Raw genomic sequence first — 45,203 nt, 5'->3', positions numbered from 1 at the left:
TCTGGGCGAATTCGATCCGCGAATCGTGATCCAGCCCAGAGATCGTCTGGCCCCGACTCTCAAGCGCCTCAGAAAATCTGCGAAGACTACGAGCATAGACAACACGGCTGCTCGAGGCCAACCTGCTGTCACTGGTCACTTGTTCTAAGATATGCGCGTCCGGCCGCCGGCCAGTCGCTGAATAGCCCGGCTCATGAAACGCACGGAGGACGTTCAACGCCGTCTTTATATCATTATTTTTCGGAAGGAAAGCACCGACGTGATCGACCAAGGATTGGTGATTTTTTAGATCAGACGCTTGGCCACGAGCGCCGAGATCATTCGCCAACTGGCGAAGTGAATACGAGTATCTTCGGAGCGTGCTCTCGCTATATTTTTGCTGAGCCGCAGCGTGGGCGATCGCCTTATCAATAACGTCCCGGTGTTCGTCGGACAGATGGGGATAGGCGGTAGCACGGGCGCCAGGTGAGGCGGACTCCGCATCGCGAACCCGTTGCAACGCAAAGATGAGATTGCGGCTGTCTGGAAACAACCTCTTGGCGAAGTCGATCCGCGAATCATGATCCAGCCCAGAGATCGTCAGGCTCTGACTCTCAAGCGCCTCAGAAAATCTGCGAAGAGTACGAACATACTCGGCACGGCTGCTTGGGGCCAAGCTGCTGTCACTGGTCACTTGTTCTATGATATGCGCGTCTGCCTTTGAGGGCACCGGCGCTGGCGGCTCATGAAACGCACGAAGGACGTTCAACGCCGTCTTTATATCACCGTCTTTCGGCAAGAAAGCATCGACGTGATCGACCAGGGATTGGTGATTTTTTAGATCAGTCGCTTGGCCGCGAGCGCCGAGATCATTCGCTAATCGGCGAAGTGCAGACGTGTAATTTCGGACCGTGCTCTCGCTATATTTTTTCTGAACCGCAGCGTGGGCGATCGCCTTATCAATAACGTCCCGGTGTTCGTCGGACAGATGGGGATAGCGGGTAGCACGGGCGCCACTCGCGACAGGATCGGCTTGGCGCGGCTCGGCCACGTGCTGCTCAAAGCCCGCTTGCCGGGCCTGGCCCGCATCCGGCAAGAGGCCATGGTGGTCCAAGGAAGAGAGCATTGCGTCTGGGACGCGTTGAGTCCCATGGGAGAAGCCTTTGGGGACGGCGAATGAGACGTCTATGGAGTTCTCGATGGCAGCGAGGGGTGCCTCAGACCTTGCGGAGGGCGCGGCCTGCGCATGCAGCCTTCCGATGTGTTCGGACCCTGTGCCTTGAACCGGCACCCCTTCCAATGGCAATTCACCCAACTGCTGCATGGGGGGCTGCATCGGCACGCGGCCGCCTGAATTGCCGATTTCGCTCAGCGGCTGCTGAATGGCGGCGGCTTGCGGCGTATTCAGGGCCCTCTGCCTCTCCGCTGGCCGCAACGGCGCTGTGGACTGTTCATTGTTGATGATCAGCCGCTCGGGTGGCAGGTGGTTGCCCTGGTCAAGCGCATCCGGCGAGGGCCGGATCTGCTGTTGGCTGGCAGCTAACACTGGCGGGGCGGCGGCCTCAACTCCGGCGTGCCCAGAGCCGGTCGCTGCGAACGCGTCGGCCACGATGCTGTTGTGGTCACCCGGTCCAGCGGGCATCCCTGGGTCGCTGAAAAAAGACGAGGCGGCTTGATCATCCTGCCGTCGCTGAAGCACTTCGCTCAACCCCTGTTCCAGTCGCAGAACCTCCTCTGGATTAGTTGGCGACTCGTCAGCTTGATCGAACAGCCTCCGGGCCTCGGCAAGGTGCTGCTCATCGCCCACTTGCCGGGCCTGGCCCGCTTGCCCCTCTTCCAAGTCGGCGTCCTGCACCTGCGACGAAGCTGTTACTCGGGATGGATTACTATTTCGCGGGTCCACACTAGCCTCACATCAAACTGCATCGTCAAGTCCTGCGCTAATCCACGCAGCGGCTCATTGAGTTGAGGTTCTGCCGAAAGCCCCTCGTCTGCTTTCATCAAGGGCGCCGGCTCCGGGAGGGCGCCTGTCTGGTTTTCAAAGATGCGTTTCAGAATGCGATCCGAAAAATATCGCACCTTCCTCAATTGCAGTGGTGGCAGACCTTTGATGAGAACAATCTCGTACTCGTCATTGAGTAGCCGCACCTGTTCTGGACGCAACAGCGGTGCACCTTGATCGAATTCTGGATGTTCCAATCGAACGTTCGCGCCTGGCTGTAGAAATCGATTAGGCTTGACACGTTGTATTCACCGATAGCTTTGGAAATGTAGTTTGGAGTCTCGTCATCGGCAGTGGCCACGAACACTTGCAGGCCAGTATTGCTGAGAAAATTCTGCTTGCCAGCCTCGCCATGGCCCCCCCGTCAGAGCCGAAAGGCTTTGGATGATGGAGCATGAAGCGACCCTTGTAGTCCGCGACGGTCGTAATTGCGGTCTCGATCGCCTCCAGCTTACCCAAGTGCTTGAATTCATCGAGCACAAAGAAGTGCAACGTCCTGAACTGCACGTCGCGTTTGCCTTTCGGCGGATTTGAAGCTCCCAAGATCACGTGCTGTATCGCGCGGGTTAGCGATTACCAACCGTTCTGCAACATTGGTTCAGTGGCCCGTCTGGAAGGTCAAGGTGGTTACGGCGTTCGTCGGCCCTCCTCCCGTCGCGGCTGCACGTGTCAGTTTGCTATCGCGATCCATTGCTCGGCTTCCAGAGTCGTTTCTCTACCCCATGAGGTTACCACCGAAGCTTGATTTGCTACACCAATATGGTGTTACACTTGTAGTCTCGCAGAGGCTTCTCCCAGCTCTCTGGGTCACGTCGAGAGCCATAACCGGATCAGATTTTCCGGGCGGAGGGGGTTTGCGGCGAGCGCGTTCGTGATTCACTATTTGCGGACGCTACCACCGACTGATTCGCTTGAAGGCCTGTCGCTTGCTCAGCTCCGCGGGCCGTTTGCTGCGCTGATCGGCTTAGTGCGCGGTCTTCAAGGCCGGGTCGAGAGCCTTGAGATCGAGAACCAGGTGCTGCGCGCCGAGATCCAGACCCCAAGATCGCCCTCCGGACAAGCCGACCAAGCCGTCGGAATGGGCAACGCAGCCGGCATCTGGCAAGGGGAAGCGACGCCGTCGCGGCGCAAAGCGCGACGGCGGTCGCGTGAGCCACGAGGTGACGGTTGCGGAGAGCGCTCCTGCGGGCTCACGCTTCAAGGGATACAAGACGATCCTGGTGCGCGATCTGGTTCTGTCGGCCGGGGTGATGCGCTATCGCTGGGAGTGCTGGGTGACACCAAGCGGCGAGAGGCTCGTGGCGCCGCTGCAGGCGGGGGTTGTTGGCGGCCTGGGGCGCGAACCTGCGCCGCTTCATCCTGGCCTGTCACGTTCAGCGGCAGGTGACCCTCGACAACGGCCTCCTGTTCCCGCGACGACTGCGCAGGAACCGCAGCGAACGCATCTGGGCGCCGCCACAGCACGGCCGCATCCTCCAGGTCCTGCATAACCGAGATATGCCGGCGCCTTTTTCTACGGTCGAACGCTTGGTCGGCCCCGGCCGGGCGGCGGCGTCTCGCAGATCAAGGTGAATAATATGGCCGAGTGGCGGTTAGTCCTGCCGACCTGCATCCGGGTTATATCGACTGGGAGCACTTCAAGGCCAACCAGGAGCGTGTCGCCACCAACGAACAAGCTTATGGGATGCAGCGCCGCGCCGGGACAGTCCGCGAAGGATCCGCCTGCTCCAGGGCAGAGTTCTCTGCAGCCTTTGCAGCGGGCAAACATGGGCGTCCATTACAACGGCCCTCCGCCGAGGGCACGTCGGCGAGTCGGGAGCCGAAAGAGTCGCGGCTCCCCTCACCCGTTCGGCCGTTCCGTCGTACCAGGCGAGCGTCTCGCAGCGCGAAAGCTGCTCAGGCGACCCTTGGCGATTTTGGCCGGATCGACGTCGTCCTGGGGCAGGAAAGCAGGCAAATGACTGGCAAAAAGCGTCCGCCGCAGCCCGGCGTCGATCACTAGAACCTGGCGCGGGCGCGGCGGAACTGCAGGGCGGCGGCCATTCCGGAATAGCTGCCGCAGGTCTCCTGAATCGAAGCCTCTATCCGATCGACGAACGCCTCAAGTTTCGCGGGCAGCAAGAGCGGCCGGGACTAGGTGTATTCGGTATCCTAATCATCGCACAGCGTGTTTAGCTTGGGGTCGCGCAGAAGGTGAATGGCGTCAGCGCGGTGAGGTGGACCGCGACGCTAAGCTAAAAACGTGTTGGACTAAGCGACGGGACGGCTCACTGGTATGGGCGTTCAATTGATCTGGCGCCTTAATGGCAAGCAAGAGGTCGGAAACACTGGACCCCTTGGATCGACGATGCAATCGACTCCGACATCATTCCGATCATGCGATTCGCCCGTGTTTTGCGCAGAGACATCGATGCCGTCAACAACGCCATCGAGCTGTCCTGGAGCAACGGACAGGCCGAAGGTCAGATCAACCGCCTCAAGACCCTCAAGCGCGCAATGTACGGCAGGGCAGGCCCCGAACTGCTGAGAGCACGAATGCTGCCACCGCGCCACACAAATTGAGGAAGAACCCAGTTAACTGCCAAGCGACAGCCGCACACCGTCGATGATCGAGGCGTGGCTCAGCGCATCGGAAATGATCGCATCGTCCTCCCCCAGCAACGTCTCGAACAAGCCGCCATTGGCGTCAAAGCAGGAGCCATAGAGGATGGTGTCCTCCAGGCCGAGGAAGGATGAAATCGTCGCCTCGAGTTCCTTGTGCTCCTCCTGCGTGCCACAGATGAAGCGCACCGACGCCATCCCATAGCCATAGGGGTCGAGCGCCTGGCTGGCCGCCGCGCGCAGCTCGGCGCTGTCGGCGAGGCCGACATAGTTGGTTGGCGCAGAAATTAAGCACCTTCTGCCCGCCGACCTCGATTCGCGCCGACTGGGTCGACGTGATCACCCGCTCGGATGTGTAGAGGCCGGCCGATTTCAGGCCGGTGAGCTCATTCGAGAGATGAGAAATGAAAGCGTCGGTCATCGGCAAACTCACGGCGGCACAGCCCTCCCCGCGCTGGGGAGGAACGCTCGACAATATATCGCGGTACTAGGGGTAATTTACCGCGGTCGACCATGCCGGATCGGCATGCTTCTCCCAATACAGGACTTTCAGCTGGCGAGTCAGAGCGCCAACCTTGCCGTCGCCTACAACGGTTTCGTCAATCTTGGACACGGGCATGATCCCGCCCGCTGTAGACGTGATGAAAACCTCATCGGAGCCCTTCAGCTCGTCGCGATCAATGTCGCCGGCGCTGACGGATAGGCTCAGTTCGTCGCATAGATCAAATACGGTCTGGCGGGTAATGCCGGCAAGGACGCCATAAGCCGGTGTCTTCAAGCGGCCGTCCTTCACGGTGAAAACGTTGAAGCCTGGCCCCTCGGCAATGTTGTAGTTGATGTCGACGAGCAATGCGGTTTCGGCACCGAAGTCGTACGCATCGAACAGGCCGTTCACCAAATCGAGCCAGTGATAGTTCTTGATGGTCGGATCGATCGACTTGGGCGGGATCCGGACGGTGCTGCTGATGGCGACATGCAGGCCGCGCTGCAGCTGCTCCTCGTTGGCAACCGACCCGAAAGGCACCGCGAATGCGATGAACCTGTTCTCCGACTGGCGCGGGTCACGGCTAAAGGTGGGCGAGCCGCCTCGCGTGCAGATCATTTCCACATACGCCGACTTGTGCTCGGATAGCGCCACACAGGTCGACAGGATCTTTTCGATCTCACTGCGGTTGTAGGGAAGCTTCATACGGAGCTTTTCCATCCCGCGGAAGAACCGGTCCAGGTGCAGGTCCAGCCTGAAGAACCTCCCATCCCACACATGGACGGTATCGTAGGTGGCATCGGAATGCAGAAAGCCCCAGTCCAGAACGGAGACCTTGGCTTCGGACATCGGCAGGTACTGACCATCCATGAAGGCTACGCCATGGGGATACTGCCGTTGATCCCGGTGGCGTTGCTCTATGGCTGGGAGAGCTGTTGCAGGTTCGGCTGCAGCAAGTGTCATTCCTGAGTCCTCCAAATCTTGCAACCAGGCGCTCCGCACGCCCGGCTACGATTTGCCGCTGCGGAACCGCCCAGCGGCTCCACAGCTCAGCAATCCAAATGTTGGCGCACCTCGGATCGCCAGCACGCTGCGCGTGCCAGACGTCGTCAGCGCGATCGATTACCGCTTGAGCGGGGCCATAACCCCTTTTGTGGCCGGCCGCCGGTCGCCCGGTGTTCCAATTAAATCGCAGACTTCGATGCCATGATTGCGATCAAAGTGGCGCCCCGGCCGCAATGCACGCTTCAAAAACGGGATGGAAGTGGCGGAAACGTTCAGCCTTAAAACGGCCTACACTAGCGACCGGGGCTCAAACTTCACGCGGTCCAGCGCAATCATGCTCTTGAACTTGCGGACATTAGGATTTGTGTAGAGTTTGGTCTTTACAAAAACGTCAAAGGCCTCAACGTCCTCTACTGCTACAATAAGAACGAAGTCAGCATCACCTGTCACCATATAGCATTGAGTGACTTCTTTCGCCGCCCTCATTGCTCGCTTGAAGTCGTCGACAAGGTCTAAACGCTCGCGATCGAGCTCCACTGTGACGACCACGGTCAGCGACTTACCGACCGCCTTGGGGTCGACTAGGGAGATGTCTGCGGTGATAACCCCGTCGCCGCGTAACTTATTGACACGGCGCATGCATGAGGCAGCAGACGAACCCACGAGGTCCGCAAGCTCGGAGAACGATAGCCTGTTGTTCTTTTGAAGGGCGCCGAGTATCCGCCGGTCAAGATCATCCATCATACCTACACCCTAGATACGAAACCACAATGTGGCATTAGCGATCCGAAACGCTCGTTGCAAGATCGGACGCTGAATGAAACGCTAGCCCATATAAAAGGTGCCATTATTGCAATCGTCGCGGATTAGGCGACCGTTTCTTTTCACCTAAGCGCGAGTTTTCTCGATCCGGGGAAGACGAATGCTGCCGAAGCCGCTGGTGCCGGCAGCGCAATTCTGGAGGAGATGGCAAAGCGCGCGAAGGGAGGTGTTTTGCCCGTAGGTGGCGATTGCCTCGTAGGCGTCGACTCCCTCAACGTTGTGTTCGGCGCCAATCCTCACGTAGTCCTCCCGTGTCGGCTGCCCGATCTCGAACGCATGCCGATACGGCTTTCGATCTGATCCATAGCATGGGTATCACGCCTCGTGCCCGCTAACCGATGAGTGTTGCCGGCGAGCAGTAAAGCGAATCCGCAGCGCTCCTGAAGATGGAGCAGCTCCCGCAAAACAGTGGGTGTGAAGTTCTGATATTCGTCCACCGGCAACGGACGTGTCGGGCCGTATCGGGCGCCCAGAAAGTTCATGCAATCCTTCGCAAGATCGTATGTGTGCTTGCTGTCCTTTTGGACGCCGTAGGCGTCGTGCAGCATCAGGAACATCGGCCTGATAGCCTTGGTGTGCTGCGCAACTTCGCAATAGGCAGCCCCGCTTTGGAAGCCTATCCAGATGAGCGCTACAGTCTTTCCGAGTCCGGTTTTGCCGACCGCAAGCACCGGATATCGCATCTTGACCGCCATACCGAAGGCGGCGCGCACGGTGTGAGCGGCGCGAGTTTCGACAAACGTCATCGGACGACCCTCCTCGCCAAGTCCATCTGAGCGGCTATGCGCTCGTCCTGTTCGCGCCTGCGTTCTTCGGAGAACGAAGGCCTCTTCGGCATCACGATCCGCGCCGACCGCTTCGCCGGATCGTAAGAGACGATGCCGACGGGCTCGTTGGGGACCGTGTGAGGCTGGGCTTCGCCGCGTGCGATCAGGCGTGCAGCCACATCGATATCAGGCGCTGACCGATCGAGGCCACGCACCGCCTGCCGATGCACCTTCGCGCGTTCGGCTGATGTTTTTGCGCCGCGCTTGTCGAGCGGATGGAACTCGACGTCGGGAGAGGCTATGCCGACTTGTTCACCATGCCGGTCAAGCAATAGCAAATCGGCCGGTGTGTGATAGGCCGGCACACGGACCCAAATCTTCTCGTACTGGTAAGCCTGCAATTCCGGGCATGTCCAATGACGGCCACCGACCGATATCGCACCCTGAACAACCGAACGCTCTTCGGTTCGCGCACATGCCGCGCGCACTTCATCGCGGCTCATCGCAGTCGGCGCCCATCCCGCCTCGAGGTGTTTGCGGAACGTGGCTTCAGGGGAGAGCCCTTTGAACGCGCTCTTCTTGCCCTGCGCAGTATGATTATAGGTGCGCACGAAGCCTTCTATGGCTGGCACCACGTCTTCGAAAGCACCGAAAGGAGCGACCGTCCTGCCGATCGCCTCCTGCTTCTTGATCATTCGGTTGCCGCCGATGTGACCGCGCGCCATGCTGAAATAGCGCGTCTCCAGGTCGCCGAATAAACGCTCAGCGACTTTGCGGAGGCGTTGTAGGGCAAAGCATTGATGACGTGGGTTGATCGGGACGGGCCATGGAAGCCTGGCACGGTAAGCTGCATGGCATCGTCCAGAAAGGCGGTGAAGCCCAAATTCTTTGCCGTTGTCGACATAGAGCGACTGCGGCATGCCCCACGCCTCGATCATGGCCGCGAAGACTTCGATCACGTCGCGGTTTTGCACGCCGCCGCGCTTTTCGAAAAAGATCAGCCCTATCCAGAGGCGCTGCGTCGCCTAGTCTAAGAAGCCGATCAGCCTAGCAGTGGCGACAGTGCCGTCAGGACGAGTGAGGTGAATGTCGACACGGTGGACATCGCCGATCACCATCTCCATCGGCTGCATGTAGGCGACGGTGCGCCGGATGCGCGGCCGGCGATCATCATAAGCCTTATGGTCGCGCTTAAACCGGTGGACGTTTCGGAAGTGGAGTTCCGCTGAGACGAGGTCGGTTGGGATAGAACAAGCGCGCTCCAGCACGCTAGGATCGCCGGGACGAAAGCCCCGGCCCGAGTTGCGTCAATCAGGAACTTCTCGGCTTCTTGCAGGGTGTGGCCCCACGACATGCCGCCTTTGAGGAGGCCGCGGATTTCCTGCTTTAGGTCCTCCGCGATTTTTGCCTTGGTGGATGCGTCGAACGGGACCAGCTTGTCCCACCTCCGGCTTATGGCGACGCGCTTACCCCTGTCCGATCGACCATGCCGTCCGACCTTTATGCCTTCGTCAAAACGTGCGGCATGGCGCTGTAGCGTCCGCAGGGAATAGCTGACCGCCCTGCCCTCCCAGTTCCGCGTTGGGTTGCCTGCTAGCTCGGCCAGGGCGTCGGTGCGGGCAGTCGATTTGATTGGATGCTGAAGCGCTGGCCTCAGGTGATCGAGCCACCATGTGTGCTCTGACGTCCTGCCGGTGATTGATTTCGAGTGGTTCTCAACGAGAGTTTGAGAGACCTTTAAACGGTGCTGGTGTTCGAGCGGCAGGGACGTGGAATTCACCTGATATTGCTCCCCGGCGTTCCCGCCGCGCCGACCATTGACCTTCCGTACTTCGAGCGGATTCTTGCGCCAGTGACGCCGACGAAGAGCGCGATGAGCGACTTGTCGCCTAATGCCGACTAGCTCAGCAAACTCAACTGTAGACAGCCACTCACCCATAGCTAGCTACCTGGCGTCGACGCGGGGCAATTCCTGAGAATTTTGTGGGGATATGCTTACATCACGAACGTGTAGGCTATTTGAAGATCGTCCGAGTCCACCTCACGGAGGTAATATCAATGTCAGCCCCCGGCGAGAAGATCCTATTAAGCGCGGCAATAGCGCTGGGTCGTGAGCTCGATGACGCCTCCGCTAGGGAGTGGCCCATTGGATCGCTGATAACCGCCTCCGGATTCCAGGAGATCGTAAAGCTCGATGAGGCAGAGCGCATCGACTAAACGATCAACGACCAATATCTGGCGAGCCGTCTTGTGGGTTGGTCATGCGCAATGCGGACGGGAATCTGCTGACCGCAGCTGAACTGAAGCGAATTCGCCGAAAGGTGCGAGCGCCACTCGCTCGATGAGGGTTACCAACCTGTCGCTGGGGGTTACCAATGCGCGTGTCGGGTGGCCTTAGGTTCCCAATCTTGGCCGTAATAAGCTCATCAAACATCTCCTTAAGGCCAGTCGGGAATTGATTGTCGTTGGGGTACATTGGTAGCCTGTTGTCCGAAGGGCATTGGTAACCTCTTTGGCCGAAAGCGTACGGATATCATCCACTTAGAAGGCCGATGAACGACAGATAATTCTGGATTTTGGCCTCACCACGACAAATAATTCCGGTGCGGCGTCCAGAATTATCTGCCTCTTTCCGGAATTAAGCCGAGGTTAGAAGATCGTGTGCGGTATTGTGCGCGTCCGGTCAAACCGCGTCGATTTGCGGCTGGCCGAGGTGTCTCACGCTAGGCGGCGCCGCACGCTGGTCCCGATTGTCGCCCGAATATCTGCTGACTGACGACGTTGAATGCGCAGAGCTGGACCTTCGTGAATAGGGCGGCTCAGGTTTACCAATCCTGTCGTCCTGGGTTGACCAATCCATTGTCGACCGTGAGCGGGTTTACCAATAAGTGCGGCTATATTCTGCGCAAATCCAATCACTTAATGCGAATCCAGAATTAACTGTGATTGAGGCCATCGGTAAACTCGGTCTGAGGATCGGAAAACCCCTGCCCCTCAGGCAGAAAACTCTCTGTTTTCAATCGCATAGCCCGCCCGCCGGCAACCGATAATTCCGGACTGGTAAACCCTGTGAAATGCCCAATAATTCCGGACGTCACACCGGTCTTTGGATCGGGAGCCCCTCTCCTCGACCTGAAAATCCTCTTGTTTTCAATCGTATAGGCTGAACACCTGCGGCCCATAATTCCGGACAGGTAAACCCCATCAAATGCCAAATAATTCCGGACATCACACCGATCTGTTGACCGACGTTCCTCACTGCCATTTATGCGACTTTCGGAGCACAGACCAGGAACATTTGGCGTTTTCCATTCATCGCCTAAGCCAGTTTCGCGCTGGAAAAGCCAAAATGCGGGAGTTCAAAAGGTTCCGCAACGGGCCGTTTGCTGACGGACAGGTTTGCGCTCGAACGGCCGGGAAGCTGCCCTTCAGAAGCGACCCATACCAGCCGTTCCTGCGATACAAGCGCTGTTGCAAAGCTGGACAGCAATTGAGCCGTCGCTTGGTCGAGTAAGTCAAATGAACTGGCAGGATCGTTCAACCGACCAGTTACTTTGCTCTCGGGCGCCCCATTGGAAGAGATCGGGCGCCGTCTACAAGCCTATGGATTAGATGGCGGAAATCGCTCTGCGATGAACATCGGCGGCTCTGAGGGCGAAAGATCGAACCTGATGTTGTTGACACAGCCCGCGAATGCACCGGTCTATTGCCCATTTTTCAAGGGAGCAACTGGCCGCCATATCCGGCCGAAGGGTCGATTCGTTCGGGCGGCGGCCGCAACGTAGCGGCGGAATATTCTGCATAGTCTACCAAGAAGACGTTGTCCTCGATCGGTCCGGCATCTCGGGAAGCGACCCTCCGCGCCGCGAAGTAAATCGATTCCACCCCCAAGGCGCTGCCTGTAGCGACTCTTGACAACGCGCAATACGAGGTTCCAGCGGCCGACCAGCCAATGATCCGGGTGTCCGGGGGCACCGCCTGCGCTTCTTCACCAAGTTGCGTCCCCGTCCCGTCGTTGAGAAGCGCCCGCAATTGTACGAGATAGACTTCCTCCCGTGATGAAAGGCCAATCCAAAAGGCTTCCTTGTCATCAACGGGAAGAAGCAATCGTCCGTTGCGCGCTCTTGCGATAGGGAGCGCTCCCAAGCTTCGCGGGGCGACACGGACAACGCCAGTATTGGGCAGCTCGAATCGTTGAAAAGACACGGTCAGCGTTCCGAGTTGTAAGCCAAAACCCGCTTCACCCGGATGCCAACCGCGCTCCATCTAGGTTCCCCGTTTCTTCTGGAGGGCCTTCAGAGCCGAGGCGGGAAGTTGGTAGGTGAGGGCAAAGCGGCGCGCCTGCGCCTCTATTAAAGCAACGCCAGGGCGACCGTCGACGGCTTTGAACCCTTTAGGCCTCGGTTCTGGAGAAGCCAATGATGTCGCAGGCGGTTTAACGGAAGCCTGTCCGGGTGCGGCGCGCTTCGAACCACTCGGCGAGAATTTGGCAGCGCTCTTCCCGGTTTTCGGCTTGGCCGCATTCTCCTTCGAGAACATCGAACCCGGGGCTGCAAGCTCCTTGGGCGCGACAACGTCGAAACCCATCATCTCCTGCGGCAGCGGCGCCGCAAGAGGTGCTGCCGCAACGAGATTCTCCAGAAGTGTCGAACGATACGTTTCCCTCACTTGGCGGTTCGCCGACCATCCAAGATAGGGCGGAATTGTGGAAAGCGCGGCGACGCGATTCCATAGAGCAAGCGGAACGAGCGCCTGGTTTTGCTGGCTCGCTTCGACCATCAAGCGCCAGCTCCGTTCGAATAAGGGCGGCGCCGTGAAAGGTTTCCTCCGGCGCAAGGACACGTCAGGGCAGCGAAACGAAAGTGCCTCCACATCCGGGTGTTCGCTGCCGACGAGATCGCGTAGATTGGTGACCACGATGCTCAGATCGTTGAGGTTGACCGAGCGGTCCGCCTCCCACTGAATAAGCAAGAGATGTGCGCCAACGATACCTTCGAGCGGGTTCTTGAACTTTCGTAGGAGCAACTCCTCCAGTTCGGCGTCAAGAATGGGGCGCTCTTCGGCAAGCGCGATCGAAGCCTTCTCAAATCTGTCGTTTTCGGCGACAGACCAGTGCACCTTGCGGTCCGGCGGTTCATCCTTTCCATTCCGCATGATGAACGATATCCGCGGAGGCGCTTCCTGTTCGCCGGTTTGGAAGCGCAAGAGATAGGCTTCAAGACGCCAGTCCGCGACCGCCGGCAACGCCATCTCGGTTATCCCGGCAGAACCATTGCGGAATCTCAGGAAAGCGATTGTGGGTTCGATCTCGACCGTTACATGTGCGCTCCCGTCCTTCGCAGCCAGGTCTTTCGTGCTGCTCTTGGAAAGGTCGGCGAGCTCCCTGCCGCGTGAGTCGACGATCCTGACACCCTCCCAGGGATTAGCGATCGCGGCGGCCGTCTCGGCTGTCCAGCTTCTCGCAACGACCGCGATCTGCGCCTTGTCGGGCCGGGGGCCAAGTTGTTCAGCAATGTGATCGACTAAAGCCGACTGCGTCTCGTGAGAAAGCGGCGCGCCGCGGAATGGAACCGCAGACGCCATCAGAGGCAGAACGCCTGCAGCCAGAACCATATCCCGGTCGAGGAGGAAGACCTGATCGACAAGATTCGTACCTGCGCGGATTCGGGCGCGGTAGATGCCACATTTCAATTTTGTGTCGAGTTGCCGCTTGGCGTTGTCGACCGTCTCGAATTCCGCAGTTTCGATTGAGATCTGGTTCGCCGCGGCGCCTCCGTCGAGCGACAGGTTGAAAATGCCCGGGGTAAGCAATACCGCCTGTCCCTTCTCCGTCACCTTTACCGTGCCCGTGCGCGTGACCTCGAAACCCTGCCGATAGCCGCTATCCGGAACCTCAATGATATGGAGGCCAGCCGGCAGCTGGACGGTCGTTGCCGGTAGTGCCGCAATCGTCGAGGCCTGCGGCGGCGCCCCGGACCATAAACGGGCGGACTTTCCGACAGCATCAGGCTCGAACTGCATCTCGATGTCGAACAGCATCGGCGCGACCCCGCGCGCCAGGATGATCCCGGGGTGCTCAGCGACGATCTCGGGCTCTAGCGATATCTCGGGATTCTCCCTATCCGCCTTGCTAAGCCGCTGCGGCAGGGCGTTTCGCAGCCAATTGGCCATACTCTGGCCAGTTACGGTGCCCGCCGAGTTCACCGCTGCGCCCTTGATACCGTCGAGGAATGCCCAGGTGAAGACGCCGTGGAACCTCCCGCCGTCCTCCTTCACGGACGTCTCCACAGCCTTCAGCGGTCGCCTGGCGGCGAAGGCGGCAAATACCGGACCAGGCGGCTTCGGATCGTTGACCGGCGCCAGCGGCGGCGGACGGGGCACCGCGGTGGTCATGCGGTTCATGCAGGCGTCGAGTATCAGCACAAATTCCTGGAAATAGCCGGCATCCTGCCACCAGCTCATCCAGGCCGAAGCGGAGATGTTCGCATCGACTTTGTTAGGCAGTGCATCGGCGGTCAGCAGGCAGCCGCTGCGCTGGGCCGTCGAGAAGCCGTGACCGGACATGTAGATGTAGAGGCGCTGGCCGACGGTCCGGCCAATACCTGCTGCGACATTCTGCTTGGCGAAGTCTTCGATCCACATGAAGCCTCGTCGATTCAGATGATCGGCCCAAGGCTCATCGGACGGCGGCGCCGGGAAGTCGGAAGAGATGATCTTCTTGACGTTTTTCTCAGGCAAATCGCCGCCGTCCGACGCGAGCAGCCACTTGCAGATGCTCTCTACATCATGCTCCGGCCCCTGCAGATCAGCTGGGGGGTTCGTGAGCCCTGAATACGTCTTCAGGCCGATCGCAATTGCGTAGTGGTCGTGCTTCGGCATAGGTCACTTGGGATATGCTTGGCTGACAAGTTGCCTGTCCGTTTTCGAAAGCTCCGAATTCATACCCGCTGAAAACCCGTCCAGGGTCCACGCCTTCGGGATAGGGTACATCATGATCGATAGCGAATCGACCGGCGACGCAATCACCGTCTTGTCGGGATAATGCCGGAACATGTTGCTCTCGATGGTCGCAAGATCCCAATTGTTGGGAGGCCCGCTGAGATCGGCAATCACCGCGTCGCGGTTCCACTTTATGCCGCCGAGCGGATTCTGATGTTCATGGATCAGCCCCAGGGCATGGCCAAACTCGTGAAGCACCACGCGGCGCAACACGTCTTCACTGGAGCCGTCGTCCAGCCATCCGTAGTTCATCGTTTCTCGAGGCTCGGGGATTTGGCGGCACACTGTGCCGAGATAAGACCACGAACCATTGCCCTGAACGAACGCGATGCGAATGTCCGTTGGCCCCGCAGTCCGGAAATCCAGCGTCAGGTCCGCGACATTCTCCCATTCCTTGGCGACCTTGCGGACCCGGGCCTGAAGCGCGGCGGAACCGCCAAGAAACCGACAGGTGATCAGGGCGCCTTTGTCCCACATAGCCTCCTTGAGCACCGCAGCCTTGGTGAATGAAACGCCCGCTTTGTCTGCGCCCGTCTTCGGCGCTCCAGTAAGGCACATGCAAAAGTGTTTCGGATTCTCGGCCATCGCTTATCTCCTTATGCTTGGCTTGATTTTCTTCTGCTTGCGGTCTCGACAGCCACCTGTCGACTTTCGATCGCGGCAACGCGCTGGTGGAGATCGAAATTCACGTCCATCGGTCGATTGCCGGCCGGCACCTCGCCCTGCAGCTCCTCGTCGGCCAAGAGCTTCTTGCGGCGGCCGTCCAGAAACCACGCGACGCCGAATACCCCGCCTGAATTGCGCACCATGATGATGAGGGCCAGGAAATAGGCGAAGAACCCGCCGAACAGGCCGATGCCATAGGCGCCGAAAAGAGCCTTGTCGCCGTCGCCAAAAAGCGAGGTTACCCCAGCACCGCCAACGATACCTACGATCGTGGTCAGATCGCTGAACTGGACGTCGGCCTTGCGATAGCGGTTGATGTAGTAGACCAGCCAGCCGATGATCGCACCGAAGCTGGCTGCCCCGAGATGGGCGATGTCTAACATGCTAACTCGTCCTCCTGTTGTGGGCCAGGTGCCAGTCGTCGCGACATGCCGGCGCACCAAACATAAAACCCTCGGTGCAAAGTCAGACCCCATGATACTCCCAATATCGCCTCTATATAACCACTAGGTGTAAATAACGTTATGGAAACAACGGTCGCCGAGCACGATATAAGTGTGTTATAAATTCGCTTTTGGTCCCTGAACCGAAGACCAATAAGCCACCCGCATGGAATGCTTAAGAGAACTCCTCCCCAAATGAGCATACAGTCTTTCCTCACGAGCAGCAGCATTGATGAAGAACTAGACGATTCCGATCTCAATCAGATGCGCGCAGGCGTCGCCGTACCATTTTGCCGCCCGGTCGAGATGGTCGCCATAAGTACGCAGACCCCATGGGCTATGCGCACTGCTGTAGAGTCCGCCGGCGTTGAACGCGGCCGCGACGAAGATCGGATCGAAGCCGCTCTTGTTTTGCCGGATCCGGATTTCCGCGGCGCCAAGATCAAGATTGGTCGCAAAATCATACAACGGATGATTAGCCGGATTAGGGTCTGGTTTGGCCGAATACACTGGTGCGACCGCGAAGGGATCGTAGTCGAGGTCGAACACCGTGCCTTTCGAGCGGATGACCCAGCGCGCCGTCGTGCCGAGCGATTGCGCGGGGCCTGCCGAATAGTCCCCCAGCGTCGGCGGATTGACGTCGTCGTTCTCGACATGCGCCTCCCAGCGGAATGTTTTCGGGCCCGTGAACTTGTCGGCTTTGTAAATGTGCGTCTCTGTCGCTACCGTCATCAAGAGCAGCGCCGGCGGTATGCCGTGCTTGGTGCTCGCGGCAAGCAGCTCGGAGCCCATGTATTCCATGATCTTCCTTGTCGTATCGAGGCTTTGCTCCCAACGCTGCCGCTCGACGGTGCCGTTCTCGCGGGTGGCAAGGCCACGCTCGTCGTACCGCCATTCCCTTGTTCCATTGCCGAACGAATGCCAATCCTTCCCATCCATCGGCGGCAAGGCCGCGGGCGCGAAAGCAATCGAGGGCGCGCTGACAGTCCGCAGGCCGTCCGGTCTTGCAACACTGAGGGCAGTCACGGTCTGGTCGGCATCGAGCCGCACGGCGGATACCGTGAGGTCAAGAAGAAGCTGGCTTGGATTGCGCAGCCGGCTCGGGCGGGGGTTGGCCTTCGGCCAGGAATAGTTTTTGGTCGTGCCGCTCGAATAGGTTTCAAAATGCAGCATGTTCAATCGGCCGACAGTGCCGATCCGCTGCCCCGCCTTCACCCGGTCCCCGATGCTTAGGCCGAGCGATGAGAGCGAGTTGGGCGAGACTTCGCCGTAGTTGGCCACATATCCATCGTGCTGCACCAGGAGCGCGTTGGTGTTTTCATAGAAGTGGTAGAAATTGGCGATTCTGCCGTCTTCCACGGCCACGACCGCGTCCCCTTCGGAAGAATAAAGATCGATCGCGCAGTGATTGCGGGCGCCGCCGCTTCGGTCGGCTAGGAAGCGGCGGGAGGCATTGGCACCCGAAGCGCCGCCGCCGACCAGACGCGTGTTGACTTCCAAGGCGCGCGGATGGCGTGTCACAACAGGCCAATAGGATGTGCTTGCGGTGGACGTGGCGAACGCAATCGGGTCCCCGGTCGGGATCGGCAGGGCTTGCTCGGCGGCGGCTGTGCCGGCGTCGGCGTGCGCTGCAAAATGATAATCGATGGACGCGAGCGCGTCGTCTGTTGCCTCTGGAGCTTGCTTGCTCGCGACTCCCGCCTTTGCCGCCGCGATAAAGTTGACGTCGCTCGGCGCGCGTCCGTGCGATCCCCTGCGGTAGAAGGCGACGCGGTCGAGGAACGTCCGCCAGCCATTTGGCCGCCCCCGCAGCACGCTGGGACAGTTTTTGCCTGTCCAGTCATGATGCTGGCGCAGACCCTCGGGCACGGTGATGCCGAGCTGCATACCCAGAAACACACAAAGCCGCGCCGCCCGGTCATATGCGGCGGCTTCATTCATGTCGCGATGCATGCAGACCTCGACGCCAATGCTGGATGCATTGGCGGCAGCGTGGGCGTGCCATCCCATCTCGTTGACCGGGAGATGCTGGTAGATCTCGTTGTCGTCCACCGTGAAATGCCACGATACCCTCCGGGCGACTGCGTCGCTGCCGCGAATGTATCGATTGTGCGCTGCGGCATCGGCGCCCGGACCGGGGTTGTCGGTGTTGTGAATGGTAATAGTGGTCGGCCGTATCCGTGTTCCAGGCCGCGTCGGGAAACCCGGTGGCAAGAGGTCGACGATGATGCCCAGCGGATTGGCGGATGCCGCACCGGTTTTCCCGCGCGAGCCGGCATTCGATCTGACCTTTGTTTTCGGTACCAGATTATCCAAGGCATCCTCCTTCGACGGGCAACTCAATCGTTCGAACGACCTCACCAAACCGGTTTGCAAAATTGGTGCGGACAAGATGCTCGCAATCCTAGACCAGGAGAAAAATCGTGGGCGTGAAAACACCGTGAAATACTTCGATGTGAGTTTAAGGGGCGGGAATGTAGCCGCTATTGCGCGTCTGTCAGCGCCGGCTACGAAGCAACTCGTGCCGAAGGGACTTCGCTCTCTTCAGCCACATGATTTTGCTTTCCCCGCGAGGATCAGCAAGGGCGCGTGAACATTTGCGTCTTCTAATGGATAGCGGAACGCGGAAAATTGCAGTAAGTAAATATAGAGAACAGAATACTTCTGCGGGGCGGACATGCTAAAGCTAAATGCTCTCGGCAGGCTAACCCTCACCGATGAGGAGGGGCGTGATTTCGCGCCACAGGGCAGCAAGGCGCGCGGGGCGATTGCGCTTCTGGCCGTCGCGCCCGGCCACACGCGCACGCGGGCATGGCTGCAGCAGCGCTTGTGGAGCGACCGGGCAGCGGAACAGGCGTCAGGCAGTTTGCGAGCGGCCCTCAGTGAGATACGCCGCGCGTTGGGATCGCACGGTCAACTGCTGGTGGCCTCGCGGCATGCTGTGACTTTAGACCCCGCGAGCTTCAAGGTCGTGTACGAAGCGTCGGTCGACATGAGGCGGGGAGGCACGGTCGAGGCCTTTGAAGACGTTGACGTGCACGACCATGAATTCGAACATGTTATCCGCGACGTGCGCAGCCAAGTCCTCGAGAGATGGATGCAGCAGCGTAGGGCAGCGCCGCGCCGAAGACGCATCGTGCTGGTGCGTAGCGATGCACGAGGAGCGCCAGCGGCCGATGTCGGCGCACGACTGTTGCAGAATCGGATTCTGAGTGCATTGCGGCAGATGGACGATTTGGAGATCATGAGTGCGGACGGGGCCGGCGGTGCGGATGATCTCGATGCGCCCGGAGGCCAGCCGCAGGCAATGCTCTTGATCCGAGTGCTTTCCGTAGCGGTAGGTAATGACGTTTTCCTGTCCTGCGAAATCCATAATGACCGACGGCTGTGGTCCGACAATGCATGCGTACCTAGCGCTATCGGCGCGATGCACGAGTCGGTCGATTTGGACAGGCTTGCACTCAACACTGTCGAACACGTTTCCGATGCTTTCGCCGAAGCGGCATCGATTGATGGAGCGGATGCTTGCGCATCCGTCCTGGCGCACCAAGCCCGGAACCTGTTTTTTCGCCTTGACAAGAAAAGCCTCGTTGCCGCTGACAGCCTGTTCAAGCGTGCGTTCGAGATTGAGCCGCGCGGCCGGTACCTGGTGTGGCGCGGCTTCTTGCGCAATGCCGCATTCTTTCAACATCGAACGATGTCATTCCTGGACAACGCTGTGTCGGTCACTGAGCTCGCTGTGGAGGCGCTCCGCCACTCGCCCGACGATGCCGTCGTTCAGACGATCAGTTCGCAGATCGAGTATGTTCATCAAGGCAATCTGCGGACGCCGCTCGTGATGGCGCAGCGCGGCGTCGAGCGCAATCCCACCGACCCGTTGGGATGGGCGCTGCTCTCCAACGCCCTGAGCACAAACGGCAAGTTAGAAGAAGGATACCAAACAGCCCGGCGCGCGCTGGAACTTACCAAACACAGTCCGTTTCAGTTCTATTTCGAGCATTTCGCTTGCATGGCCGCAACCGCTCTGGCTGACTACGATCAGGCGCTGTTGCACGCTAGAACGGCCCTTCGCTTCCGCCCAGACTTTGTCTCAACACGGCGTTATGAGGTGGCCTTGCACCTTCGCCTCGATGAGGCGCTGCAGCTTCGCCGAGCTGTTAAGGCCCTGCGGCAGCAGGAGCCAGGCTTCAGCCCAATTGCCCTACTTGATCCGACCTATCCGGTGAACACGCTGAGGCGTCTGCCGATCATGGAGACTGTACAAAAGAGAGTTGCGGGCCGGATCAACGATCTGCTGGAGCCGTGAACGGCGGTCGACGACCGCGCGGGAAACACGAGGAGAACTGCAGTCCGAAAAGCGCGACGCGCCAGAGTATAGCGCTCGCCGAGATCCGTTGTGCCCCGTCGTGTCAAGCACGGCACACATATTCAATTCTTGTCGCGGCCAATTTAAGATTGTGGGTGCTAGAGCAAGTCCCCTGCTTCCCGTGAAATCACCGTGAATTCGTCAACGCGGTCGGGTGGATCAGTGCCGTCCCACTATCTTTATCTTTGTGGGGCCGATTTACTTAAGGGAGTTTCAAACGCGTTCAATCAGGAGAGTCCCTTGGCAGCGCCAAAACGTCCCGATCGCTTCGGCCCTGAAGAACTCGCCGCGCTGAGTGCTGCGCTCGACAAGAACAGGCTGTGGTACTGGCCTGAGGATCAGTCGGTCGTTGCAAGCGCGATGGCGGCTTATGCCAAGAAGTTCGGCGCTCACCGCGCCGTCGCCACGTCATCAGGGACGGCCAGTCTCCATGTCGCTGTGGCGGCCTCGCAGATGCCCACCGGGTCGGAAGTGATCACAACCCCGATTACTGACATCGGCACAATCAATGCAATCCTCTACCAGAATCTCATCCCCGTGTTCGCGGACGTCGACCCCGACACCGCCATGCCTCGTCCAGAGCACATCGAGGCGGTCATGACCGAGCGGACAAGAGGGGTGGTTGCTGTGCACCTAGCGGGCCGCCCCGCCGAGATCGACGCCATCGCCTCGCTTTGCGCCAGGAAGGGGATCGTGCTCATCGAAGACTGCGCTCAGGCGTTGGGAGCCCTCTACCAGGGAAAATCGGTTGGCCTGTTCGGGCGCTTTGGGTGCTTCAGTCTTAACGATCAAAAGCATATCACCAGCGGCGAAGGCGGTCTTGTCCTGACAGGCTCGGACGATGATTTCTATCTCTGCCACAACTACGCCGACAAGTACTATGACCGGCACGGTCGGAATGTGCGGCTGCAGGCGCTTGCACCAAATTACCGCATGAGTGAATTGGACGGCGCAATGGCATCGGCCCAGTTGCCGAAGCTCGATGGCATTATTCACAAGCGGCGCGAACTGGGCGACCGGCTGAATGAGGAGGTAGCGAGAATCTCGGGCATCATCCCGCAGGGCAAGCCGGCGCAAGGCGAATGCAGTTACTTCTTCTTTCTTCTGCGGATCGACCCCACAATCATCAAGTGCACGAGGGATGAGTTCCTTACGCAGCTTGGCGACGAGGGATTGGAGTTTTCACGCGCCTATGTGCCAAGGCCGATCTACCGCAGTCCCTACTTTCTGAACAAATCCTTCTTCCCCGGAGCGTGGCCCGCTGAGGTCGTGTCAGGACGGGTTTATGACTACACCAAGATTTCTCTACCCGGCGCCGAAGAAGCGGTGGCGACGGGGATCTCGATCCCGTTGAACGAAGGTTTCGAAAATCGCGACATCGAGGCGTATATCGCTGCGATCAAGTTAGTCGCCGAACGCAATCGCTGAGAACGCCTTTCGGGGGATATGGCCATGGCAAAGCGCGCACTTCTTCTTTCTCTCGTAAGCGCATTTTTCGCCGCTTTCTTGTCGGTCAGCCCTGCTCAATCTGCAGACGGGCCGCCCTGCGCCGTGCACGATGGGACGCCATTCAATGAGGCCGCGCGCATCAAATTCGAATGTTCAAGCACGAGACCACTGACCGAGGATGCAATCCATCGACAGTTCGCCCTCAAATTGGGATCGCTGGCGGCGATCGCTCCACCGAAATTCTCCTGGAAACAGATCGATCCTATGCAAGAACCGGCCCGCTATGTGAAAGCGCTGCTGGAATACGGCATCAAAGACAATCAGGGGGTCGACTGGCGCATTGAAGATAACAAAGCAAGCACATGGTGCCACGCGCCGTGGTTTCAGGATGCGCGCGAGCGGTTGCGCGGGATGACGGTAGAGCGTGGTTCTCGTTCGTTCGAACTCCATTCGGGGCAAAAGGCATTCAGAGAAAACTGGGCGATCGGCTTTTACAATGACGTCGCCTGCCGCAGGCTGGCGTTGATGTGGCAGGATCCCTCCTTCCCCAAAACAAAGGACTTTTCCTTTCCCGACGGCAGCTACGCGATCAAGTTGCTGTTTACGTCGGCGACGCCTTCGGAAGTACCGTATCTTGCCGGCTCGCTGGAATGGGATGCCGCAATTGGTGACAAGGGCGAGATAACCCGCATGCGCCTGCTGCAGGTCGACGTCGCGGTTAAGGACAACCGGCTCGACGGGGTGTCGGGGTGGTTCTTCGGCACCTTCATGTATGATGCCGGCACGCCCGGCAACACACCCTATGAGAGGCTTGCGGCCGTTGGCCTGACATGGGGCACTGATCCCAGTCTCACCGCTTTTCAATACGAGCAGCGCGGCAAAACGGTAAAGGAATCCTGGGTCAACCCTGCGGTTGCCGAGAAGTTCTTCTCTTTGCCGCGACACAATCTCGGGTTGTTCGGGCGGCTCAACGGGCCGGTCGACAATCCGAAGTCGACATGCGTCGCGTGCCACGGCCAGGCGCTCGATTGGGGACGCGCCATCACGAGGGGAAGTCTGGCTGAGCGTTCGGCCGGCTTACTTCTTCCAGGGCCTCCGCAGGATCCTTACGACGACGGCGTTGTCGGGCGCTACTTTCTCAATCTCGGAACGGCATCGTTTGTCAACGGCACCCAGGCGCTTGATTATTCACTGCAAGTGGCCCTGGGCATAAAGAATTTTCGGGCTTGGGTGTTTGCCAACTACCCGCAGATGGCAGATCAATCCACCGATGTGCCGAAGTTTGGTTTTCCGACCGATCCGTTTGATGCAGCACCGCCGGGTCCGCCACAACCATCCATGGAGCTCTTCATACGGTAGTCGGATCGCGACCGCACGCGCACAGGAACCCCCGTCGTCGGGGAGGGGATTGGAGCATGCACGACTTCTTCCGATCGCGTGATGCGGTCTTCGATATTCCCAGCCGCGCATACGCCCTGCTGATCGACGGTGCCGGCAGCGAGTTTGTGCTTTTCGACGCTGTCGACGCAGACTACTTCGACCGGATCTATGCGCTCCCCGGCCCACCCACGCAACCGGGCAGTTGGCGACGACACGTCAACGGCGCGCCGATTTTCGCGATCGAAATCAATGCTTCGGATGCCGGGGCCAAGTGGCTTGCGCTGCATCCGCACGATGCTCTGCCTGAGTGGTCGCAGATCGAGTTGCTCCCGGACGACAAGGGCGAGGCCGCCGTCTACAACAGTATCGCTGGCCCGCCGCGTCGAGCCAGGATTTCGGTGCGACCCGCGTCGAACAAGCTCGCCCGCATGTTGGCACAGGCGACTGACCTTACGCCAGACGTCAGGCCGGAAGATGAGATCGAGCTGGCGCTGCCCGCATCGCCGATCGAACATATCTTCGTTCTCGATGTGGGCCAGGGATCAGCCAATGCGCTGGTGGCAACCGCCGGTAAGGTTGTGGCATACGTCGATCTCGGCGCGGGCGTGCTTGCCGATATCGGAACCTGGCCACCGTCTATGGGCGGGATCTGCCTCCTGCATGATCCTCCGGTCATCCTGACCCATTGGCACTACGACCATTTTCATGCGGCCAACATCTATCCGGCGGCGCAAGGGATGACGTGGATCGCACCACTGCAGACGCTCGGCCCAGGCCCGCAGTCAGCAATGGCGAGCGCCATTGCGGCCAAGAACAAACTGATGGTTTGGAGCGGCAGCGGAATCCTCTCGGCCGGCAAGATCGATCTTGAGCGCTGTGCCGGGCCGTCAAACAACCAGAACAGGTCCGGCATTGCCGTGTGGGTATCGGGATCGGCCGGCAGCGATCCGATCTTGCTGCCGGGGGACGCAGGCTACAGCGATATTCCCACGCTTGTCGCAGGCAAGGCGATCGCGGGCGTCTTGGCCGCCCATCATGGCGGTCGCGCGCCGGGCACGCCACCGGCGAGGCCCGGTACCGGCACGCCACGGGTGGCACTCTCCTATGGACACAGCAACAGCTACGGGCATCCATTGGCAACTTCGCTTCTCGGCCTGACGACATCGCGCTGGACGATCGGCCACCCCGCCGCGGGCATTGACGAGCGGCGCACTGAAGATCGTTCTGGAGGTGCAGGCGGTGCCGGTCTTGGCCACATCCGCCTGAACTGGACCGGCAACAGCGGCCCGCACCACACCTGCAGATGCGGCTGCACACTCGATCCAACGCAGTAGACGATCCAACCAGAAAAGAGAGCAGGATATGAAGTGCGTGGTGTTTGTGCCGGGAATACTGGGCTCGATCCTGTCGCTGCCAGACGGCGAGGAAGTTTGGCCCCCGACCCCTCTCGAAGTCACGTTCGGCTACAAGCGAAAGCAGAAGCTTTTGCGCGAGGACCTCGTCGTAGGAGACATTGTGCGTGGGGTTTCCTGCTTTGACGTCTACAAGCCGCTCGTCAACACGTTCGCCGCGATCGGCTTCAAGGAGAGCGGGTCGGGCGATCGCCTTCATGTCTTCCCCTATGACTGGCGGCGGGATCTTGAAACTCTTGCCGATCGGCTGGCCGACCGTCTCGGCACACTGCCAGCCGGCACAACGTCGATCACCATCGTCGCTCACAGCATGGGCGGACTCATCAGCCGGCTGATGATGGAGGCCGGCAAATTCGATGCAAAACCCTGGTTTGGGAAGATCAAGACGTTCATTACATTGGCGACGCCGCATCTCGGCGCACCGCTCGCACTGGCGCGGATACTCGGCCTCGATAGCGCCATGGGCGTCAGCGCGGCTGACTTTCGCGAAATCGCAGCCGACCGGCGCTATCCGTCCGGCTACCAGCTTCTTCCCGCACCAGGTGAAGCGGCCTGCTGGGACATCAAGGCAGGCAGCACGCTGAGCGACCAGGATATCTATGACCCGGTTATCGCCACCAGCCTTGGAATGGACCCGGCATTGGTCGCCCGTGCCGCCTGGGTTCACGAGACGCTCAGGAATGGGAAAGAACCCCAGCATGTCCGCTATTTCTATTTCGCCGGAACCGGCCATAAGACCGCGACCCGCATAAACGTCGGCACGAGCTCCAGACAGGTGACCCGTTCAGAAGACGCTGGCGACGGCACGGTACCGTTGTGGAGTGCGCTTCCGGTTTCGGCGCAGAAGCAGCTCGTCATCGGCGAGCATGCCGGCTTCTTCACGGAAACCACCTTCAAGGCCGTGTTCTACCGCCTCTTCGGCAAGAACTTTCCGACTCCGCCCGTCGGCCTGAAGGGAACAGAGACCGCAACACTTTCCGTACAGTCCCTGACCATCCGCAAGCAGGATGAGATCGAACTGGTGATCGCACCGTCGCTACCGGTCGACGCCGTCAAGGGAAAGGTAGTGCTGGAAAGCACGGAGCGACCCGACCAACCTTTCACAGCCGTCGGCGAGGCCCTGAAGGTAAGCTACTCCGGTCCACCAATCCCTTCGCTGAAGCTGCGCCTGCCGCCGCTCGGCAAGCCGGGCTTCTACCGGGCGCGCTTCGTCGGCAAGCCTTCCGGCGACAGACCAGTGCAGTTCGCTGTGACCGACAAATAGGGGGAGGACGCCTGTGGCGAAGAAGAAGAAGACGGTTCCCGTCACCAACATCGTCAAGCTGAAATACATGGACGCCGAGCCCGGCCCCTTGCCCAAGGGCGCGAAAACCCGGATGCAGGGCTGGGAGTATGCGGCGACAGAGCCTCTGCTCGACGGGCCGGTGTCACGGCGCGTGGCGGTGATCGACCTCGATCCCGACACTGGCGCGGTGATGCCAGGTGCGCGTTTCGTGCCGCCGAAGGGCCGGACGCAGGGATACTACAAGGTCGCCGACGAACTGGACTTCGAGGCCGCCGACTTCATGCAGGTCAGTGTGTTCACGGCGGTCATGAAGATGATGTCTATCTTCGAGGGGCAGGATGTACTCGGCCGCAAGCTCAGCTGGGCCTTCGCCGGCGAGCAGTTGCTCGTCGTGCCACGCGCCGGCAAGATGCCAAATGCCTTCTACCATCGCGATTCACGCAGCCTGCAGTTCTTTTTCGTCGACGACCCCAACCCCAAGAAGCCCGGCAAGTTCGTCTACACCTGCCTGTCGCCGGACGTCGTCGGGCACGAAACGACGCACGCGATCCTCGATGGCATCGCGCCCGATCTTTACAATGCGACGTCTCCGCAATCGCTCGCAATGCACGAGGCGATTGCCGACCTCGGAGCGGTGATGCTCGCGGTGCGCACGGATCGCCTGCTGCGTCAGGTGATGATCGACACTGGCGGCGACCTCCGGAAAGCCGAAGCCTTCAACGAGATCGCCCGGCAGTTCGGTGAGGCCCTCTACGGCGAAGGGCGACCGCTGCGTGACCTCAACAACAAAGCGTCGATGCTTAAGCCTGGCGATCTCGATCTAAATGAGCCGCACGACCTCAGCACCGTGCTCACCGGCGCGCTCTATGCCCTGCTTGTCGCCGAATACGAGGAAATCAGGCAGGAGGATTTTCAGGAGAAGCTTGCCAAGGACAAGCAGAAGCGAAAGCAGGCGGGCCTGTCGGCACCGACGAAGGAGGAGAAGGACAAGATCCGCTTTTCCGTGTCAGGTTTCGCGCTGTTCAAGGCGACTGAGAAGTTCAAACGCATCGCCTTCCGAGCGTTGGACTATCTGCCGCCGGGCGAGATCTCCTTCGCCGACTACGGCCGCGCCATGGTCGTTGCCGACACCTATTCGAACCCGCAAGACTCCGAACCGCGTGACTTTATCAAAGCGGAATTTTTGCGACGGGGGATGGTCGATGACGCCGGAACGCTCGATCCTGTCGATGCAGGCTTCGACATACCCGCCGACCTCGACCTTGAGCAATTGGTACGCAGCGACTGGGCAGCCTACCAGTTCGCAGAAAAATGGCGCCAGAAGCTTTTGATCCCAGCCAACATGCCGTTCGAAGTGCGGCCGCGGCTCGACGTCAGCCGCAAGACCTGGCGCAAGAACGGAGAGCCGGCCGTGATGCGGGCACTCCTGTTCAAGGTTGCATGGCAGTCCACCCAGACGTTCCAGATTGGCGACTTCTTTAACGAGGTGGCCGTCACACGCGGCACGGCGCTGGCGGTCGACTGGGAGACGCGCAAGATGCATGCGCTGCTGTCGACCAGCCCCGATCATCCCTCGCAGCGTGACGCGTCGACCTTGCGCAACGATGCCATGAGGAAGGCATTCCTTGCCACCAACATCGCCGAGGGGGTCCTCGAGTTCGGCTCGCCAAATGTCCAGATCCAGAATGGTACATTGCGCATTCGCGCGATGGGCCAGATGCTGCACATGATGGGGCACTGAGATGGCAAGAAAACTCAGGATCAGAATCTACAATGTCTTGTTTGGCGATGCCATCCTGCTGACCATTCCCGAGATCGACGATGCCGGTCAGGAGATCATGCTGAACGTGCTAGTCGATGTCGGCAATGCGCTTGCAGGGACGGCGGGTCGCGACGAGGTCTTCAAGCCCGTGCTTGAAAACATCAGGGACGAACTCGGCGGCAAGCCAATCGATCTCTACATCATGACTCATGAGCACATGGACCACGTGCAAGGGCTTCTCCATGGCGCCAGGAAGCTCGGTATCGAGTTCAAGGCGAGACACCTGTGGATGACCGCCTCGTCGGAAGGCGCGTCCTACTACAACCGCTTCCCAAAGGCGAAGCGGAAGCAACTCGCTGCACTCGCCGCCTATGACAGCGTCGCTGCGTTTCTCGCAAAGAGCGCCGTACCAGTGCCGCTCGGGATCCAGGCCCTCCTCGACATCAACAACCCGCGATCCACCAAGGACTGCGTCAAGCATATCAGCGAACTCGGGCTTGACGGCGTAAACGCGCTCTACGTGCATCGCACGACCGACGTCTCGGGCCATCACCCATTCCGCCGCTCGAAGGTCCGGCTACTCGCGCCGGAGGAGGACACGTCGATCTACTACGGCGCGCTGCCGCCCCGCACGCTGGGTGCCCTGTTCGACGGCGCTGCACCCCTGTCGCTCGACGCCAAAGCCATCACGCCCCCGGCGGGCGTCTCTGCAGGGGACTTCTTCGATCTGATCGAGTTTCGTTCCAGCGGCATGGCCGCCAATCTGCGCACGATCGACAAGGCCGCCAACAATTCGAGCATAGCCATCGAGCTCGAATGGAACGGCTGGCGGCTGCTCTTCCCCGGCGACGCGGAAGAGAAGAGCTGGGAGATGATGGATCGGGAAAACGAATTGAAGCCGGTACATTTCCTGAAGGTCAGCCATCACGGCAGCAAGAACGGCTCGCCGCTGCATCAACTCGACAAGGTGCTGCCCGAGCAGGCGCCGGACGGCCGCCCCCGCTTCGCCGTCGTGTCAACACGCGAGGGCGCCTACTCCGGTGTACCCGACACCGACACGCTGACCCTGGTGGCGCGACGAGCAAAGCTTGAGGATACGCGCGCGCTGAATGAAGGTGGCTGGTTCGATGTAACGTTTCCCGATGACGGCGGCGTGCCGGAATCACACCCAGGCCCATAACGCGATTTTTGGTTAGGAGGTGCAAATGCTCCGATTGTTACCAGCCGGCCCTACGAGCGGAAGGGGCTAACAGTATGCACGCACCGGCCGCCAATAGCCTCGTTCAAGCGCTGACCTGGCGGCTACGCGACATGCGCATCCGGGCCGGCATCTTCGAGATCGAGCAGGCAGCAGCCGTGCTTTCCACTCAGGAAGCATGGACGAAGGAGGAGCTGCGGCTGGCGCTGCTTCCCATCTTCTGCAAGCGTCAAGAACAGCGCGAACTGGTTTCGACGCTGATCGATGAGTTGCTGGCGCCGCCTTCCCCTCCATCCGGGCAGGCGGCCAGGGAAAACGTCGATCCGATCGAGCCCAAAATAAAGGATCCCAGGCCCAATGAGCCGCCGCAGGCGGAACCGGGCTTCAGGCAAAAGCTCCAGGCCCGGATCGTCCGTTTCCTAGAAATCGCTCGCAATCCGAAATGGATGTCGCGGGTGCTTTGGCTGCTTGTTGCTGTCTTCCTGCTCACAGCGTTTATCATTCTTTTTCCGGACGCTCTCTCGAATCTGGGAAACAGGCTGGCGCTGGTCGTTATGTCTTTGTCCGGCGTCTTCACAGACCCGGTCGGAGGCGAACTCATCGCCGAGCACGAGGACCCGCAGGGCCTGGCTTTCGCGCTTCTGGTTCGCCACGGCACGGTTGCGGCACTGGTCGCATCCAGTGTCGTCGCGGTCCTGCTCATTTTCGGGCTGAAAAAAAAGGCCGACATCAAAAGCGAACTTCCCAAGGACAAGCCGCAAATCCCTCAGCCTCTAGCCAAGGGTGACAATTCGGTATTTCGGGTCGGCTCGCTTGGAGGGCCTCCGCCACGCTTCCTCACGCCGCAGCTCGCATCCGAAATCGTCGAGCTTTTGAACTACCGTTTGACCGAGAGCGACAGGCCGGAGCTGGATCTGCGCGCCACCGTCGACCGCCGCGTGCGCGGTGCCATAGACAGCCTCGTTTTCGAGAAGCGCAAGGAGTTGCCGACCGTCGCCATACTCACCGATGGGGCCTGCGACGCCAGCTACTGGAACACGATTGCTGCGGAATTCCAGATCGCGCTTGAGCGGCGCGGCGTTGTTGTCGAGACCTTTGTCTATTCCGGTTCGTTGTCCGGGATCAACCGGTCGGACCCGTATCGAACTGGCACTGTCGCCTCGGCGCTGGAGACCATTGCCGAGGGCAGTGGCTGGATGCTCACCGCCGTCTTCGGCGATCTGAGGCGCTTGTCACGCCGGGATGCCTCGCTGCTGGCCGACCTACGCGAGCAGGGGCCGGTGCTAACCTTCGACTACTACGACCCGCGGTTATGGGACAGTCGCCACGACGTGCTGGAAAGTCTCGGCATCGGGCCGCATCCTGCGACTGGACCCGCTTTGCGGCGGGCTCTTGCCTCCGCCTTTGCGCCGGATCGCGCAGCGATCCGTAAGGCTGGAGCTCCAAAGGTCGCAGTTGCCGTCTTCGAGACTCTTTCCGAGCCTCACGCGCAATGGGCTTCGGCCTGCGCTATGGTGGAGCCGGTTTCCTTCGCGCTCGCTGAGAAACTCCGAGGGGCGCATCCTCAGCTTGGTGGCGACGGGGAAGGACTTGCCTTTTCCCTGCTCGTGCGCCTGCCCGGAAGCTGGATCGGCCCGGAAGGCCTGCGTTTTTCGGCCGAAATGCGCCGCCGGCTGCTATCGCGGTCCTCGGTCACACCACGCGATCAGCAGTTCGCCTTCCTGAGCGTGCTGGACGGGGCTTTCGGAGAGGAGCCGACATTGATCACCGCCGCCGAACTGTGGCGCTACACGCGGGCTCAGGCCGAACTTTTCACACCGCGCCAGGTACGCGCACTGCAGGATCTCGCTGACATCAAAGCGGGCGGGCTGATCGACGAGCGCAAGTTCGTGGATTTTGTCCAGCGGCTGCGCCAGCCCGGCCAATCCGCCAAACAAGGAACGATGCTCCTGCCGCAACACTCGACCCGGGTTCCCGCATTGACCGGCCGTCCGCACACCGAGCCCGGGCCGGAAGAGGAGACCGCGGAGGAACCGGAGACTGCATCCGCAACCTGGTCGCTCGGCCTTTCCGAGGTTCGCGTCCGGCTGAGCGCTGATGCCACCCCGCTGGTCGCCTTCCTGCCCGGGGGCAGAAATGTCCTCGTGATGGAACCGGACGCTACGAACGCGCAGGCCATCTTCAGCCGTATCGACGCCGTGCTTGGCACCCGTGAACCGGTCAGCCTTCGCGAACCGCTGTCCAGAGCCGACACCGTGCCTCACGATTTCTCGGAGATGATGGTTTTCCCGAACATCCAGGCCGGGGTTCTGGCAACCCGGTCCGGACGCCTTTTCTCGTTCCAGCAAGCCGGAGAGGCCGGCAAGACTACTGCGGAACCGCTGGCCAACCTGTCCTTGGTGGAGGTGCCGCTAGGGACGACAGAGATCGGCGGCTCGCCCCTGGTCGCGCTGAGCACAGTGGGAAACCGCATCGCCTGCTGTGGCCGGCGCGCGGATACCCTTATCGTGACCAATATGAACGAAGGAAACAGGCCTCAGCATTTCAGCTTGCCCGGCGCCATCACCGCACTCGCCTTCTCGCAGGCTGGCGCCGTGCTGTGCGGTCTGGAAAACGGCAACATTTTCCGCGTGGCCGACCTGGCGTCGCCTTCTGGACTCGAACCGTCCTCTACCAGCGGGTCGCTCTCCGGCCCAGGTTCGCCCGAAAGCATAGGGTCCTTCGGTCTTGAAATCACCGCCCTAGCAGAAATCGTTCCGGAAGACTCCAATCGAACCACCACCGTCGTCGCGCTCTCCGATGGGAGGATCGTATTCGGCGAAGGGCTATCCCTCGGCAATGCCGAACTGGCGTTGCCGTGGCGGCCGCGATGGCTCACCCCCTTCCCGGACCGCAAGGCCGCGCTGGTCGACAACACTCCCGTCGGCTTTTCCTTGGCGGCGACGGGTTCGATGGGCGAATTCGACATTGCCGGGTTTCCGCTCAACAACGAGGGCTACCAATACCGAGCGGAATCGCTGATCAGCGAAAGCGTCGACCCGTCGCGCGACGGCGTCGCTATCCTTGCAATAAATGCCGAACGTCGCCGCGTCGTTGTGCGCAATGGCATTTATCTCGAAGTCCGTCCCCTGCTGTATGACCTGCCTGAACCCGAGGAGGCAAAGGCCGGCACGCAGGAGCAAGAAGCGCCACCCTCGGCGCAGGGACCGGCCTTTAGCGGCGAAGAGCAGCAAACGGTGCCAGCATGAGGCGCACCGAAATTCGCATCAAGCAGGCCGGGGACACCATCCAGATCCTGCATCCGGCTACCGGGACCTGGCAGGATACGACGCTCTCGCGGGACATGAAGCTCGACAATCGGTCGATCCCCGACATCAAAGCCCTGCTCGATAACTATCTCGACAAAGACTACTTGCCCAACAACACCTGGGACATGCGCGTCACTGAGCAATCGAAGATCGGCGCGGAACTTTGGAACAGCGTGTTCGGCAAGAGCGTCGATTTCGACCCCGGCTCGTGGCTACATTTCATTCCTGAAGTCAGCGAGTCGAAGAGCGAGGACTTCATCGACTTCATATGCAAGGTACCGTGGACCATGCTCACGCGCGGCGCGCGCGGCAAGCCGATGTTCATGGCGCTAGACCGCAGTGATCCCGTTGCTATCACCGTCGATGCCAGTGCCGTCGCACCCGATGAGCGACGTGGAAACTACAACATCCTCCAGCCGCCTACCCCGCGCCTATTGCTCGTCATGCCCGAGGTCAACCACACCGACGCAGCCAAGAACACCGGTGCGGCCTCACACCGGGAAGCGTTGCAGAAGATCCTTGAGCCACATTACGAGGCCGGCAAGGCCCCGCAGAACATCAAATGCGTGCGCAGTCTCGCTGAGTTCGAAAGCGCCATGCTGACGGAGCGATTCGATCCGCATATCATCTATTTTTACGGACACGGCACCACGCCCGGCGCCAAGGGCACCAAGTTCCAGTTCGATAACAATGGTAAGGAGGACTGGCAGGATGTCGGCGACATCGCCTTCGTCATCACCCAGGTCGTCAACGCCAACGGCAATCCGCCCTTCATCTGGTTCAATGCCTGCTTGGGCGCCGCCGCTAACCAGGACAGCGCGTTGCGCAGCTTCTCCGCAACAGCCTCCTGCGTCGTCGCCATGCGTACGGTCGTGCGCATGGACGCCAGCCGCATCCTGGCCGAACGGGCGTTGAAAGCGATTATCGTCGACCGCTTCTCGCCGCCTATCGCCGTGCGCGAGGTGTTGCGTAACTGCCCCACAGACTGGATGCGCAGCGGCCACTGGGCGTCCACGGTGGTTGCCGCCCAGTTTGCCGACTGGACCGCTCTCGGCAACGACGACGAGCGCGTGGCCGAGGACGACGACGCTGTCGGCAACTTCCCGATCCGTGTCGACCGCGTCGATGCGCTTGGCATGATCGAAAGCCGGCTAAACGCTTCCTTCGTCGCGCCTGCGGCTTCTGACGATCCGGCAGTGCTGTTCTGGAGCGGGGCGGCTGACCAGATGCCGGCGATCTTCGAAGAGCGAGTGCGCGACGTCGTTGTCGAGCGCTTTCCAGGCCACAAGCCTGTGCTGTTGAAGGTGGAACTTCAGGCGGCTGCGCGTCCGAAGGATCCTGACGAGCTGGACACTCAACTGCGCGTGGCGATCTTCAAGGGGTTGAGCAACAATGCCGACGTTCCGGTGGAAGATGCCTCATTTGGCCGCATCCGGCGGCTAATCGCCAACAAGTCGCCGGGCCGCAACGGCGTGCTGATGCTGTTGCACGGTCCGCTCGCCGCATCCGATGCCGATCTGGTGAAGGCCTATATACGCATCTGGAAGAGCCTTTGCGACGACCTCAAAGACAGTCCCAACTCGCCGCGCGTCGCCTTGGCCTTCGGCTTCGATGCCGAACAGGGCGAGACGTTTGAGGCGTCGGAAGGGGATGAAGTCGTCCATCTTGGGGCTGTCCCCCCGGCCGAGATCAAGACGCATCTCGGCCGGTACCGCCGTTTCTATAATATCGCGCCCGCCGATCTGGAGACCGAAAGCCTCAAGCTGGCACGCGATATCGAGGGAAGTTTCAGGACATTGCTTGAAAAGCTGGAAAAGAAAGCCGGTTTCAGGCGCTAGGATTGGAGGCAGACATGCAAGTATTTCGCCTGATCGACCGTCTGGCAGACGGCGCAACCGCTATACTCGACGAACGCCAGAAGCGGGTGAACCGCTTCTTCGACACCAACAAGGGCCGCGCCGGGAGCTACGTCGCTTCGCCCGAGTTGACAACGGCCGTGGACGTCGCGCTGACCCTTGGCCGGCCGCTGCTGCTGACCGGCGAACCGGGCTCGGGCAAGACGCTGGCCGCGTTCTGGCTCGCCCAGCAGCTCGAGTTGGACGACGGCCACTTCCACGAATACCAGGTGCGCTCTGATTCCCGGGCACGCGACATCTGCTATGATTTCGATGCGGTTTCCTGGTTCCGCCAGAGCCAGATCGCGCAGAAGGAGGTCGACAAATCAGCCTTCCTGAGCCCACGTGCGTTGGGCATCGCCTTCGGCTGGAATGGCGAGGAGGATGCGAAGCCTCATGTCGTGCTGATCGACGAAATTGACAAGGCGCCGCGTGACTTCCCCAATGATCTGCTGCTCGAACTCGACCAAATGAAGTTCACCATCGCCGAAACCGGAAGGACGATCGGTCCGCCGAAGCAGCGTCCGATCATCGTGATCACCTCGAACTCCGAGCGGCGGCTGCCGGATCCGTTCCTGCGCCGTTGCGTCACGCACCATATCGAGATCAAACCGGAAACCGTCCTGGATATCCTCAAGGCGCGCCTGAAAGCCTATCGCGGCGACGCGCCGGCCAATCCCCAGGACAATCAGCTGATCGAGGCCGGCGGCGCGTTCTGGAGTGGACTCACAGAGTTAGAGGGCAGGTTCAGCCGCAAGCCTACCGTCGCCGAATTTTGGCAATGGCTGGTCCTGGCTAGCGAATTTCCAGATGACTCCACGGTGAACCTGATCGAGACGCTGAAGAAGAAACGTGGCGCGGATATAGCGAAGTTGCCGCGCATCAACAGCCTGTTCCTACCGGCCGACCTGGGGGTTATCTCCAGTGTCTGATCCCGTCCACCCTGCACAGGCGGATAGTTGGTGGGGGCGTGTCGCGAGCCATTTCGCCCGCCGAAAATGGGCCTACATCTTCGCCGCCTTTGTCTGGGCACTGGTGTGGTACGCTGTCATGAATGTTCTGACCGTCGCACTGGAGAGAATACCCGGCCTTGGCGAGGCCGCGCCTTTTCCCGTCGATGTCATGCCCCTCATCGCCGGCGTACCGATCATCATCGTCGGCTGGCGGGCCGTGGCGCTGGGAAGCCGACTTGAAGAGGCGATCGGGAATTTCGACGACGGCGCGGCTTTCGTGTTCCCCGCCGGCCAGGCCGGCGCCATGAAGAAGTTCATGAGCGACCTGAGAAGGACGATCAGCTGGTACTCTAAGCTGATTTCGGCGGTGATTTTCCTGATTTCGCTGACGGGTGTCATTCTCCTGACCTCAATCAACGATCTGGATTCCGCCCATCTTTTCATCTCCTTCCTGCTGATCGTCGGTGTGCCGGCGATCGCTTTGCCCATCGGCACATTACTCGGTCGGCTGCTCGGCTACGGCCAGTTCGTCCGCATCATGAGCCGCAATGGCATCGCACTGGCAGGCCTCTCGACGCCGCAGGCGCGAGCGGCCTTGCGCGAATTGGAGAGCGTCCATGCCTTCGCCATCATCGCACTGTCGGTGCTCTGCTTCTGGTTCGCCGGATGGTGGATCAGCTGGGGTCTGGGCTACGGGCTCGAATACGAAAGCATGTGGCGAACCCAGTTCCTGGTTCTCTCGCTTGTCTCGATAAGCCTCTTCATCACGGCCGGCATTTGGCCCGCCTGGAGCTTCCGTCGACGCGTCGCCGAACTTAGCGGCGGAACTGCAGGCCGCCACGCCAGGGAAGAGCAGATTCGGCAGGCGAACGCCGATCTTGTACTTTGGCAGGGAGCGACCGCGCAAAAAGCACGCCAGCAGCGTGAACGCATCGTAGAGCTGAAGCGCTTCATCGCCAATTTGGAGGACCAGCGCATCGAAAGCTGGTTGCTCGACCCGAGGTTGCTGGCCTTCCTGCTGGCCATCAACCTGGCGATCCTCGTCCTGCCCTTGCTGATACCCGAAGCGCGCTCGCCGGTGGCGGCTTTCTAAATCCGAACAGCTTTCAAGGAATCTGAAAATGATCGACGCCGTTTCGATTTCCATGCTGCCGGCCAGGGACGGCGACTGCCTGTTCGTCGAGGCGGCCGGGTTCCGCCTTCTTGTCGATGGTGGGCGGCCGCAGACCGGGCTGACTGTACTGCCAGCCTTTCTCGCTTCCTTGCCTGCGCGCCCCGGCAAGCCAACCATTGACCTAATGATCCTGACACATGTCGATGCCGACCACATAGCTGGTTTGCTGACCTTTCTAGCCGACCCTCGCGGGTTGAGCATCGGCGAGGTGTGGTTTAACGGCGCCGAGCATCACGCATGCGCTGCGGACTTTTTTGTTAAGCCGCCGGCGCCGGAGGATGTACCCGACGCGGATCCTGACGACCTCAAGACGCTCAGCGTGAAGCAGGCGCTACAGTTCGATGCCCGCGTCAAGGAACTCGGCATAGCGTGGAACACGAGACTGAAGGGCGAGGCCGTCATGGTCCTGCCGGATGGCGAACTGCCGCGCGTGACGCTGGCGCCCGGCCTCGATCTCGTCCTGCTTGGCCCACCCAGGCAGAAGTTGGCCGACTTCTATCCGGATTGGGAAGACTGTATCAGGGAGTTCGCCGCTGAAGAAGAACGCGAGGCCGACAAGGTCCTCTCGGCCGAACCGCGGATCGTGCCGACCGTGGAGAATCTCGGTGAGCTGGCAGGGGACGCGGAAACAGCGGATCGTACCAGGCCGAACGGCGCGAGCATCGCCTTCGTGTTGGAGGCCGGCGAAAAGAAACGCATCCTCTTCACCGCAGACGCGCATCCCACCGACGTGGCGAGCGGCGTCGAGCGCTATGGCGGTCAGGGCCGTGTGTCCTTCGATGCCGTGAAGGTCGCGCATCACGGCAGCGCCAAGAACAACATATCCGTGCTGATCGACAGGCTGCAATCGCCACGCTGGCTGATCTCGACCGACGGATCCGGCCATGGCCATCCGGATTCCTCCGCTATCGCCCGCATCGTGCTGACGCTCAGCAAGGAAAAATTGCTAATCTTCAATTACCCTTCGAAAATCAACTTGGACTGGGACAAGGCTGACCTGAAGGAAAAGTTCAAGTATTCGACCTGTTATGGCGACGGTGAGACCGCCATCACGATCAGGGTTTGACGCGGTCCAGATATCTTCGGATTCGATTGTCCCATGAATACGATGTCCTCGCTCAGAAGCGCGTTAGCTAAGTCCACGCGACGATCGCAATGTCGTTGTTCGAGAATGCCAGAGCTTTCATGGAACGTTCCTCATAAACCGGGCGGGGCAGCAAGGAGTCACGAGATTCATGGGCGCGTCGGCGCCGGACGGTCCCTAGGGCAGGGCGCACGCCGGCGCGGTGCCCAGCCAGCGGTTCAAAACGGCGGCCAGTCTCAACCCCGCGCGTCCCAGCTGCTCATCCACGACCGGCAGGGCTTTTGCATAGTAATCGTTGTCAAGCGTTGCGCCGTTGGTGACGCCAGCGGCCATCCCTTGCGCCAAGGTGTGGGCTTCTAGCGTCCAGGCTACCGGGTCAAGCGTTTCAGAGGCCTCGGGATGCTTGAGCAGCCAGTCAGTTTCTAGGCGATCCACATAGGATCCCCAGGCATAGGTGGTTTGCTTGATGATTGTGCTGTCCCAGACCGCATGAAGGTTGTCGGCAGGGTTCTTAGGCGGACTTTTGATCAACCCGCCGAACTTCACGGTGACTGCAAGCGCGTTCTCGCCGGTGTTGTCAGCCACGGTGTGGAACGGTTGGTGGAGATCTCCCACGATGTGAATGAGGTAGCGCAGGCTATCCCTGCGCTGCATAGGGTTTGTTGCGCAGGTGACTTCATGCTCGGCCCGATCGATCTCTGCGATGGCGCAGTCACCTTGCGCATTCGCGGCGCATTGGGACACCGGGTCGTACTTGCTATCGACGAGAGGAATGTCGACGAAGTGCCAATTATAGCTCTCCGGATGAACCGCGTAGCGAACATCGTCGGCCCAGCTCGCGACGGATGCCATCGCCACCTCTCCGCCCAGGATGCGCTTAACTTCCATCAGCGCAGTGGAGGAAAGGCGCCGCTGAGCAATTTCCGCCACGATCGCATGCCCTTCCGGACCCCAGGCAAGTGCCTGGCTCGTTACCCCACCCGCAAGCATCAAGCCAAGAACTGTCGCTTTCACAGCGTGCTCCCTTCGAAGGTTAGCCGTCCAGTGTGTATTCCGTCTCCACGGTGATCGAGCCGACGTAGTTTGGATAATGGCACATGCCCTCGTTATCGAGCACATCGTCTCGTTCATAATCTGGATTCGAGACGTAGATGTGAACCCTGTCACCGACGCAATCCATGGTGATGTCGCCCGCTTCATTCTGGGTGATGATCTTATAGCCGGTGTAGTAGTTGAGATGGCGAGAGGGCGCCTCGCCGATTATAATGATTTGCGGGTCGAGCTTCTCCAACCAGGAGTTTGGGATCTTGCCGCTATCTCGCCCGTGGTGTGGCGCGAACACTACTGTGGTTTTGTCGAGGTCGATCGCGTCAAAAATCTCTTCCATGAATTCCGTGTGGAGGTCCCCAATCCACATGAATGTGGCGCCATTCTCAATGGAATACCGGGCTACCAACGACATGTTGTTAAATGCCACGCCGTCCGCCGCATCCTGCAGAGCCGCCTTGTAGGCTTCATTGGAGCGATCCGGCCAAAGAATGTTGATGCCTGCGGAGCCTCGATCGTCGTCGCTCTTGTTCATCCACCTGCGCTTGCATCCTTTGTAAACATGGTAGGCAGCATCGGAGTCTCTCAACTGACAGTAGCGCTCGAACGATGTGGTCGGGGTTTCCTTGGTGGCCTTGTTCGCAACACAATAGAAGTTCGTCAGCTCAAGTTGTTCCGCAAGATACTCAAGACCCATGATGTGGTCCTGATCAGGGTGCGTAGAGATGAACCTCGTTACGCCTATGTCGGCGGATGCTTCCTTGATTTCATCTACGATAGCCTCTTTCTGATCGTCGTCCAGACAGCAATCGATAATGGTGAAATTATCGCTATTATGGCGAATGTAGAACGTATCCCCGTTGCCGACCGACAGCGATTTGACCAGCGACATGGCTTAGCCTCCGTGATGCTCAACACGTTTGGTGATAAAAAAATTCTGCTTGAGGTAAGACACTAAGAACAGCGCTACCAAAGCCAAGAGCCCGACATTAACGGCCGTTCCGGCTGATACCGCGGTGCCAAAGGACTGCAGGTTATAGGCCGCAAAGACCACCACCAAGAGCGCAAAGATGGTGCGGTACATATTGCTGGTTTCGAGCAGCACCAGAATTTTTTCATCCTTGGCGCTAGCGTCGATGAAAGCGGGGTAATTCCGCTTCGGAAGCAGGCGGACAAATCGCAGTATCGGATCGACGAGGATCGAGCCCACCCGGCTGACAACCATGCCCAGGAAATAGTAGACTACCAGGTCGGCGACCGCGGACAGGCTTTCGAAGTGGTAGATGCCGAGGATGGAGAGCAGGGCGCTCAGAATAGCGCCCGGCACTAAGTTGTTGAAAAGATTGTAGGACGAGATCTTGGCTAAGATGTCGGTCATGGTGCCCCTCCCCGGCGTATCGACTATATAAAGTCGACGTATCGACTTCAACATAATCTTTTCAATCGTTTGCTGTATTCGTTTGAACGTTAAAAGGTGGAAGTTTGCTCAAGAAAATTTCGGCACAACTCAGGGTGTGATGATAATATAGCAAAAAAGAACGGCGATGGCAATCAAAAGCAAAGTTTCATGAGCTTAGTTATGAAACTATAAATTTGTAAATGACATAAAATACTTAGATTATGATAATATCCATTATGTTAAACATTTGACCGAGCGGCCTTGCTCCCGATCGGCATCATCCGCTCCTGGAAGAAGCGTCGAAAGTCTACGGCCTGCGTTCTGAGGTCCCTCAAGGCTCTAAATTGTCGCGTTATTGGGACACTGCGGTGCGCTTCCCAGAATCTGTAGATGAGCCTAGAACAGCCCACCGAGGCGGATCGTGTACATGGGGAGTTGGCCGTATGCTCAGGGTAAAATGGATTCAGCATGCCGTCGGACATGGCGGTTTCCACACTGGCCATCTCGATGTGCCTGGCGAAGGAACATTTAATTGGGCCTTCGACTGCGGCTCCCAGCGGACTGCTAAATTCAATGAATTTCTCGCTGCCTGGGCCCGTCGCTCGCCGATGACACTCGATTGGTTGTTCGTGTCGCATTTTGACACTGACCATGTAAGCGGGCTCGACAGCCTGATGAGCCGGACTCTGATTGACAATGTGATGGTGCCTTACCTGAACGAACGCGAGTTCGCCTATCTTCTCCTTCACGAAATCGCCCGCGACAATCTCGACCGAAACCTGTTTGATCTGGTGGCCGATCCCACCGGCTATTTCGTGTCGCGTGGGGCTGAACGCGTCATCTATCTACGCGGCCGCCAACCAGGCGACGAACCAGGAATTTCGGAGGGGGGTGGTCCCGACCGTCCCAAAGACGAAAGCGGCTGGTATACGGTGGTCAACCCTGAGCCGCGGCCAGTGTCGGACCCGAATATGGAGGTCGGCGCGTCGATTTCGCCGGGTCGTACCCAGATCATCGACGGCGGCGTTTGCGAGATTACGTTGCATACCCGCACCATCGGACTTCGTCTTAAACCCTATCGCGCGCCACTCCAGCCTTATGCTTTGCGCGGCATAATCAAAGCTGTCGAGCACTTGGTCGGCGCCACACTTGTTGGATCGCATCAGCCTGGGTTGGGTGCACTCGCTTATGCTGTCGCCCGCCATGCGCGGACTCCCGCCGGCAGGGCTGGGCTCCGCAGCATCTACAAGCACTATGTAGGTTCTTCGAACCGGGCGTCGCTATCGTTGTTGAGCACCCCGATCATCAGCGCCGATATGCATCACCACTGGTCCCTCCATCAGCCGCATTGGTGGTCTACGGGCGGTTCCGAGGTGGCATGGCTCAACACCGGCGACGCCGAACTGCTCAGGCCTGCCGACCTTGGCGACTGGCAAAATTGCTATGGGGATGATCTCGCAAACGTCCGCGTTCTCGCCCTGCCCCACCATGGCTCAGACAACAATTCCGATGCAGCAATCCAGGAGCTTTGTCCTGAGGCCATCCTTGTCGCTCATGCCCGGGCAGCCAGTAAAAAGCACCCCGGCGACGCGGTGGTGGCGGCCGCCGGAGACCGGCTGGTGTCGGTCACTGAGGAGACTGGGTCGACCGTTGCGATGTCCTACACGGCCTACGACGCGAACTAGGCGGCGGTGCAGTCTCGCCAGCCGTGGGACATGCCACCTTTCGGAGGTGTGAAATCTGTGCCATGCAGCTTTCAACCGTGCCGGCAGAGCCGGTCACTTTGACTCGTCCCGTTTCATCACCGTCATGAATGAGCCGTCTGCATCGCTGGTAAAATGTCCGCGAGATTGAGATCGCTAGCTGCACGACTTGCGCTCTCGGGTCTCCGCTACCATATGTAAAAAGACATACCTGCCATGCATCGCCGCCTGCGGCGTTTTGGTCCGATTTTCCTGTTGACAACTTGCCAAATAATCGTACCCTCAGTGCAACGCGCTGCACGAACGTATTTACTTCATTTTAACGCTGTGCCATAAAAAAAGGCAGACGGTGATTCCACCGCCTGCCTTCTGTTTGTGCGTACCTGCGGACGTGGCGCCGTGAGGCTGCCCCAGACCACCGATCCGTACCCTAGCAAGTCGGTTCTAGTGCCCCAAGGCCCCATTGACAAGCCACAGGCGTAGTTGCCGGCGGCGCGCGCATGCGGAGTAATCCGTTGCGTGCCCGTTCCGGCCAACCATAGGAACCGACACAGATGCCTGCAAAACTGACCTTTTTCCCCGTAGGCAACGGGGACATGGCGTTGATCAAGCTCGACAACAAGCAAACGATCCTCGTCGACATCAACATCCGCACCGCCGCCGACGATCCCGAGGACGACACCTACGACGTTGCCCAGGATCTCAAGGGGCGCGTGTCCCGCGACGACAAGGGACGGCTCTACGTCGACGCCTTCCTGCTGTCGCACCCGGATTCCGACCACGTGACCGGGCTCATGACGCATTTCCATCTCGGCCCGCCCGAAGATTTCCCCGAGGGTGATGAAGACCTCATCCTGATCCGCGAAATGTGGTCGTCGCCGATCGTGTTCCGCCGCGCCAGCGCGCAGCACAAACTGTGCGAGGAGGCCAAGGCGTGGGCCACCGAAGCAAGGCGCCGCGTCGCGCTGTTCAAAGAGAAGGGCCTGGCCGGCACCGGTTCAGGCGATCGCATCCTGATCCTCGGTGAGGATAAGGACGGCAAAACCGATGATCTCACGGACATTTTGATCAAGCAGGACGAACTGCTGACCGCGGCCGATCGCGTGAAGGCCGGCCAGTTCGAAGGCCGCCTGCTGGCGCCGATGTATGTCGACGAGAACGACAAGGAGCTGATCGAGGTCCTCGAGAAAAACAACTCCTCGGCGATCGTGCGCTTCTCCATCGCCGGCGACGGCGTCGCCGACCGGTGCCGCTTCCTGACTGGCGGCGACGCAGACGTCTCCATCTGGGACCGGCTGTGGCAGCGCCACAAGGATAACAACAAGGACTGGCTCAGCTACGATGTCATGGAAACGCCGCACCACTGCTCCTGGCGCACCCTGAGCCACGACCGCTGGTCCGAGATGGGCGAGAAGGTCAAGGTGTCCGAGGACGCCAGGAATGCCCTTTCCCAGACCCGAGACGGCGCCATCATCGTCGCCTCCTGCAAGGCCATCAAGAAAGACGACGACAACCCGCCGCATGAGCGGGCCAAGCGGGAATATGTCTCGATCACCTCGGCCGAGCGCTTCATCGGCACGACCGAGTATGCCGATGAACACGACGGGCCGGTCGAGTTCAACATCACCGGCGTCGGCACATCCAAGCAGCTGGGGCTGACCCCGAAAAAGGCCGCCGCCATCGCCGGCGTCAGCAAGGTCACCACCACGACCAGGGAACACGGCTGATCCATGGCCCTGGCAGACATGCGGCGGCACGCGGAGCACTTTCTGCGTGTCGCCCAAGACATTCCGCAATGCACGGGCTGCGGGGTGGTGGCCGTCGGCGACGACGTCGCGATCCTGTTCCTCAACCTCGCCGTCGAGATGCCGACGCATTGGCAGGCGCAGGGGTCCGCCCCGAACGGCGTCCTGCCTACCGAACGCGTCGAGGTGGTCCTGGGCCAAGACTATCCGTGGCGCTGCCCGTCGTTCAGCCTTCGCAAGGATTTCCCGCGCGACCTCGCACACCTGACGCCGGGGTCGGCGACCCTCAATCCGTCGCCCTGTCTGGTCGACGGCAGTCTGGATGAGTTCTTTCACCAGCACGGGTTGCTGGAGCTTAGCATCGGCGCGATCGTCAACCAGATGGGCATCTGGCTCGGGCGGGCGGCAATCGGCACGCTGATGAATGCCGAACAGGGCTGGGAACCGGTGATGCGCCAGGGGTTGCCTGACCGCCTGGTCATCGATGCCGACTTTGCCCGAGGTCAGGTCACCAACCGGTCGGGGTGCGTCTGGCTTGCAACGAAATACATGCGCAGCGACGTCATCGACGGCAGACCATCCTACCTCCTTGCCGCGCATAATGAGTTCGCAGCCGCCGTCGGCGACATGACCCCCTTCCCTTTCGACCCTGAGGGCGACGCCCGCTACAGCGGGATCACCGTCACCGCGCTGATGTGGCCCGCCAGCGGCGCCGTCACCAAGCAGGTCCTTGGCGAGACGATCGAGACCCTTGACGATCTGGCGAAACGTGCCGGCGAGATCGGTTGCGGCCGTGAGTTCACTATTTTTCTTGACCGACTTGAACGGCGTTGGCAGCGCAAGCGTTCGGGGACGGTGTTTCCGGTGGCGGTGGTATTGTGTGTGCGCCGCCCGTTCGCGCTGATGGGGCGCGACTCGGCGGTCGAGATGCTCCCCTACCTCTTCGAAATCAGGGCGCCAGAGCAGCGCACGTCGCTGTTCGGCGGACCGCGCGGCAAGGGCGTGGTGCCGGTCGAACAGCTTGACCGCACCACCCCGAAGCTTTTGCGCACCCTGTCGGCAGCGCCCCAGTACAGACCCTTCAGCCTGGTCGGTTGCGGCAGCGTAGGGTCAAAGATCGCCATGCACCTCGCGCGCGCCGGTGGCGACATTCGCGCGGTCTCGGACAATCGCGATCTACGGCCGCACAACATGGCCCGCCACGCCTTGGCTCGACCGCCCCTGCCCTGGCCCAAGGCCTTCGAACTTGCCGACGAGCTATCGCACCTCGGGCAGCAGCCGGTGGCCTCTGTCATCGACGTGGTCAAGGCCCTGCGGACGCCGCAGGATAGACAGCGCATCGCGCCGTCCGGAACCGCGACGCTGGTCAACTCAACCGCCTCGAAACTGGCCCGCCAGGCCCTGTCGATGGTGGCGCCGGCCGACCTCCCGGCCCGGGTCGCCGAAGTCGCGCTGTTCGGCCGTGGCCGGGGCGTTTTCGTGTATCACGAGGGGGCCGACCGCAATCCGAGTCTCGCCGACCTGCATGCCGTGCTCTGTGCCAACGTGACGGCGGAGGAACGCCGACTACTCTTCGATCCCGAGTTCGGCCTCGCGCAAATCCAGATCGGTGAAGGCTGCGGTTCGCTGACCATGCCGATGACGGATGCGCGGCTCTCAGCCATGACCGCGATGGCCACCGAGGAACTGGTGCAGCTTGCCGCGAACAACGCGGCCGACGGGGACATCGCCGTCGGGGTGACGGCGCCCGACAGCCCGTCGACCACGTGGCGGCGGCTCACGGTTCCGCCCTTCATCGAGATTCCCGTGGAAGGCGGCGACTGGACGCTGCGCCTGGCCGCGCGCGTTGCGGGCATGATCCGAGACGACATTGCCAACTACCCGGGCGTCGAAACCGGCGGGCTCCTGATCGGCTCGTGCAGCTCGCTCATGAAGACGGTGACCGTGGTCGACTTGATTGAGGCGCCGGAAGACAGCCGCAGGACGCCCACGCTGTTCGTGCTCGGCACCAGGGGCATGAAGGGGCAGATCGACGCCCGTTTCGAAGACAGCGGCCGCTCGCTGCTCGACGTGGGCACCTGGCACAGCCACCTTGCCGAACAGGGCCCTTCGCCCACCGACCGGACGACGGCTAGACAGGTGGCGGCGGAACGCTCGCCGCCGGCGATCCTGCTGATCGCCACTCCGACCACCTACCACGCGATCATGCATCAGGAGGCACGATGAACGATTATCTCGACGCCTACGCCATCAAGGCGCGTCTCGCGCCCGCAGC

At 60.2% G+C, this 45,203-nt stretch carries 29 protein-coding genes and 4 pseudogenes (1 of these 33 running past the window's edge); 18 read left to right on the top strand and 15 right to left on the bottom strand.

The features are described 5' to 3' along the window. A pseudogene (locus tag AC0L26_RS22305) lies at positions 1-1,819 on the bottom strand (hypothetical protein); the annotation flags it as partial. Positions 1,820-1,848: 29 nt separating this feature from the next. Then, a pseudogene (locus tag AC0L26_RS22300) lies at positions 1,849-2,464 on the bottom strand (type IV secretory system conjugative DNA transfer family protein); the annotation flags it as partial. Between the two features lie 1,854 nt (positions 2,465-4,318). Here AC0L26_RS22300 and AC0L26_RS22295 point away from each other — a divergent pair. Then, positions 4,319-4,543 (top strand): annotated as a pseudogene (locus AC0L26_RS22295) (transposase); the annotation flags it as partial. Positions 4,544-4,567: 24 nt separating this feature from the next. On the opposite strand, the pseudogene AC0L26_RS22290 reads toward AC0L26_RS22295, so the two are convergent. The 5 genes and pseudogenes from AC0L26_RS22290 to AC0L26_RS22270 form a co-directional block, all read right to left on the bottom strand. Further along, positions 4,568-5,003, bottom strand: a pseudogene (locus AC0L26_RS22290) (aminotransferase class I/II-fold pyridoxal phosphate-dependent enzyme); the annotation flags it as partial. Between the two features lie 66 nt (positions 5,004-5,069). Beyond that, positions 5,070-6,029: an aminotransferase class IV gene (locus AC0L26_RS22285; protein WP_473634523.1), complete on the bottom strand. Its 960-nt coding sequence runs from the start codon at positions 6,027-6,029 to the stop codon at positions 5,070-5,072. A gap of 330 nt (positions 6,030-6,359) precedes the next feature. Further along, positions 6,360-6,815, bottom strand: coding sequence for an Lrp/AsnC family transcriptional regulator (locus AC0L26_RS22280; protein WP_473634522.1), 456 nt, complete (start codon positions 6,813-6,815; stop codon positions 6,360-6,362). A 314-nt stretch (positions 6,816-7,129) separates the two neighbouring features. Further along, complete coding sequence (locus tag AC0L26_RS22275; protein ID WP_473634521.1) at positions 7,130-7,639, bottom strand: AAA family ATPase; 510 nt, start codon at positions 7,637-7,639, stop codon at positions 7,130-7,132. Further along, positions 7,636-8,634 (bottom strand): hypothetical protein, encoded by a 999-nt coding sequence (locus AC0L26_RS22270; protein ID WP_473634520.1) that lies wholly within the window; start codon positions 8,632-8,634, stop codon positions 7,636-7,638. The genes AC0L26_RS22275 and AC0L26_RS22270 overlap by 4 nt, the downstream gene beginning before the upstream one ends. Positions 8,635-8,742: 108 nt before the next feature. Here AC0L26_RS22270 and AC0L26_RS22265 point away from each other — a divergent pair, with 108 nt between their 5' ends. Further along, complete coding sequence (locus AC0L26_RS22265; protein WP_473634519.1) at positions 8,743-8,889, top strand: hypothetical protein; 147 nt, start codon at positions 8,743-8,745, stop codon at positions 8,887-8,889. Between the two features lie 2,488 nt (positions 8,890-11,377). Here the strand turns inward: AC0L26_RS22265 and AC0L26_RS22260 are convergent. The 5 genes from AC0L26_RS22260 to AC0L26_RS22240 all read right to left on the bottom strand — a co-directional run bounded on the left by AC0L26_RS22260 (position 11,378) and on the right by AC0L26_RS22240 (position 18,207). Then, positions 11,378-11,926: a hypothetical protein gene (locus AC0L26_RS22260; RefSeq protein ID WP_473634518.1), complete on the bottom strand. Its 549-nt coding sequence runs from the start codon at positions 11,924-11,926 to the stop codon at positions 11,378-11,380. Then, positions 11,927-14,539, bottom strand: coding sequence for a hypothetical protein (locus AC0L26_RS22255; RefSeq protein WP_473634517.1), 2,613 nt, complete (start codon positions 14,537-14,539; stop codon positions 11,927-11,929). Between the two features lie 3 nt (positions 14,540-14,542). Then, positions 14,543-15,244 carry a M12 family metallopeptidase gene (locus AC0L26_RS22250; RefSeq protein WP_473634516.1) on the bottom strand — a complete coding sequence of 234 codons (702 nt, stop codon included), beginning with the start codon at positions 15,242-15,244 and terminating at the stop codon, positions 14,543-14,545. Between the two features lie 11 nt (positions 15,245-15,255). Then, the gene (locus tag AC0L26_RS22245) at positions 15,256-15,708 is read right to left on the bottom strand and encodes a hypothetical protein (protein WP_473634515.1); all 453 of its coding nucleotides are present in this window, start codon (positions 15,706-15,708) and stop codon (positions 15,256-15,258) included. A gap of 300 nt (positions 15,709-16,008) precedes the next feature. Next, on the bottom strand, positions 16,009-18,207 hold the full coding sequence (locus AC0L26_RS22240; protein WP_473634514.1) for an N-acetylmuramoyl-L-alanine amidase: 2,199 nt from the start codon (positions 18,205-18,207) through the stop codon (positions 16,009-16,011). A gap of 238 nt (positions 18,208-18,445) precedes the next feature. Here AC0L26_RS22240 and AC0L26_RS22235 point away from each other — a divergent pair, with 238 nt between their 5' ends. The 12 genes from AC0L26_RS22235 (at position 18,446) to AC0L26_RS22180 (ending at position 37,016) form a co-directional block, all read left to right on the top strand. Beyond that, positions 18,446-20,074, top strand: coding sequence for an AfsR/SARP family transcriptional regulator (locus AC0L26_RS22235; RefSeq protein ID WP_473634513.1), 1,629 nt, complete (start codon positions 18,446-18,448; stop codon positions 20,072-20,074). A 300-nt stretch (positions 20,075-20,374) separates the two neighbouring features. Further along, on the top strand, positions 20,375-21,562 hold the full coding sequence (locus AC0L26_RS22230; RefSeq protein WP_473634512.1) for a DegT/DnrJ/EryC1/StrS family aminotransferase: 1,188 nt from the start codon (positions 20,375-20,377) through the stop codon (positions 21,560-21,562). Between the two features lie 24 nt (positions 21,563-21,586). Continuing rightward, positions 21,587-22,942: a hypothetical protein gene (locus tag AC0L26_RS22225; protein WP_473634511.1), complete on the top strand. Its 1,356-nt coding sequence runs from the start codon at positions 21,587-21,589 to the stop codon at positions 22,940-22,942. Positions 22,943-22,998: 56 nt separating this feature from the next. Further along, complete coding sequence (locus tag AC0L26_RS22220) at positions 22,999-24,297, top strand: ComEC/Rec2 family competence protein (protein WP_473634510.1); 1,299 nt, start codon at positions 22,999-23,001, stop codon at positions 24,295-24,297. 28 nt (positions 24,298-24,325) lie between these two features. Continuing rightward, positions 24,326-25,639: an alpha/beta hydrolase gene (locus tag AC0L26_RS22215; RefSeq protein WP_473634509.1), complete on the top strand. Its 1,314-nt coding sequence runs from the start codon at positions 24,326-24,328 to the stop codon at positions 25,637-25,639. A 13-nt stretch (positions 25,640-25,652) separates the two neighbouring features. After that, positions 25,653-27,401, top strand: coding sequence for a gluzincin family metallopeptidase (locus AC0L26_RS22210; RefSeq protein WP_473634508.1), 1,749 nt, complete (start codon positions 25,653-25,655; stop codon positions 27,399-27,401). Between the two features lies 1 nt (position 27,402). After that, the gene (locus AC0L26_RS22205; RefSeq protein ID WP_473634506.1) at positions 27,403-28,602 is read left to right on the top strand and encodes a ComEC/Rec2 family competence protein; all 1,200 of its coding nucleotides are present in this window, start codon (positions 27,403-27,405) and stop codon (positions 28,600-28,602) included. Between the two features lie 74 nt (positions 28,603-28,676). Continuing rightward, on the top strand, positions 28,677-31,868 hold the full coding sequence (locus AC0L26_RS22200; protein WP_473634505.1) for a hypothetical protein: 3,192 nt from the start codon (positions 28,677-28,679) through the stop codon (positions 31,866-31,868). After that, positions 31,865-33,766, top strand: a complete 1,902-nt coding sequence (locus AC0L26_RS22195; RefSeq protein ID WP_473634504.1) for a hypothetical protein — start codon at positions 31,865-31,867, stop codon at positions 33,764-33,766. The genes AC0L26_RS22200 and AC0L26_RS22195 overlap by 4 nt, the downstream gene beginning before the upstream one ends. 2 nt (positions 33,767-33,768) lie before the next feature. Further along, positions 33,769-34,755 carry an AAA family ATPase gene (locus AC0L26_RS22190; RefSeq protein WP_473634503.1) on the top strand — a complete coding sequence of 329 codons (987 nt, stop codon included), beginning with the start codon at positions 33,769-33,771 and terminating at the stop codon, positions 34,753-34,755. After that, positions 34,748-35,869, top strand: a complete 1,122-nt coding sequence (locus AC0L26_RS22185; protein WP_473634502.1) for a hypothetical protein — start codon at positions 34,748-34,750, stop codon at positions 35,867-35,869. The genes AC0L26_RS22190 and AC0L26_RS22185 overlap by 8 nt, the downstream gene beginning before the upstream one ends. Before the next feature lie 28 nt (positions 35,870-35,897). After that, positions 35,898-37,016, top strand: coding sequence for an MBL fold metallo-hydrolase (locus AC0L26_RS22180; protein ID WP_473634501.1), 1,119 nt, complete (start codon positions 35,898-35,900; stop codon positions 37,014-37,016). A 195-nt stretch (positions 37,017-37,211) separates the two neighbouring features. Here the strand turns inward: AC0L26_RS22180 and AC0L26_RS22175 are convergent, their stop codons facing one another. From AC0L26_RS22175 to AC0L26_RS22165, 3 genes are read right to left on the bottom strand one after another with little or no spacing between them, the layout of a single operon-like run. Next, positions 37,212-38,048, bottom strand: a complete 837-nt coding sequence (locus tag AC0L26_RS22175; RefSeq protein ID WP_473634500.1) for a S1/P1 nuclease — start codon at positions 38,046-38,048, stop codon at positions 37,212-37,214. 19 nt (positions 38,049-38,067) lie between these two features. Beyond that, on the bottom strand, positions 38,068-38,973 hold the full coding sequence (locus AC0L26_RS22170) for a ComEC/Rec2 family competence protein (RefSeq protein ID WP_473634499.1): 906 nt from the start codon (positions 38,971-38,973) through the stop codon (positions 38,068-38,070). Between the two features lie 3 nt (positions 38,974-38,976). Further along, entirely contained in the window at positions 38,977-39,459 is a 483-nt protein-coding gene (locus AC0L26_RS22165) for a hypothetical protein (protein WP_473634498.1), read from the bottom strand. A gap of 464 nt (positions 39,460-39,923) precedes the next feature. Here AC0L26_RS22165 and AC0L26_RS22160 point away from each other — a divergent pair, with 464 nt between their 5' ends. The 4 genes from AC0L26_RS22160 to AC0L26_RS22145 form a co-directional block, all read left to right on the top strand. Beyond that, the gene (locus tag AC0L26_RS22160; RefSeq protein WP_473634497.1) at positions 39,924-41,165 is read left to right on the top strand and encodes an MBL fold metallo-hydrolase; all 1,242 of its coding nucleotides are present in this window, start codon (positions 39,924-39,926) and stop codon (positions 41,163-41,165) included. Between the two features lie 572 nt (positions 41,166-41,737). Then, on the top strand, positions 41,738-42,910 hold the full coding sequence (locus tag AC0L26_RS22155) for a ComEC/Rec2 family competence protein (RefSeq protein ID WP_473634496.1): 1,173 nt from the start codon (positions 41,738-41,740) through the stop codon (positions 42,908-42,910). Positions 42,911-42,913: 3 nt separating this feature from the next. Continuing rightward, a complete protein-coding gene (locus tag AC0L26_RS22150; protein ID WP_473634495.1) occupies positions 42,914-45,154 on the top strand; it encodes a hypothetical protein in 2,241 nt (746 codons plus the stop codon). After that, positions 45,151-45,203: the beginning of a hypothetical protein gene (locus AC0L26_RS22145; RefSeq protein WP_473634494.1), read on the top strand. Its footprint extends 682 nt past the window's final position; 53 of the gene's 735 nt are visible here — the first part of the coding sequence; it begins with the start codon at positions 45,151-45,153; the stop codon falls past the right edge of the window. The genes AC0L26_RS22150 and AC0L26_RS22145 overlap by 4 nt, the downstream gene beginning before the upstream one ends.

It is taken from the genome of Mesorhizobium sp. WSM4823 (assembly GCF_055811195.1).
The sequence above is the reverse complement of the archived record's forward strand: the minus strand, read 5'-3'. Positions and strand labels throughout refer to the sequence as shown.

Coding starts and splice junctions, on each gene's coding strand:
- AC0L26_RS22165 (WP_473634498.1), bottom strand. CDS start 39,459: ATGACCGACATCTTAGCCAAGATCTCGTCCTACAATCTTTTCAACAAC.
- AC0L26_RS22260 (WP_473634518.1), bottom strand. CDS start 11,926: ATGGAGCGCGGTTGGCATCCGGGTGAAGCGGGTTTTGGCTTACAACTC.
- AC0L26_RS22200 (WP_473634505.1), top strand. CDS start 28,677: ATGCACGCACCGGCCGCCAATAGCCTCGTTCAAGCGCTGACCTGGCGG.
- AC0L26_RS22275 (WP_473634521.1), bottom strand. CDS start 7,639: ATGACGTTTGTCGAAACTCGCGCCGCTCACACCGTGCGCGCCGCCTTC.
- AC0L26_RS22245 (WP_473634515.1), bottom strand. CDS start 15,708: ATGTTAGACATCGCCCATCTCGGGGCAGCCAGCTTCGGTGCGATCATC.
- AC0L26_RS22170 (WP_473634499.1), bottom strand. CDS start 38,973: ATGTCGCTGGTCAAATCGCTGTCGGTCGGCAACGGGGATACGTTCTAC.
- AC0L26_RS22220 (WP_473634510.1), top strand. CDS start 22,999: ATGCACGACTTCTTCCGATCGCGTGATGCGGTCTTCGATATTCCCAGC.
- AC0L26_RS22235 (WP_473634513.1), top strand. CDS start 18,446: ATGCTAAAGCTAAATGCTCTCGGCAGGCTAACCCTCACCGATGAGGAG.
- AC0L26_RS22215 (WP_473634509.1), top strand. CDS start 24,326: ATGAAGTGCGTGGTGTTTGTGCCGGGAATACTGGGCTCGATCCTGTCG.
- AC0L26_RS22205 (WP_473634506.1), top strand. CDS start 27,403: ATGGCAAGAAAACTCAGGATCAGAATCTACAATGTCTTGTTTGGCGAT.
- AC0L26_RS22250 (WP_473634516.1), bottom strand. CDS start 15,244: ATGGCCGAGAATCCGAAACACTTTTGCATGTGCCTTACTGGAGCGCCG.
- AC0L26_RS22285 (WP_473634523.1), bottom strand. CDS start 6,029: ATGACACTTGCTGCAGCCGAACCTGCAACAGCTCTCCCAGCCATAGAG.
- AC0L26_RS22150 (WP_473634495.1), top strand. CDS start 42,914: ATGGCCCTGGCAGACATGCGGCGGCACGCGGAGCACTTTCTGCGTGTC.
- AC0L26_RS22255 (WP_473634517.1), bottom strand. CDS start 14,539: ATGCCGAAGCACGACCACTACGCAATTGCGATCGGCCTGAAGACGTAT.
- AC0L26_RS22180 (WP_473634501.1), top strand. CDS start 35,898: ATGATCGACGCCGTTTCGATTTCCATGCTGCCGGCCAGGGACGGCGAC.
- AC0L26_RS22280 (WP_473634522.1), bottom strand. CDS start 6,815: ATGATGGATGATCTTGACCGGCGGATACTCGGCGCCCTTCAAAAGAAC.
- AC0L26_RS22195 (WP_473634504.1), top strand. CDS start 31,865: ATGAGGCGCACCGAAATTCGCATCAAGCAGGCCGGGGACACCATCCAG.
- AC0L26_RS22160 (WP_473634497.1), top strand. CDS start 39,924: ATGCTCAGGGTAAAATGGATTCAGCATGCCGTCGGACATGGCGGTTTC.
- AC0L26_RS22225 (WP_473634511.1), top strand. CDS start 21,587: ATGGCAAAGCGCGCACTTCTTCTTTCTCTCGTAAGCGCATTTTTCGCC.
- AC0L26_RS22155 (WP_473634496.1), top strand. CDS start 41,738: ATGCCTGCAAAACTGACCTTTTTCCCCGTAGGCAACGGGGACATGGCG.